The organism is Variovorax sp. DXTD-1 (assembly GCF_003984625.1).
GTDB lineage: Bacteria > Pseudomonadota > Gammaproteobacteria > Burkholderiales > Burkholderiaceae_C > Variovorax.
Genome location: NZ_RWKH01000003.1, coordinates 163,364 through 221,034, shown reverse-complemented (window position 1 = coordinate 221,034; position 57,671 = coordinate 163,364). Strand labels below are relative to the sequence as shown.

General features: G+C 68.3%; 42 protein-coding genes (2 of these 42 running past the window's edge). 21 read left to right on the top strand and 21 right to left on the bottom strand.

The window, feature by feature from the left end:
- The 3 genes from EJI00_RS04475 to EJI00_RS04465 all read right to left on the bottom strand — a co-directional run.
- Positions 1–136, bottom strand: the 5' end (the start) of a protein-coding gene (locus EJI00_RS04475) for an FAD-dependent oxidoreductase (protein WP_126746272.1). Its footprint begins 836 nt before the window's first position; only the first 136 of its 972 coding nucleotides appear in the window; the start codon lies at positions 134–136; the stop codon falls past the left edge of the window.
- Between the two features lie 205 nt (positions 137–341).
- Positions 342–728, bottom strand: a complete 387-nt coding sequence (locus EJI00_RS04470; RefSeq protein ID WP_126746271.1) for a RidA family protein — start codon at positions 726–728, stop codon at positions 342–344.
- A 10-nt stretch (positions 729–738) separates the two neighbouring features.
- Positions 739–1,881: a DSD1 family PLP-dependent enzyme gene (locus tag EJI00_RS04465; RefSeq protein WP_126746270.1), complete on the bottom strand. Its 1,143-nt coding sequence runs from the start codon at positions 1,879–1,881 to the stop codon at positions 739–741.
- 71 nt (positions 1,882–1,952) lie between these two features.
- Here EJI00_RS04465 and EJI00_RS04460 point away from each other — a divergent pair, with 71 nt between their 5' ends.
- Complete coding sequence (locus EJI00_RS04460) at positions 1,953–2,906, top strand: LysR family transcriptional regulator (protein WP_126746269.1); 954 nt, start codon at positions 1,953–1,955, stop codon at positions 2,904–2,906.
- Positions 2,907–3,069: 163 nt separating this feature from the next.
- Positions 3,070–3,654, top strand: coding sequence for a YSC84-related protein (locus EJI00_RS04455; protein WP_126746268.1), 585 nt, complete (start codon positions 3,070–3,072; stop codon positions 3,652–3,654).
- A 24-nt stretch (positions 3,655–3,678) separates the two neighbouring features.
- On the opposite strand, the gene EJI00_RS04450 is transcribed toward EJI00_RS04455, so the two are convergent.
- Positions 3,679–4,521: a plasmid replication/partition related protein gene (locus tag EJI00_RS04450; protein WP_126746267.1), complete on the bottom strand. Its 843-nt coding sequence runs from the start codon at positions 4,519–4,521 to the stop codon at positions 3,679–3,681.
- A 307-nt stretch (positions 4,522–4,828) separates the two neighbouring features.
- Between EJI00_RS04450 and EJI00_RS04445 the strand changes: the two genes are divergently transcribed.
- The 11 genes from EJI00_RS04445 to EJI00_RS04395 all read left to right on the top strand — a co-directional run bounded on the left by EJI00_RS04445 (position 4,829) and on the right by EJI00_RS04395 (position 33,639).
- Positions 4,829–5,374 (top strand): sigma-70 family RNA polymerase sigma factor, encoded by a 546-nt coding sequence (locus EJI00_RS04445; RefSeq protein WP_126746266.1) that lies wholly within the window; start codon positions 4,829–4,831, stop codon positions 5,372–5,374.
- Positions 5,375–5,470: 96 nt separating this feature from the next.
- Positions 5,471–5,677 carry a DUF4880 domain-containing protein gene (locus tag EJI00_RS04440; protein WP_126746265.1) on the top strand — a complete coding sequence of 69 codons (207 nt, stop codon included), beginning with the start codon at positions 5,471–5,473 and terminating at the stop codon, positions 5,675–5,677.
- Between the two features lie 101 nt (positions 5,678–5,778).
- On the top strand, positions 5,779–6,036 hold the full coding sequence (locus tag EJI00_RS04435; protein WP_126746264.1) for an MbtH family protein: 258 nt from the start codon (positions 5,779–5,781) through the stop codon (positions 6,034–6,036).
- 5 nt (positions 6,037–6,041) lie between these two features.
- The gene (locus EJI00_RS04430; protein WP_126746263.1) at positions 6,042–6,803 is read left to right on the top strand and encodes a thioesterase II family protein; all 762 of its coding nucleotides are present in this window, start codon (positions 6,042–6,044) and stop codon (positions 6,801–6,803) included.
- A complete protein-coding gene (locus EJI00_RS04425; protein WP_260590448.1) occupies positions 6,790–7,470 on the top strand; it encodes a 4'-phosphopantetheinyl transferase superfamily protein in 681 nt (226 codons plus the stop codon). Before EJI00_RS04430 ends, EJI00_RS04425 begins: the two co-directional genes overlap by 14 nt.
- Positions 7,467–8,459 (top strand): TauD/TfdA family dioxygenase, encoded by a 993-nt coding sequence (locus EJI00_RS04420; protein ID WP_126746262.1) that lies wholly within the window; start codon positions 7,467–7,469, stop codon positions 8,457–8,459. The genes EJI00_RS04425 and EJI00_RS04420 overlap by 4 nt, the downstream gene beginning before the upstream one ends.
- A gap of 20 nt (positions 8,460–8,479) precedes the next feature.
- Positions 8,480–13,789, top strand: a complete 5,310-nt coding sequence (locus EJI00_RS04415; RefSeq protein WP_126746261.1) for a non-ribosomal peptide synthetase — start codon at positions 8,480–8,482, stop codon at positions 13,787–13,789.
- Positions 13,789–18,351, top strand: a complete 4,563-nt coding sequence (locus EJI00_RS04410) for a type I polyketide synthase (protein ID WP_126746260.1) — start codon at positions 13,789–13,791, stop codon at positions 18,349–18,351. Before EJI00_RS04415 ends, EJI00_RS04410 begins: the two co-directional genes overlap by 1 nt.
- Positions 18,348–21,689 (top strand): non-ribosomal peptide synthetase, encoded by a 3,342-nt coding sequence (locus tag EJI00_RS04405; protein ID WP_126746259.1) that lies wholly within the window; start codon positions 18,348–18,350, stop codon positions 21,687–21,689. The genes EJI00_RS04410 and EJI00_RS04405 overlap by 4 nt, the downstream gene beginning before the upstream one ends.
- Positions 21,689–29,569: a non-ribosomal peptide synthetase gene (locus tag EJI00_RS04400; RefSeq protein WP_126746258.1), complete on the top strand. Its 7,881-nt coding sequence runs from the start codon at positions 21,689–21,691 to the stop codon at positions 29,567–29,569. Before EJI00_RS04405 ends, EJI00_RS04400 begins: the two co-directional genes overlap by 1 nt.
- Positions 29,566–33,639: a non-ribosomal peptide synthetase gene (locus tag EJI00_RS04395; protein WP_126746257.1), complete on the top strand. Its 4,074-nt coding sequence runs from the start codon at positions 29,566–29,568 to the stop codon at positions 33,637–33,639. The genes EJI00_RS04400 and EJI00_RS04395 overlap by 4 nt, the downstream gene beginning before the upstream one ends.
- A gap of 81 nt (positions 33,640–33,720) precedes the next feature.
- Here the strand turns inward: EJI00_RS04395 and EJI00_RS04390 are convergent, their stop codons facing one another.
- The 5 genes from EJI00_RS04390 to fhuF all read right to left on the bottom strand — a co-directional run bounded on the left by EJI00_RS04390 (position 33,721) and on the right by fhuF (position 40,286).
- On the bottom strand, positions 33,721–35,892 hold the full coding sequence (locus EJI00_RS04390; RefSeq protein WP_126746256.1) for a TonB-dependent siderophore receptor: 2,172 nt from the start codon (positions 35,890–35,892) through the stop codon (positions 33,721–33,723).
- A 182-nt stretch (positions 35,893–36,074) separates the two neighbouring features.
- Entirely contained in the window at positions 36,075–37,415 is a 1,341-nt protein-coding gene (locus tag EJI00_RS04385) for a lysine N(6)-hydroxylase/L-ornithine N(5)-oxygenase family protein (protein ID WP_126746255.1), read from the bottom strand.
- Between the two features lie 45 nt (positions 37,416–37,460).
- Complete coding sequence (locus tag EJI00_RS04380; RefSeq protein ID WP_126746254.1) at positions 37,461–38,501, bottom strand: GNAT family N-acetyltransferase; 1,041 nt, start codon at positions 38,499–38,501, stop codon at positions 37,461–37,463.
- Complete coding sequence (locus EJI00_RS04375; protein ID WP_126746253.1) at positions 38,498–39,343, bottom strand: formyltransferase family protein; 846 nt, start codon at positions 39,341–39,343, stop codon at positions 38,498–38,500. The genes EJI00_RS04380 and EJI00_RS04375 overlap by 4 nt, the downstream gene beginning before the upstream one ends.
- Before the next feature lie 97 nt (positions 39,344–39,440).
- A complete protein-coding gene (fhuF, locus tag EJI00_RS04370; protein ID WP_126746252.1) occupies positions 39,441–40,286 on the bottom strand; it encodes a siderophore-iron reductase FhuF in 846 nt (281 codons plus the stop codon).
- 133 nt (positions 40,287–40,419) lie between these two features.
- Here fhuF and EJI00_RS04365 point away from each other — a divergent pair, with 133 nt between their 5' ends.
- Together EJI00_RS04365 and EJI00_RS04360 are read left to right on the top strand one after the other, a co-directional pair.
- Positions 40,420–42,111: a cyclic peptide export ABC transporter gene (locus tag EJI00_RS04365; RefSeq protein ID WP_126746251.1), complete on the top strand. Its 1,692-nt coding sequence runs from the start codon at positions 40,420–40,422 to the stop codon at positions 42,109–42,111.
- Between the two features lie 11 nt (positions 42,112–42,122).
- Positions 42,123–42,344, top strand: coding sequence for a hypothetical protein (locus tag EJI00_RS04360; RefSeq protein WP_260590447.1), 222 nt, complete (start codon positions 42,123–42,125; stop codon positions 42,342–42,344).
- A 12-nt stretch (positions 42,345–42,356) separates the two neighbouring features.
- Here EJI00_RS04360 and EJI00_RS04355 read toward each other — a convergent pair whose 3' ends face one another.
- From EJI00_RS04355 to EJI00_RS04335, 5 genes are all read right to left on the bottom strand, one after another.
- Positions 42,357–42,572: an iron dicitrate transport regulator FecR gene (locus EJI00_RS04355; RefSeq protein WP_126746249.1), complete on the bottom strand. Its 216-nt coding sequence runs from the start codon at positions 42,570–42,572 to the stop codon at positions 42,357–42,359.
- A gap of 10 nt (positions 42,573–42,582) precedes the next feature.
- Positions 42,583–43,200 (bottom strand): RNA polymerase sigma factor, encoded by a 618-nt coding sequence (locus EJI00_RS04350; protein WP_126746248.1) that lies wholly within the window; start codon positions 43,198–43,200, stop codon positions 42,583–42,585.
- A gap of 238 nt (positions 43,201–43,438) precedes the next feature.
- A complete protein-coding gene (locus EJI00_RS04345; RefSeq protein ID WP_126746247.1) occupies positions 43,439–44,143 on the bottom strand; it encodes a glutathione S-transferase N-terminal domain-containing protein in 705 nt (234 codons plus the stop codon).
- Between the two features lie 57 nt (positions 44,144–44,200).
- Complete coding sequence (locus EJI00_RS04340) at positions 44,201–45,088, bottom strand: phosphate/phosphite/phosphonate ABC transporter substrate-binding protein (protein WP_126746246.1); 888 nt, start codon at positions 45,086–45,088, stop codon at positions 44,201–44,203.
- A 110-nt stretch (positions 45,089–45,198) separates the two neighbouring features.
- Positions 45,199–46,038, bottom strand: coding sequence for a hypothetical protein (locus EJI00_RS04335; RefSeq protein ID WP_126746245.1), 840 nt, complete (start codon positions 46,036–46,038; stop codon positions 45,199–45,201).
- A gap of 209 nt (positions 46,039–46,247) precedes the next feature.
- On the opposite strand from EJI00_RS04335, the gene EJI00_RS04330 reads away from it, so the two are divergent.
- Entirely contained in the window at positions 46,248–46,898 is a 651-nt protein-coding gene (locus EJI00_RS04330) for a DUF1345 domain-containing protein (RefSeq protein ID WP_126746244.1), read from the top strand.
- Here EJI00_RS04330 and EJI00_RS04325 read toward each other — a convergent pair.
- The 3 genes from EJI00_RS04325 to EJI00_RS04315 are packed head-to-tail and all read right to left on the bottom strand — an operon-like array spanning position 46,873 to position 49,980.
- The gene (locus EJI00_RS04325; protein ID WP_126746243.1) at positions 46,873–47,841 is read right to left on the bottom strand and encodes a DMT family transporter; all 969 of its coding nucleotides are present in this window, start codon (positions 47,839–47,841) and stop codon (positions 46,873–46,875) included. The genes EJI00_RS04330 and EJI00_RS04325 overlap by 26 nt on opposite strands.
- A 36-nt stretch (positions 47,842–47,877) precedes the next feature.
- The gene (locus tag EJI00_RS04320) at positions 47,878–48,372 is read right to left on the bottom strand and encodes a methylated-DNA--[protein]-cysteine S-methyltransferase (protein WP_126746242.1); all 495 of its coding nucleotides are present in this window, start codon (positions 48,370–48,372) and stop codon (positions 47,878–47,880) included.
- A gap of 6 nt (positions 48,373–48,378) precedes the next feature.
- Entirely contained in the window at positions 48,379–49,980 is a 1,602-nt protein-coding gene (locus EJI00_RS04315) for a DNA-3-methyladenine glycosylase 2 family protein (RefSeq protein ID WP_126746241.1), read from the bottom strand.
- 111 nt (positions 49,981–50,091) lie between these two features.
- Here EJI00_RS04315 and EJI00_RS04310 point away from each other — a divergent pair, with 111 nt between their 5' ends.
- Together EJI00_RS04310 and EJI00_RS04305 are read left to right on the top strand one after the other, a co-directional pair.
- Complete coding sequence (locus EJI00_RS04310; protein ID WP_126746240.1) at positions 50,092–51,474, top strand: phosphomannomutase/phosphoglucomutase; 1,383 nt, start codon at positions 50,092–50,094, stop codon at positions 51,472–51,474.
- 5 nt (positions 51,475–51,479) lie between these two features.
- Positions 51,480–52,859 carry a 3-deoxy-D-manno-octulosonic acid transferase gene (locus EJI00_RS04305; protein WP_126746239.1) on the top strand — a complete coding sequence of 460 codons (1,380 nt, stop codon included), beginning with the start codon at positions 51,480–51,482 and terminating at the stop codon, positions 52,857–52,859.
- Positions 52,860–52,876: 17 nt separating this feature from the next.
- Here the strand turns inward: EJI00_RS04305 and EJI00_RS04300 are convergent, their stop codons facing one another.
- From EJI00_RS04300 to EJI00_RS04285, 4 genes are all read right to left on the bottom strand, one after another.
- Positions 52,877–54,430, bottom strand: a complete 1,554-nt coding sequence (locus tag EJI00_RS04300) for a TolC family outer membrane protein (RefSeq protein ID WP_126746238.1) — start codon at positions 54,428–54,430, stop codon at positions 52,877–52,879.
- Between the two features lie 21 nt (positions 54,431–54,451).
- Positions 54,452–54,790 (bottom strand): rhodanese-like domain-containing protein, encoded by a 339-nt coding sequence (locus EJI00_RS04295; RefSeq protein WP_126746237.1) that lies wholly within the window; start codon positions 54,788–54,790, stop codon positions 54,452–54,454.
- Between the two features lie 14 nt (positions 54,791–54,804).
- The gene (locus tag EJI00_RS04290) at positions 54,805–55,482 is read right to left on the bottom strand and encodes a protein-L-isoaspartate O-methyltransferase family protein (RefSeq protein ID WP_126746236.1); all 678 of its coding nucleotides are present in this window, start codon (positions 55,480–55,482) and stop codon (positions 54,805–54,807) included.
- A gap of 90 nt (positions 55,483–55,572) precedes the next feature.
- Positions 55,573–56,250: a TetR/AcrR family transcriptional regulator gene (locus tag EJI00_RS04285; RefSeq protein ID WP_126746235.1), complete on the bottom strand. Its 678-nt coding sequence runs from the start codon at positions 56,248–56,250 to the stop codon at positions 55,573–55,575.
- Between the two features lie 101 nt (positions 56,251–56,351).
- On the opposite strand from EJI00_RS04285, the gene msrA reads away from it, so the two are divergent.
- The 3 genes from msrA to EJI00_RS04270 all read left to right on the top strand — a co-directional run.
- The gene (msrA, locus tag EJI00_RS04280) at positions 56,352–56,903 is read left to right on the top strand and encodes a peptide-methionine (S)-S-oxide reductase MsrA (RefSeq protein ID WP_126746234.1); all 552 of its coding nucleotides are present in this window, start codon (positions 56,352–56,354) and stop codon (positions 56,901–56,903) included.
- A gap of 24 nt (positions 56,904–56,927) precedes the next feature.
- Entirely contained in the window at positions 56,928–57,347 is a 420-nt protein-coding gene (locus EJI00_RS04275; protein WP_126746233.1) for a hypothetical protein, read from the top strand.
- A 78-nt stretch (positions 57,348–57,425) separates the two neighbouring features.
- Positions 57,426–57,671 carry the 5' portion of a TonB-dependent receptor gene (locus EJI00_RS04270; RefSeq protein WP_126746232.1) on the top strand. Its footprint extends 1,869 nt past the window's final position, so 246 of the gene's 2,115 nt are visible here — the first part of the coding sequence; its start codon is at positions 57,426–57,428; its stop codon lies off the right edge, out of view.

The window sequence follows — 57,671 nt, the reverse complement described above, 5'->3', positions numbered from 1 at the left end:
GCAACGCATGCTCGCCGTGCAGCGCGTAGAAGATGCGGAACTCGTCGCGCACATGGCTGCGATCCAGGCGAGGAAGGTTGGCCTTGCGCGCCGTTCCGCATTCTTGCGCCGCCGAAGGAAGAGCGGTGGCCAACATGCAGCCGACGAAGAGAAGAGCCTCTTTCCATAAGCCGCGCCTTTGACCGGATGGCGCAGGCACGGCATCTCGCGAGTGTTTCATGGCGCTTCCCTTGGCGGTACTTCGGGTGGACCTTGGCTCTTCCATCGCCGCGGCCAGGGTGGCCGCGCGCCAGTATGCCATTGGCAAGAATGGCAGTGCGTCGGGTGTTTGCCTGCCTGCACTACGCCAGCGCGACCGCCTCCATCTCGACCTTGAACCCGAAGTGCAGTGGCCCCGTCGGCACGATGGCGCGGGCCGGCCGCGCATTGCCGGCCCATTCCGCGTACAGGATGTTGAACGCGGGCCAGTTCTCGATGGCGTCAAGGTAGACGCGAACCTGCACCAGGCGGTCGATGCCGCTCCCCGCCGCAACCAATGCGGCCTTGACGTTCTCGAGCACCTGGCGCGTCTGTTCTTCGAACGAGGCCTCGGCCAGCTTGATGCCGCTGGGCGCAATGGGCAGTTGGCCGGAGACGAAGACGAAGCCGTTGGCCACGGTGGCGTGGCTGTAGTGCCCGCCCGGTGCGGCCAGGCTTTCGGGCGCGATGTGTTGAACGGTGCTTGTCATGCGGTCTTTCTTACCAGCCGTGGAGCCGGCTCCAGGTTGCGAGTGTTCCGTCTTGCGCCAGCGCGTGGTACTGCGGAAACTGCGCGCCCGTGGCACAGGCGTGGTTGGGCAGTATGCGCAACTGCGTGCCGATGGGAAAGCGAGCCGCAATGCCGGTGTCGGGCGTGCCTTCGCGCGAGAGGATGCCGTGCTCCTGGTTGGCGCCGCTCAGCACATAGCCGTCGATCGGCTCGCCATCGACGCCGCAGACCTGGCCGTAGCCGTAGTCGCGCTTCTGCTTCTGCGTGCCGCGGTCGCGGCTCATCGCCATCCAGCCCGCGTCGACGATCGCCCAGCCCTTGTCCGGCTGGTGGCCGATCACCGTCGTGAGCACGCTGAGCGCAATGTCCGAGGCGGTGCAGACGCCGATGTTCTTCATCACCAGGTCGAAGAACACATACACGCCGGCACGCACTTCAGTCACGCCGTCGAGTTGTTGCGCATGCAACGCGGTGGGCGTGGAGCCGACGCTGACCACCGGGCAGGGCAGGCCCGCGGCGCGCAGGCGCTCGGCCGCGTGCACGCAGCCCGCGCGCTCCTGCTCGGCCATGGCCGCCAATGCTTCGGGCGTGTCGAGTTCGTAGCTGGACCCCGCATGCGTGAGCACGCCGCCGAGCCGCATGCCGCCCGCGTGCAAGGCGCTCCCCGCGTCGAGCAGTGCTGCTTCGTCGGGCCTGATGCCGGAGCGGTGGCCGTCGGTGTCGATCTCGATCCACACCTCGAACACCTCGCCATGCACACGGCCGAACTCGGCGATTGCTGCAGCCGAGGCCGGGCTGTCCGTGATGATCTTCAGGTCGCATCCCTTGCGGCGCAGCGCGAGCGCCTGCGGCAGCCGGTGCTGCGCCATGCCGACTGCATAGAGGATGTCCGTGATGCCGTCGGCGAAGAACTGTTCCGCCTCCTTGAGCGTGGAAACGGTGATGCCCTGCGCACCCGCGGCCAGCTGGGCGCGCACGACCGGCGTGCACTTGGTGGTCTTCACATGCGGGCGAAACCGCGTGGACAGCGCGTTCATGCGCGCCTGCATGCGGTCGATGTTGTGCCGCATGCGCGCGAGGTCGATGAGGGCGGCCGGCGTGTCGAGCGTGGCCAGATGCGAAGGTGTGTTCATGGGCCTGACTGTATTCATCCGAGGGGCCTGCGTGGTTTAATGAAAATACAACAATCGTTAAGCTCAGTTGAATGCTCCGCATCGAAGACCTGCAACTTGCCGCGGCGCTCGCGCAGGCGCCTTCGCTGAGCGCCGCCGCGCGTGCGTTGAACGTCACGCCGCCCGCGCTGTCGATGCGTTTGCGCAAGCTGGAAGCCACGCTCGATGTTTCGCTGGCGGTGCGCACCGCAAGGCGCTTGAGCCTGACGGCCGAGGGCGAGCGCTTTGCCCGCGAGGCGGCGGCGTTGCTGGCGGGGCTCGAGGCGTTGCCGCAATCGTTTCAGCGCAACGACCGCCGCTTGACCGGCACGCTGCGCATTGCGGCGCCCTTCGGTTATAGAAGGCAACGCATCGCGCCGATGCTCGCGCGCTTTGCGCGGCTGCATCCCTCGCTGGGGCTGCAGCTCGACCTGAGGGAAACACCTTGGCCTGACAGGCACGATTCGGACGTGGTGATTCACATCGGCATGGTGCGCGATTCGTCGTGGGTTGCGCGCACGCTCGCCTTCAATGAGCGCTGGCTGTGCGCGAGCCCAGGCTATCTGCGCACGCACGGCACGCCGAGCGAGCCGCGCGACCTGCTCAAGCATTGCTGCATCAGCATCCGCGAGAACGAGGAAGACGTGACGCTGTGGCATTTCCACCGGCCCGCAACCAAGGAAGCGCGCAGGGCAAAGGCGGACGATGCTGCGCCGCGGCGGAAGCCGCGCGAAACGGTGCGCATCGTGCCCACCTATACGTCCAACGACGGCACCGTGGCGCGCCAGTGGGCCGAGCAGGGCCTTGGCCTGGTGGTGCGCTCCGAATGGGATGCGGCAGAGTCGGTTGCCCACGGAACGTTGGTTCGGGTGCTGTCCGACTGGGCGCTCGACAGTGCGCCCGTGACTGCGCTGGTGCCCACGCGGCAGGGCCGTACGGCGCGTGTCCAGGCGCTGCTTCGGTTTTTCGAGGAATCGCTCGGCAAACCGCCGGCTCAGAGGCGCTGAACCGCAATCCGCCAAGCCTTGCTTCCTGGACGGCCCGACTCTGCGTAGGCCGTTTCCGCAAATGGGTTCTGGCGGAATTTTGTAGAACTACCATGGTCGAACACACCGCCGGCGGGCATGAAGCACGCCGGCTTTTCTGAAGCTATCTACAAAGGAGAGCACCATGCGATCCATTCAACTGCGAAGCCTTGCGCTCGCATGCGCGGTTGCCATCGGCGGCATGGCGGCCGTGGGCTGCACGACCACCAGGCCCCAGGATCAGGCGAGCAGCGCATCGTCGCGCGCTTCGATCGACGCGCAGGTCGACGCGGCATTGTCCAAGCTGTACGGCTCCGCCAGGGGCTCGCGCGAACTGGTCGCCTCGTCAAGCGGCGTGCTGGTGTTTCCCGCCGTGGTCGGCGCCAGCATGGGCGTGGGCGCCGAGTATGGGCGCGGCGCGCTACGCGTGAACGGGCGCACGCAGGCCTACTACAGCACCACCGCGGGTTCGATCGGCTTCCAGGCCGGTGCGCAGTCGAAGGCGGTGATCTATGTGTTCACCACGCAGGCCGCGCTCGACAAGTTCCGCAACAGCAAGGGATGGACGGCCGGTGCCGACGCCACCGTGGCCGCGGCAACCTTCGGTGCCAACGGCAGCATCGACACCAACACGCTGCGCCAGCCCGTGGTCGGCTTCGTGCTGACCAACGTGGGGCTCGAGGCCGGCGTGTCCGTGTCGGGCGCGAAGATCAGCGAGATCCGGCTGTAGGCCCGCGCGTGGGCCACGCCCTGATCAGTTCGCCCGCTGCGCCTGCAGCTCGGCGACCTGCTTGCGCAAGGCCTGGTTCTCGGCCGTGAGTTCTGCCACGCGCTGCTCCAGCAGCTGAAGCGCGTCGGCCTTTGCCGGCTGCTCGGCCGTATTCGATTCAGCAGCCTCGGCCGCTTCTTCGCGGGGCTTGCGCTTGGCCTCGCGAACCCGCTTGGCGGCCTGCTTGAGTTCGTCCTTGCCTGCGTTCGCGGCCGAAACCTGCTCTTCGGCGGGCAGGCTGGCCACCGCTGCCGCGGTGTTGATCGAAATCACGCCCGACTTCACGGCCGCCACCAGTTCAGGCGCGGCCTGCTTCTGGATCTTCTCGATCATCACCACCTGGTTGCTGCTGAGCCGCGCGGCGCGCGCAATGGCTTCGCGGCTGCTCAGCGGTGCGGGCGGGGGCAGGACGGGCGCATTGCCGTCGGGCGACCCGGCGGGCGGGTCTGCATCGAACGGTGCGCCGTCGTCAGGCGGCGCCGTGTCGACCATTGCGCGCGCCCGGCGTTCGTCGACGATGTCTTTCTTTCGCAGTGCCAGCACGCCGCGAAGAAAGTCTGAAATGCTGCGCCGGCCCAGGTGCTGGTCGATCATCCAGAGGTGCACGTCCTCGATCGTCTTGAAGCGCGTGTTCTGCACCGTTTGAAAGGGCAGGCCGTGCTTCTGGCAAATGCCGTAGCGGTTGTGGCCGTCCACCAGCACGTCGCCCCACAGCACCAGCGCATCGCGGCAGCCCTCGGCAAGGATGCTGCGCTCCAGCGCCTCGTGCTCCTCCGGAGTCAATGGATCTATATAGGCTTTGAGTTCTTCGTTGACGACGATGTTCATGAGGCAGGGATCGGGGAAAGGGCCGGAATTCTAGTTGCCGGCCGCGCGCGATCATCTGCTTGTCATGCAGGCGGCCCACCATCGCCGAACGTTTGGTTGCGCTAAATCCGGCGCCTGGCTGTCTCGCTTTGGTGCGCTCGAACGTCTACTGGGTATGGAGCATGAAGGGATCGGGAAATGGGGCTTTTTTGTATCCACAAGTAGTAATAATTCTCATTTGTATTGAGCACTTCAGGAGTACCTCCCTCATGTTCATGTGTCTTCAACCTCGTCGACGTTCTTTCGCGCGGTTTGCGCTGCGCCCCGCATGATGAGAGAGCCCATCGACATGGCGTTGCCTCTTTCCGAGCCCACGCTCGCCGAAGTCTTCATCGCGAACCGTCCGCAGCTCTTGCGCGTGGCACGGCGGATCGTGCGGACCGCGGAACTCGCCGACGACGTGCTGCAGGACGCCTACCTGAAGATCACCGACGGCCGCTGCGTGCGCAAGGCCGACCGGCCGATCGGCTATTGCTGCCAGGTGGTGCGCAATGTGGCGCTCGACTGCTGCCGGCGGCATACCGTCGAAGCCAACTACCGCGCCTTCGACGTCGATGTCGAAGCGCTCGACGTGGCGGGCCCGCCTTCGCCCGACCGCCTGATGCGCGAGCGGCAGGCGCTCCACGCCATCGACAAGGTGCTGGCGGCGCTGCCTGCGCGAACGCGCCTCGTGTTCGAGCTCTACCGGCTCGAAGGCCTCACGCAGCGCGAGATCGCATTGCGCCTGGGATGCGCGCTCGGACTGGTGAACGGCCTGATCGCCGAGGCGGCGCAGGCCATCAAGGAATGCGGCCGCCTGCTCGACGACGACTGAGCCTTCGCACGCCCGCGCGATTGGTGTAGGGTAAAAGCTTTAAATCCCGCGCGGCGTGCCGATGTACCGTCGCGTGATGCACCACACCCTTCACGCATGACACAAGAACAGGACGACCCCATCTGGAGCACCGCATGGCAGTGGGTGCAGCGCGAGTACGACCGCGAAAGCTTCGACACCTCCGCGCAGGCCGAGATGACCGCGTGGCTGCTGGCCGACCCGTTGCACCGCAAGGCCTACGACAAGGCGGCCCGGCTGTGGCTGCTGGCCGGACTGGTGCCGCCCGCCGCCACGGAGGAGTGAACAGATCGCGTCCTGAAACGTCTTGTTGATCAGGAGCGACGAGATGGCCCACCCGCCGTCGACTCGCCTTTCACACTGTTCAACCGCATAAGGACGCACCCATGTCGACGAGCTGCTTCGATCGCGAAGACGAGACCTTCATCGTTCTGGTCAACCGCGAAGACCAGTATTCCATCTGGCCCCACTGGAAGGCCGTTCCGAAGGGCTGGACAGCGGTAGAAGGCGTCAAGGGCGACAAGAAGACCGTGCTTGCCCACGTCGAGCAGAACTGGACCGACATGCGTCCCCGGTCGCTGCGCGAATGGATGGCGCAGCAAAACCCCACGAGCGCAACCGCAGCCCACACCGCCGCGGGTTGACGCGCATGGACGCGAGCGTCTCGCTGCTGTGCCTGCCCTGTGCGGGCGCCAGCGCAACGATGTACCTGCGCTGGCGGCGGCTGCTGCCGCGCTGGGTCCGCATCGTGCCGGTGGAATTGCCCGGCCGCGGCGGCCGGCTCTCCGAGCGCCTGGTCCGCAACTTCGATGAACTCGTTGCGCAGGTCTGCGCGGAACAGGCCGAGGCGCTGCGCGGCGACTTCGCCATCTTCGGCCACAGCATGGGATCGTTGCTGGCCTACGGCATCACTCGCCGGCTACAGTCGATGGCGCGCCCGTTGCCGCTTGCGCTACTGGCTTCCGGCAGCTCGGCGCCGTCGCGGCGCGATCCCGCGCGCTTTGCCGGCAAGACCGACGACGCATCGCTGACAGCCGAGTTGCGCAGGCAGGGCGGAACGCCCGAAGAAGCCTTCGCAAGCCCGGAGCTCATGCGCATCACGCTCGACATGCTTGGCGCCGACTACCGCGTGTGCGAGAGCTTCCGCTACCGGCAAGAAGCGCCCCTGCCCATGCCCGTGCATGTCTTTGCGGGGCGCGAGGACGACATCGACGCGGCATCCGTCCATGCATGGTCGGCCGAGGCGGGCGGTGTCTTCACGCTCGACTGGTTCGACGGCGGCCACTTCTTCATCCGGCAGCGCGAAACGGCATTCCTGGCCGCACTCACCGAGCGGCTCGGCCAGGCGGTTGCGGGAACAGGCGCAGGAGAGCGGCATGCATCCCATGTTGCGTCCCATGTCCTGGCCTGATCCGCTTCCCGCGGGCATCGAGGTCTACAGGCTCGACCTCGACCTGGATGCCGATGTTTCGCACGAGCGCCAGGTGCTGGCGTTCGCCGAGCGCGCACAGGCCGACAGGTTTGCGCGCGGCGCCGACCGCGTGCGCTTCACCGCCGCGCGCGCGGCCCTTCGCCGCCTGCTCGCAACGCGCATCGGCTGCCACCCGGCCGAAGTGCCGCTTGCCACGGGCCTGCACCGCAAGCCCTTTCTCGACGTGGCCGGCGGCGATGCCCCGCTCTTCAATGTCTCGCACTCGGGCGCCCACGCGCTTATCGCGCTGGGCGATCCCCGCGTGGTGAGCGAAGTGGGCATCGACATCGAGGCGTGCAGGAGCGACGTCGACGTCGAGGCCGTCACCTCGCTTGCCTTTACCGACAGCGAACGGCGCGCGCTGCAACAGACCGCCGACCCGCTGCAGGCCCTCTACAGCCGCTGGGTCGGCAAGGAGGCGGTACTGAAGGCCGTCGGCGTCGGCGTGGCCGAGCACCTTCAATCCATCGGCATCCATTCCGGCGTGCATGGGCGATACGTCCTCGAATGCACCGTTCCCGAATGGTCCGGTCTTCAAGCCGTGGCGCTCCATGCGCCCGCGGGCTATGCCGCCGCGCTCGCGTGGCGTGCCAAGGAATCGACATGAATGAAACGCTTACCCGCTTTGTGCGCAGCAAGGTGCCCGCAGGCTCCGATCTTCCCGTCCTCATGACGCCCGCGCTTGCCGGCGAAGACCTGCTCTCTGCCGTGGAGCGCCTGCGTCCGCAGATCGAGGAGTCGCTCCTGGTCGCCGGCGGTGTGCTGCTGCGCGGTTTCTCGGTGCCGGCGGTGGAAACCTTCCAGCAGTTCGCCTCGTCGTTCGGCCATCCGCTTTTGAAGTACGAGTTCGCTTCCACGCCGCGCTCGGCGGTGTCGGCCTCCACCGGCGCGGGTGTCTACACCTCGACCGAGTACCCGGCGCACCAGAGCATTCCGCTGCACAACGAGCAGGCCTACACGCGCGAGTGGCCGATGAAGATCTGGTTCCACTGCGTGACCGCGTCGCCCGAAGGCGGCGAAACGCCCATTGCCGACAGCCGCGCCGTCTACCGCCGCATGCCCGAGCACATCCGCAAGCGCTTCGAGCCCGGCATCCTGTACGTGCGCAACTTCGGCGAGATGGACGTGCCATGGCAGAAGGTGTTCAACACCGAAAGCCGCGCCGAGGTCCAGGCCTTTTGCGAACGCTCCGGCATTTCATGGGAATGGAAGGACGACGACGGCCTGCGCACCCGGCAGCTTTGCCAGGCCGTGGAGACGCATCCCGTCACCGGCGAGCACGTGTGGTTCAACCAGGCCCACCTGTTCCACATCTCCGCGCGCGAGGCCGAAGAGCGCGAAGTGCTCGAGGAAATCTACGGCATCGAGAACGTGCCGCGCAACACCTTCTTTGCCGACGGCTCGACCATCAGCGATGAAATCTTCGCCGAGGTGCGCGCGGTGCTCGATGCGGAAACCGTGGCCTTCCCGTGGGAGGAGGGCGACGTGCTGATGCTCGACAACATGCTGGTGGCGCACGCGCGCTCGCCGTTCAAGGGGCCGCGCAAGGTGATCGTGGCCATGGCCGAGCCGCACGGCAATCTGGTCCGCTTCTAGAACCGCAGGGAGTCCACAGGATGGAAAAGAACACACAGGCACCGACCTCACCGCGCCCGAAGAACTTCGTGGCGCACCTTCACGCACTGGCCGAAGCGCGGCGCGACGACATCTGGCTCACCGTCGTGAGCGCGGTGAATGGTGCGGACCGCTCGGAGTCGATCAGCTACGGCGTGTTCGAGCGCCGCGTGCGTGCGCTCGCGGCCCGGCTGCAGCAGCAGTTCGCCAAAGGCGAGCGCGCCCTGGTCATGCTGGACAACGGCGACCACTATGCCGTGAGCATGCTGGCCTGCTTCTACTCGGGCGTGATTGCAGTGCCGGTGTTCCCGCCGGAATCGGCGCGCCCGCAGCACCTTGCACGGTTGACCGGCATCGCCGCCGATTCGCAGGCGAGCTGCGTGCTGACCTCCGACGCCATGGCGCAAGCGATGAACGCAGCGAGCGCGGGCTCGCGCCAGTTCGGCGATGCGCGCATCGTCTCCGTCGATACGGTGGACATCTCGCTCGCCGACGCGTGGACGCCATTCGAGCCGACCGATGACGACGTCGCCTTTCTGCAATACACCTCCGGCTCCACTTCGGCGCCCAAGGGCGTGATCGTGACGCACGGCAACCTGATGGCCAACGAGGAGGCGATCCGGCACAGCATGGGTGTCGGCCCGGCGGACAGCTTCGTTTCGTGGGCGCCGCTCTATCACGACATGGGCCTGATCGGCGGAATGATGCAGCCGCTCTACAGCGGCATTCCGCTGGTGCTCACCTCCCCGGGCTACTTCCTGGAGCGCCCGGTGCGCTGGCTCGAGCTGATCTCTCGCCATCGCGCGACGCTCAGCGGCGGCCCCGACTTCGCCTACCGCCTGTGCCTGGAGCGTGTGAAGGATGCGCAACTGGCCCAGCTCGACCTGTCGAGCTGGCGCGTGGCCTACACCGGTGCCGAACCCGTGCGCGCCGATACCGAAGTCGAGTTCATCTCGCGCTTCGCACCCGCGGGTTTCGATGCGGCGGCGGTCTATCCCTGCTACGGCCTCGCCGAAGCGACGCTCTTCGTCACCGGCGGCCACCGGGGCGGCGGACTGGTTGCGCCCACGTTTTCCGCCGCCGGCCTTGCCAGCGGCGCGGGAATACCGGCGGAAGAAGGAATGACGCTGGTGGGCTGCGGCGACGTCGCGCCCGGCCATCGCATCGAGATCGTCGATACCGAATCGCTCTCGGCCGCGGCCCCCGGAAAGATCGGCGAGATCTGGACCTGCGGCCCGAGCATCGGCCACGGCTACTGGGGCAAGGAGCGCGAGACGCGCGAGACCTTCGTCGAGCGCGACGGCCAACGCTGGCTGCGCACCGGCGATCTCGGCTTCATGCACGAAGGCCAGCTCTACGTCACCGGCCGCATCAAGGACCTGATCATCGTTCGCGGCCACAACATCTACCCGCAGGACATCGAGCGGCTCATCGAGGCCGAGGTCGATGCGGTGCGCAAGGGCCGCGTGGCGGTCTTCGCCGCGGAGGGTCCCGGCGGCGAAGGTATCGGCGTGGCTGCCGAGGTGTCGCGCAGCATGCAGAAGCTCGTGCCGGCCGCGGCGCTGGTCGATGCGCTGGGCGCCGCCGTGAGCGAAGTGTTCGGCGAGACGCTCTCGGTCGTGCTGCTGCTCAACCCCGGCGGCATGCCCAAGACCACCAGCGGCAAGCTGCAGCGCAGTGCCTGCCGCGCGGGCTGGCTCGACGGCAGCGCCGATGCATATGCCGTCTACCGGCACGGTGCGTTCGTTCGCGGAGGCCCGGCCGAGGCTGTTGCCGAGGCGCCGCTCGACGAAGTCGAACAGGCCGTTGCCGCCATCTGGCGCGACGTCTGCAAGTACGGCGACGACCGTCCGCTCGGCCGCGATGCCCACTTCTTCAACCGCGGCGGCAGTTCCCTCACCGCCACGCAGGCGGCTGCGCGCATCGGAGCGCGCTGGCAGATCGACTTTCCCGCGCGCAGGCTCTTCGAGCAGCCGCGCCTTCGCGACTGCGCATCGGCCATCCGCGAACTGCAGCGGCAGGGCGTGCGCCCGCAGCCCGCGCCGATCGCCGTGCTCTCCGCGGAGCGGCGGCTGTTGCCGTTGCCGCTCTCGCATGCGCAGGAGCGCCAGTGGTTCCTCTGGCAGATCGATCCCTCGAGTGCGGCCTACCACGTGAGCGGCGCGCTGCGCCTCACTGGCGTCTTGCGCGTCGATGCGCTGCAGTCGGCCTTCGACGATCTCGTGGCGCGCCATGAATCGCTGCGCACGGTGTTCAGTGCCGGCGTCGAGGGCGGCGTGGCGCAATGGATCAAGCCGGCCGGCTCTGTGTCACTGTCGCAGGTCGACCTGCGCGGCACCGAAGCCGATGCGCAACTGGAAGAAGCCACGCGGCGCCTCAAGGCCGAGCCCTTCGACCTCACGCAAGGCCCGCTGCTGCGCGCCGCGTTGATCCGCACCGCCGACGAGACGCATGTGCTCGCCGTGGTCATGCATCACATCGTGTCCGACGGCGCTTCGATGCAGCTGCTGATCGACGAGCTTGCCGCGGGCTATGCCGCCCACCTGAAGGAGGGCGCCGCGCGCCTGCCCGCGCCGCGCATCCAGTATGCCGACTACGCGTTCTGGCAGCGCGAGTGGCTGGCGGCGGGCGCGGGCGAGCGGCAACTGGCCTGGTGGCGCGAACAGCTCGGCGGTACGCATGCCGCGGACGCCGTGCTCGACCTGCGCACCGACCACCCGCGCAAGCCACAGGCCGGCTACAACGCCGCGCGCCATGCCTTCGAACTCCCGGTGAGCCTGCTCGCGCAGTTGCGCACGGCCGCGGACGGCGGCAACGCCACGCTCTTCATGGTGCTGCTGGCGGGCTTCCAGGCACTGCTGCACCGCTACACGGGCCAGGAAGAAATCCGCATCGGCGCGCCGATTGCCAACCGCAACCGCGAGGAAGCCGAAGGCGTGGTCGGCCTGTTCGTCAACACGCTGGTGCTGCGCAACCCGATCCATGGCCGCCTGAGCGCATGGCGCGTGCTGGCGCAGGCACGCGACGCAGTGCTGGGCGCGCAGGCGCACCAGGACCTGCCCTTCGAGCAGCTCGTGCAGATGCTGCAGCCCGAGCGCAGCCTGAGCCGCACGCCGCTGTTCCAGGTGATGTTCAATCACCTGTTCGAGGACTACCGCGCGCTCGGCCAGTTGCCCGGCATCGCCGCGCAAGAGCATGCGTTGCCCGATCTCGCGGCGCAGTTCGAGCTCACGCTCGAGGCGCGTGAGCGGCCCGGCGGCCAGCTCTCGCTCGCCGTGATCTACGCGGCCGAGCTGTTCGAGCCCGACACCATTGCGCGCATGGCTGGCCACTATGTGGCTATTTTGCAGGCGCTGGCCGATCGCCCCCATCAACCTGTCGGCGACATCGAACTGCTCGGCGCGCCGGAGCAGGCCCAGCTCGCGCAGTGGGGCGTCAATGGGCACCGCGAGCCCCAGCCCGAGCCCGTGCACCGCATGATCGAGCGGCAGGCCCGCATGCAGCCCGACGCCGTCGCGCTGCTCTTTGCCGACGAGTCGCTCGGCTTCGCGGAACTGAACCGCCGCGCCAACCGCGTTGCGCACCGGCTGATCGCGCAGGGCGTGCAGCCCGAGGTGCTGGTGGGCATTGCGATGGAGCGCTCCATCGAGATGGTCGTGGCCATTCTGGGCGTGCTGAAGGCGGGCGGTGCCTATGTGCCGCTGGACCCCGAATACCCCGCCGAGCGCCTGGCCTACATGGTGCAGGACAGCGGCATCGGCCTGCTGCTCACGCAGCGCACCCTCGCCGATTGCGTGCCCGACCGCCGTGGGCTCACGGTGCTGGAGGTCGACGCCGCCGATTTCAGCGCCGAGCCCGAGAGCGATCCGCAGGTCGGCCTGCACATCGAGAACCTCGCCTACGTGATCTACACCTCGGGCTCGACCGGCAAGCCCAAGGGTGCGGCCATCCGCCACAGCGCACTGCACAGCTGCATGGCGTGGATGCAGGGCATCTACAAGCTCTCGCGCGCCGACACCGTGCTGCACAAGGCGCCGTTCGGCTTCGACGTGTCGGTGTGGGAGCTGTTCTGGCCGATGACCTCGGGCGCGCGGCTCGTGGTCGCCAACCCCGGCGATCACCGCGACCCGGCGCGCCTGGTCGAACTGATCCAGCGCCACCAGGTCACCACGCTCAACTTCGTGCCCTCGATGCTGCAGGCCTTTCTTGCGCACAAGGGCATCGAGACCAGCACGCGCCTGCGCCACATCATCTGCGGCGGCGAAGCGATGCCCGCCGAGACGCAGAAGGAAACGCTCGAGCGCCTGCATGGCGCGGGCCTGCAGAACCTCTACGGCCCCACCGAGACCACCATCCACGTCACGCACTGGGCGTGCCGTAACGACGGCCAGAGCCAGGTGCCCATCGGCAAGCCGATCAGCCACACCAGCACCCACGTGCTGGATGCCGATCTCAACCTGGTGCCGCAGGGCGTGGCGGGCGAGCTGTACCTGGGCGGCATCAGCCTCGCGCGCGGCTACCTCAAGCGCGCCGGCCTGAGCGCCGAGCGCTTCGTGGCCGATCCGTTCGACAGCGCCGGCGGCGGCCGGCTCTACCGCACCGGCGACCTCGTGCGCTGGAACGGCGAAGGGCAGCTGGAGTATCTGGGCCGCATCGACCACCAGGTGAAGATCCGGGGCTTTCGCATCGAACTCGGCGAAATCGAGGCGCAGCTGCTCGCGCAGCCCGCCGTGCGCGAAGCCGTCGTGGTTGCCAAGGAAGGCCCCGCCGGCGCGAAGCTGGTGGCTTACCTTGCGCCGCATGCGGGCGAGACCATCGACGCCGCGGTACTGAAGGAGCGGCTTGCGCAGGTGCTGCCCGACTACATGGTTCCGCGTGCCTTCGCGGTGCTCGATGCGCTGCCGCTGAACGCCAACGGCAAGGTGGACCGCAAGGCACTGCCCGAGCCGGCCCTTGCCAGCGACCAAGCCTACGAGGCGCCGCAAGGCCATGTCGCGCAGACGGTGGCCGCGGTGTGGTCCGAGGTGCTGCAGGTGGCGCAGGTCGGCATGCACGACAACTTCTTCGACCTGGGCGGCCACTCGCTGCTGCTGATCCGCGCGCACCGGCTGCTGGAAGACCGGCTGCACACCGCGATTCCCGTGGTCAACCTGTTCAAGTACCCCACCGCCCAATCGCTGGTCCAGTGGCTGGAGCAGGCCCCCGTGCGCGCCGCTGCATCGGCCACCGCGGCCGCGGCCGGCGACGACCGGGCCCTGCGCCAGCGCGCCGCCATGCTTCAACGCCGCAAAGCGGCAGAGAGAGTCAATTGATGTCCCACCCCTTCGAACCCTCCGAGCCCAGCGGCATCGAGATCGCCATCGTCGGCATGGCCGGGCGCTTTCCCGGCGCGGACGACGTGGACGCCTTCTGGCGCAACATCCGTGACGGCGTGGCCTCGGTTTCCCACTTCACCGACGAACAGCTGCGCGCGCAAGGCGTGCCGCAGTCGCTCCTGGACGACCCCGACTACGTGAAGGCCGGCGTGATGTTCGAGGGCTTCGACAAGTTCGATGCCGGCTTCTTCGGCTACTCGCCGCGCGAGGCCGAAACACTCGACCCGCAGCAGCGCATCTTTCTGGAGTGCGCCTGGGCCTCGCTGGAACACGCGGGCTGCGACGCCGCCCGCTGGCCGGGCAAGGTGGGCGTGTACGCGGGCGAGGGGGCCAACGTGTACCTCATCCGCAACCTGCTGCCGTCGTTCGGCCTGGGGGCGGCGAGCGGCATTGCCGACCTGCTCGGGCTCATGAGCGGCAACTCGGGCGGCTCGCTCTGCACGCGCGTGTCGTACAAGCTCGACTTGCGCGGCCCCGCAGTCACGGTGCAGACCGCCTGCTCCACATCGCTCGTCGCGGTTCACACAGCCTGCCAGGCGCTCTTGAGCCACGACTGCGACATGGCCCTGGCCGGCGGCGTGTGGCTCAACCTGCTGCAGGAAGGCGGCTACCGCTACCAGGCCGGCGCCATCCTTTCGCCCGACGGGCACTGCCGAGCGTTCGACGCCAGGGCGGCCGGCACCGTCATCGGCAGCGGCGCGGGCATTGTGGTGCTCAAGCGGCTGGACGACGCGCTGCGCGACGGCGACACCATCCATGCGGTCATCAAGGGCACCGCGGCCAACAACGACGGCTCCGCCAAGGTCGGCTTTACGGCGCCCAGCGTGGACGGGCAGGCCGAGGTGATCCGCGCGGCACAGCTCATCGCGGGCGTGCCTGCGGATACCATCGGCTACATCGAGGCGCATGGCACCGCGACCACGCTCGGCGACCCCATCGAGCTTGCCGCGCTCACGCAGGCATTCCGCGCCGATACCGCGCGCCGCGGTTTCTGCGCCGTGGGTTCGGTGAAGACCAACATCGGCCACCTCGACGCCGCAGCCGGCGTGGCAGGGCTCATCAAGACGGTGATGGCGCTCAAGCACCGCATGCTGCCGCCCAGCCTGCACTACGAAAACCCGAACCCGCAGATCGATTTCGCGTCCAGCCCGTTCTACGTCAATGCGCAGCTGCGCCCGTGGCCCGGGGGCGAGGCACCGCGCCGCGCGGGCGTGAGCTCGTTCGGCATCGGTGGCACCAACGTGCATGTGGTGCTCGAAGAGGCGCCGGCGGCTGCCGCGGCGCAGCCCGCTTCCGGCTGGCAGGTGCTGCCCGTGTCGGCAAAGGACGAAGCCGCCCTGGCGCAGGGCCGCTCGCAACTCGCGGCTCACCTGCAAGCCCATCCGGAACTGGCGCTGGACGATGTGGCCCACACGCTGCAGAGCGGACGCCGCCCTTTTGCATGGCGCAGCGCCGTGGTGGCCAACCAGGCGGCGATGGCCTCGGAGATGCTGGCTTCGTCCATGACGCCGTCGAGGCGCGCGCCAGCCACCGCGCCCGAGGTGGTGTTTCTGTTTCCGGGCGGCGGCACGCAGCATGCACGCATGGGCGAGGCGCTTTTTCGGCACAGCGCCGTGTTCCGCGAAGAGCTCGACCGATGCGCCGCACTGCTGAAGGCCGGCACCGGCATCGATCTGCTCGCGCTGGTGCTCCCGGCCGACGGTGACGACGCCGCGGCCAACGAGCGGCTGTTCCGCATCGAATATGCGCAACCCGCGCTGTTCGCCGTCGAGTACGCGATGGCGCGCTGGTGGATGAGCTGCGGCGTGCAGCCCGCGCTGATGCTCGGCCACAGCCTGGGCGAATACGTGGCGGCCTGCCTGTCGGGCGTGTTCTCGCTCGAAGATGCGCTGCGCATCGTCGCCGCGCGCGGCCGCCTGATGCAGACGCTTGCAGCGGGCGCGATGACCGCGGTGTCGCTGCCCGAATCGGCGCTGGCCGAATTCCTTCGCGACGGCTGCGACCTGGCGGCGGTGAACGGCGACCAGCTTTGCGTGCTGGCCGGCCCGCTGGACGCCATCGAGCGCGCCGAGGAGGCCCTGCGCGCGCGCCAGCAACTGCCGCGCCGCCTGCATGTGGCCATCGCCTCGCATTCGAGCCTGGTCGATCCCATCGTGGCCGAGCTGGAGCAGCTGATCGCGTCTCTGCCGCGCCATGCGCCGCGCATTCCGTTCCTGTCGAACGCGACCGGCAAGCCGATCACCGAAGCAGAGGCAACCAGCCCGGCGTATTGGGGCCGCCACCTGCGCGGCACGGTGCGCTTTGCCGACGGCCTGCGCGAGATCTTCGCCGCGCCGGGCCGCGTGGTGCTCGAGGTGGGGCCCGGCGAAACGCTCGCGGGCCTGGCGCGCCAGCATCCGCAAAGCCGCCAGGCCGCGGGCATCTGGGCGAGCCAGGCGCACCCGCAGCAAACGGCACGCAACGCGCAGCAACTGGCCATTGCCGTGTCCGGGCTGTGGACCGCGGGCGTCGACATCGACTGGGCGGCCTGCAATGCCGACGGCGCAAGCCGGCGCCGCGTGCCGCTGCCCACCTATGCCTTCCAGCGCAAGCGTTTCTGGATCGAGGCGGACGAGACGGTGCAGCCTGCAAAGAGCACGGCGCCGAATCTCTTCTACGCCCCCCGCTGGGAACGCAGCGCCCCGCTGCCGCCCGCTGAAAAGCAGGGCGAGCCCGCGGGTTGCACGCTGGTGCTGGGCGACGCGAACAGCTTCACCGACCGGCTCTCGCGCACCCTGCGCGAGCGCGGCGAAAAGGTGGTGCTGGCCTTGCGCGGTCCGCGCTTCGCGCGCACTGCGCCGGGCCAGTACGCCCTGCGCGCGGGCGAGCGTTCCGACCATGAAGCGCTGCTGCGCCAGGTCGAAGCCGAAGCCGGACCGGTGCTGCGCCTGCATCACCTGTGGAGCCTGGACGGCGACCGGCCCGCGGCATCGCACGCGCAGGTGTTCGAGTCCGGCTACTACAGCCTGCTCGCACTTGCACGCGCACTCGATGCGGTGGGCGCGGCCGCCCGCGGGACCCTTGCGCTCAATGTGGTGACCGACCGGGTCGAAGACGTTGCCGGCACCGAGCCGCTCGCACCTGAAAAGGCCACGCTGCTCGGCCTTGCGAAGATCCTGGGGCAGGAGTACCCGTCGATTGCCTGCCGCGTCGTGGAGGTGGTTCTGCCCGCGCCCGAGAGCGCGGCCGAGGCCGAGCTCGCGCGCCGGGTGGCCGACGAGGCATGCGCGGCGCCCGATGAATTCCTGGTTGCCTACCGCGGCCCGCATCGCTGGCTCAAGCGCTATGTGCCGCTGTCCGATGTGGCCGCGCCCGCCGCAAGGCAGCGCCTGCGCGAAGGCGGCGTCTACCTCATCACCGGCGGCATGGGGGGTGTCGGCCTCGCGATGGCGCGCTACCTGAGCTGCACCTGGAAGGCGAAGCTCGTGCTGCTCGGCCGCACGCCCCTGCCCGGGCGCGGCGATTGGGAGCGCCTCGTCGCGGACGCTGCCCAGCCCGTGGTGCTGCGGCGCAAGCTGCAGCAGCTGATCGATCTCGAAGCGGACGGCGCCGAGGTGCTGCCGGTGGCGGCCGACGTGAACGATGCCGCACAGCTGCGCACGGCGCTCGCGGCCGTGCACGCGCGCTTCGGCGCAGTCCACGGCGTGGTGCATGCCGTCGTGCACCCCGACCGCGGCATGATCGCCCAGCGCACGCCGGCACTGGTTGAAGCGGCCTTTGCGCCCAAGATTGCTGGCACGCTCGCGCTGCTCGATGCGCTGCGTGCCGAGCCGCTGGATTTCGTGCTGTTCTGCTCGTCGATCTCGGTGCTCATCGGCGGCCTCGGCCGCAGCGACTACGCCGCCGCCAATGCCTACCTGGATGCACTTGCCACAGCCAGCCGCCGCAGCTCGCCGCGGCCGCTGTTCTCGGTCAACTGGGATGCGTGGCGCGACGTCGGCGTGGCCGCCGACATGGACCTGCCCGAAGGCGTGGGCCTGGACGAGCGCACCGGCGTGCTCGCCTTCGAGCGTATCGCCAACGGCCCCGACCTGCCGCAGACCATCGTGTCCGTTTCTCCACTGGCGCCGCGCCTGCGGCCGCTGGACGACCTGTTCGATTCGCTAGACGACGCGCCCGCGGCCGAGGTGCGCACCGGCCATTCGCGCCCCGTGCTGCAAACGCCATACATCGCCCCCGAAGGCGAGCTGGAAGAAGCGCTTGCCGGCTTCTGGAGCGATGCGTTGGGCATCGTGCCCGTGGGCGTGAACGACAACCTGTTCGAGCTGGGCGGCGATTCGCTGCTCGCCATTCGCCTGCTGGCCCGCGTACGCAAGGCCTATGGCGTGGAGCTGCATCCCGCCGCGTTCTTCAAGGCGCCGACCATCGCCGAGCTGGCGACCCTGATCGAGCTGCGCCTGATCGAGGACATCGAACGCGAAGCCGCAACCGCAGAAACCACCGAAGACAGCGCACCATGAGCGAGACCCAGAACCTTTCCGAACGGCGCGCCCGGCTCACGCCCGCGCAACTGAGCCTGCTGCAGCAGCGCCTGAAGCGCGATGCGGCACCGGCGCCCGCGCGCGCGGCAATCGTGCGCGGCCAGGACGATGGCGCCGACGCCGCCGCGCCCGTGTCCTTCGCGCAGCAAGGGCAGTGGTTCCTGTGGCAGTTGAACCCGGGCAATACCGCCTATCACGTCGGCGGCGGGCTCGGCTTCTCGGGGCCGCTCGACATCGCTGCCTTGCGCGACGCCATGCAGGCGCTCGTGGCGCGGCACGAGGCGCTGCGCACCGTCTTCCGGTCGGGGGGGGGTGGGCTGCCGGAGCAATGCATCCAGACGGCGGTCGAGGTCGCAATTCCCTTCATCGACCTTGCCGCGCTCGAGGCACCGGCGCGCGAATCGCGCCATGCCGAGGTGGTGGCCGACGTCTGCCGCACACCCTTCGACCTGACGGCCGGCCCCTTGCTGCGCGGCACGCTGCTGAAGATGGCGGACGGCGAGCACCAGTTGCTATTGATGATGCATCACGTCATTTCCGATGCATGGTCGGTCGAGCTGATGCTCGACGAGCTGGCCCAGTTCTACGCGATGCGCGTTCAGGGCCTGCCGGCATCGCTGCCGCAACCGGAAATCCGCTACGTCGACTTCGCCCGCTGGCAGCGCAAGTGGCTGGACGACGGCGAGGGCGAGCGCCAGCTCGCCTACTGGCGCGGCCGGCTCGGCAACAGCCACCCGGTGCTCGCGCTGGCCACCGACAGGCCGCGCGCCGCGGACGCGGACTACAGCGCGGCGCAGCACACGTTGCACGTGCCGGCGGCGCTCGTGGAGGCGCTGAAGCGCCAGGCCTGCGAGCAGGGCGGCACGCTGTTCATGGCGTTGCTCACCGCGTTCCACGCCTTGCTGTTCCGCCACACCGGGCAGCAGGCGATCCGCGTCGGCGTGCCCGTGGCGGGGAGGGGCCGGTCGGAAACCTCGGGCGTCATCGGCGCCTTCATCAACACCGTGGTGCTCGATGCGCGCATGCACGGGCAGATGCGCCTGGCCGACCTGTTGCGGCAGGTGCACGGCGTGTCGCTCGAAGCGCAGGCGCACCAGGACTTGCCGTTCGAGCGGCTGGTGCAGGCCCTGCGGCCCGAGCGGGGGCATGCGGGCTCGCCGCTGTTCCAGGTGATGTTCAACCACCTCGGCCAGGGCGACCGGCCGTTGCAAGGCTGGCCCGCATTGCGTGTGCGCCGGATCGACCTCGCCCAGCGCGCCGCGCCATTCGAACTCACGCTCGAAACCATCGAGCGCGCAGACGGCGGCATCCATGCCAACTTCCGCTATGCGGCGGAGCTGTTCGAGCCGCAAACCATCGAGCGGCTTGCAGGCCACTACGCCCGCGTGCTCGAAGCATTGGCCGCGCAGCCCGCATCCACGCTCAGCGAGCTCGACCTGCTGGGCGCTGCAGAAAAGGAGCAGCTTGCCCGGTGGAGCATCAACACCGAAAGCCATGGCAACGCCGTGCCGGTGCACCGCCTCATCGAACGGCAGGCGACCGGGCATCCGGATGCGGCCGCGGTGCTGTTCGGCGACGCGTCGCTCAGCTACGGCGAACTCAACCGCCACGCCAACCAGCTCGCGCACCGGCTGATCGAAGAGGGCGTGGGCCCCGAGGTCAAGGTGGGCATTGCGCTGGAGCGCAGCCTGGAGCTGGTGACAGCCGTGCTGGCGGTTCTGAAGGCCGGCGGCGCCTACGTGCCGCTGGACCCCGAGTACCCGGCGGACCGCATCGCCTACATGGTCGAAGACAGCAAGCTCGGCCTCGTGCTCACGCACAGCAGCCTGGCCGATCGCCTTGCACTGCCGGCCGGCGTCTCGGCGCTCGCGCTCGATACGCTGGAATTCGGTGGCATGCCGCAGACCGATCCCGTGGTCGCACTCAGCGGCGAAAACCTCGCCTACGTGATCTACACCTCGGGCTCCACCGGCCGCCCCAAGGGCGCGGCCAACCGGCACGCCGCATTGCACAACCGGCTGGCGTGGATGCAGGCGGCCTACCCCATCGATGGCGCGGACACCGTGCTGCAGAAAACCCCGTTCAGCTTCGATGTGTCGGTGTGGGAGTTCTTCTGGCCGCTCATGGCTGGCGCGCGGCTGGCCGTGGCGGCACCGGGCGATCACCGCGAACCCGCACGCCTTGCACACTTGATTCAGCGCCACAGCGTGAGCACGCTGCACTTCGTGCCTTCGATGCTGCAGGCCTTCCTGGCGCACGACGGCATCGAGGCCTGCACGAGCCTGCGGCAGATCGTCTGCAGCGGCGAGGCATTGCCCGCCGAGGCGCAACAGGGCGTCTTCAAGCGCTTGCCGCAAGCGGCGCTGCACAACCTCTACGGCCCCACCGAGGCGGCCATCGACGTCACGCACTGGACCTGCCGCAGCGACGGCCGCAGCCAGGTGCCGATCGGCCGGCCCATTGCCGGCACGCAGGCCTTCGTGCTGGATGCCGACCTGAACCTTGTACCACCAGGCGTGGCGGGCGAGCTCTACCTGGGCGGCATCGGGCTTGCACGCGGTTATGTCGAGCGCGCGGGGCTCACGGCCGAGCGCTTCGTGGCCGACCCGTTCGGCACCGCCCAGGGCGCCCGCCTGTACCGCACGGGCGATCTCGTGCGATGGAACAGCGAAGGGCAGCTCGACTACCTGGGGCGCATCGACCACCAGGTGAAGATCCGCGGCTTTCGCATCGAGCTCGGCGAGATCGAGGCCCAACTGCTCGCGCAACCCGAACTGCGCGAGGCTGTCGTCGTTGCCAGCCAGGGTTCGGGTGGCGCGCGGCTCGTGGCGTATGTCTCGGCGCAGGCGCAACAGGCCATCGATCCCGCGCAGCTGCGCGAGCGCCTGGGCCGCGTGCTGCCGGACTACATGGTGCCGGCCGTCGTCCTCGTGCTGGACACCTTGCCGCTCAACCCGAACGGCAAGGTCGACCGCAAGGCGCTGCCGCCACCCGAGCAGGCAAGCGCGCACGCCTACGAAGCGCCGCAGGGCGAGGTGGAAGAAGCGCTGGCCGCCATATGGGCCGAAGTGCTCGGCGTGGCGCGCATCGGCCGCCACGACAACTTCTTCGAGCTCGGCGGCCATTCGCTGATGTCGGTGCAGGTGGTGGCCCGCGTGCAGCGCGCAATGCACGCGGAGCTCTCCGTGAAGGACGTCTTCCAGCACCCGGTGCTTGCCGCCATGGCGGGGCTCGTTGCCGCAGCGGCGGCCAGAAAGCCCGTCGCCCAATCCCTCTCGGACATTGATTCCTTCATCGACAGTTTGGAGATCGCTTGATGGAAATCACGGCAACCCACCTTCACATCGGCAAGCGCTTCTCGGGCCTGAACCCGGCGCAGCGCCGCGCGGTCTACCAGAAGATCCGCGCGGAGGGCCTGGCCATCGGGCAGTTTCCGATTCTTGCGCGCGATGCGGCGGCGCAGGCGCGGTGCCCCGCCTCGTATGCGCAATTGCGCCAATGGTTCCTGTGGCAGTTGGAGCCCGGCAGCTCGGCCTATCACATCTCGGGCGGGCTCAAGCTCAAGGGCTTGCTCGACCGGCAGGCGCTGAAGGCCGGTTTCGACGCCTTGCTCGAACGCCATGAGTCGCTGCGCACGGTGTTCGAGGCGGACGCGCAGGGCCATGTCGAGCAGCGGATACGGGAGGGCGTGACGCTGGAGATTCCGGTCACCGATCTTTCGGGCCTGGAGGCTGAGGCCAGCGAGGCCCGCGCGCGGGAAGAGGCCGTGCGCCTGGCCGAGACGCCTTTCGATCTCACGGCCGGGCCGCTGCTGCGCGTCGCGCTCATCCGCCTGGCCGCCGACGAGCACCTGCTGGTCGTCGTCATGCATCACATCGTGTCGGACGGATGGTCGATGCAGATCCTGGTCGACGAATTCGTTGCGCAATACCGTGCGCGCGCCGCCGGGCAGGCGCCGCGGCTCGCACCCCTGCCGATCCAGTACGCCGACTACGCGCTGTGGCAGCGCCACTGGCTCGAAGCCGGCGAGAAGGAGCGCCAGCTCGACTACTGGAAGGCGCAGCTGGGCGCCGAGCACCCGGTGCTGCAGCTGCCCCCGGACCACGCACGGCGCGGCGACGGCAAATACAGCGTCGCCCGCCACGAGCTGGCGCTGCCCCAGTCCGTTGCCGATGCGCTGCACCGGCGCGCGCAGGCCGAGGGCAGCACGCTCTTCATGGTGCTGCTCACCGCGCTGCAGGTGCTGCTGCACCGCTACACCGCGCAGCAGGACATCCGCGTCGGCGTGCCCGTGGCCAACCGGCACCGCGTCGAGTCGGAGCGGGTCATCGGCTTCTTCGTCAACACGCAAGTGCTGCGCAATGTGCTGGGCAGCCGCACCAGCCTGCGGCAGGCACTGCAGAAAACACGCGAGGCGGCACTCGGCGCGCAGGCCCATCAAGATCTGCCCTTCGAGCAGCTGGTCGAGGCCCTGCAGCCCGAACGCAGCCTGGGAACGGCGCCGCTGTTCCAGGTGATGTTCAACCACCAGCGCCGCGACAACACGGCGCTTGCCACGCTGCCCGGCCTCACGCTGGAAGACTATGAGCTCGGCACGCAGGTAGCCCAGTTCGAGCTGACGCTGAGCAGCGTCGAAGATGCGCAGGGCCATGTGCAGGCGAGCTTTCATGTGGCGCAGGAGCTGTTCGACACCGAGACCGTCGCCCGCATGGGCGCGCACTACCTGGGCGTGCTGCGCGCACTTGCCGAACGGCCCGAGCAAGCGGTGGGAGACATCGACCTGCTCACCGCGGACGAAAAGGAACGGCTCGCGAACTGGGGCGTGAACGATTCCGGTGATCGCAGCACCGAGCCCGTGCACCACCTGATGGCCCGGCACGCGAAGGCCGACCCGGATGCGCCTGCGCTGCTCTTCGGCGACGAGGTGCTGAGCTATGGCGAGCTCGACCGGCGCGCCAATCGCCTGGCCCACCGGTTGATCGCAATGGGCGTAAGGCCCGAGACGCGCGTCGGCATCGCGGTGGAGCGTTCGCCCGACATCGTCGTCGGCCTGCTCGGCATCCTGAAGGCGGGCGCCGCATATGTGCCGCTCGATCCGGAGTACCCCGCCGACCGCCTGGCCTACATGGTGGAGGACAGCGGCATTTCGCTGCTCGTCACGCAAAGCCATGTGAAGGCGCGCCTTGCGCTGAAGGGCGAGCTGGGCGTGCTGCAGCTGGACACCGCCGACCTGGCTGGCGAGCCCGACGAAGCTCCCCACGTGCCCGTGCATGCGGGCAACCTCGCGTACATCATCTACACCTCGGGCTCGACCGGCATGCCCAAGGGCGTGATGGTGTCGCACGGCCCGTTTGCCGCGCACTGCGTCGAAACCGCGGTGCTCTACGAGATGGGGCCGCAGTCGCGTGAGCTGCACTTCCTGTCGTTCTCGTTCGACGGGGCGCACGAGCGCCTTTTTACCGCGCTGTGCTGCGGCGCCTCGCTGCTGTTGCGCGATGCCTCGCTCTGGACCGCCGAGCAGACGCTGGAGGCGATGCAGCGCCACGGCGTGACCAACGCCGGCTTTCCGCCGGCCTACCTGCGGCAGCTGGCCAACTGGGCGCGCGACACCGGCCGTTGCCCGCCGGTGCACCTGTACTCCTTCGGCGGCGAGGCAATGTCGCGCGAGGGCTTCGACACCGTGTGCCGGCACCTGAAGCCCGCGCTGCTGATCAACGGCTACGGCCCGACCGAGGCGGTCGTCACGCCGATGCTGTGGAAGGTCGCAAACACCGCGAATTTCTCCGAGGGCTATGCGCCCATTGGCCGGCCCGTGGGCAACCGCAGCGCCTACGTGCTCGACGCCGACATGAACCTGGTGCCGCGCAACGTGCCCGGCGAGCTTTACCTCGGCGGCGAGGGCCTGGCGCGCGGATACCTGCATCGCGCACCGCTCACGGCCGAGCGCTTCGTGGCGGACCCTTTTGACGCGGCAGGCGGGCGCCTCTACCGCACCGGCGACTGGGTGCGGTGGCGCGACGACGGGCAGCTCGAGTACCTGGGGCGCATCGACCACCAGGTGAAGATCCGGGGCTTTCGCATCGAGCTCGGCGAGATCGAGGCGCAATTGCTCGCGCAGCCCGAAGTGCGCGAAGCCGTGGTGGTGGCAAGGCCGGGCCCGAGCGGTGCGCGGCTGGTGGGCTATGTGTCGCCCCGCGCCGGCCAGCTCGCCGACGTGGCCGTGCTGAAAGAGCGGCTCGCCCGTGCGCTGCCCGACTACATGGTGCCGGGCACGCTGGTGGTGGTCGATGCGCTGCCGCTCGCCCCCAGCGGCAAGGTCGACCGCAACGCGCTGCCGGAGCCGGCCGACGAACACGACAGGGCTTTCGAGCCGCCGCGCGGCGCGGCCGAAGAGGCCATTGCCGCGGTATGGACCGATGTGCTGGGTCTCGCGCGCGTGGGCCGCGATGACAACTTCTTCGAGCTTGGCGGCGATTCGATCCTGAGCCTGCAGATCGTGGCGCGCCTGCGCCTGGCCGGCTGGAAAGTCGCGCCCAGGCAGATCTTCGAGCGGCAGACCGTGGCGCAGCTCGCGGCTGTTGCACTACCGGCCGATGCGTTGCTTGCCGCGGTGGGCGACGTGCAGGGCGAGGTGCCGCTGCTGCCGTTCCAGCATGAGTTCTTCGAGATGGATATGCCGGTGCGCGCGCACTGGAACCAGGCGGTGCTGCTGAAGAACCGCGAGCCGCTGCAGCTGCCGGCCTTCAGGCAGGCGCTGCGCGCGCTGGTGCGGCAGCACGACAGCCTGCGCCTGCGCTACCGGCAGGACGCCGGCGGGGTGTGGCACCAGGCCTACCTGCCCTTCGAGAGCGTGCCCGAAGACCAGTTCGCGGAGCTGGTGTGGGTGCGGCGCGCGGCCGATGCGGCGCAGGTGGCGCCGCTGTGCGAAGAAGCGCAGCGCAGCCTCGATCTTGCGCACGGCCCGCTGATCCGTGCGCTCGCCATCGAGCTGCCGGGCGGCGATTCGCGGCTGCTGCTCGTCGTTCATCACCTGGTGGTCGATGGCGTGTCCTGGCGCATCCTGCTCGAAGACCTGCAGGCCGCGTACCGGCAGGGCCTGGCGGGCCAGCCCATCGCGCTGCCTGCTGCCAGCAGCAGCTGCAAGGACTGGTCCGTCGCGCTGCAAGGCCATGCCCAGGCCCACGGCGGCGAGCTTGCCCACTGGCAGGCGCTGGCCGATGTGCCGGCCGCGCTGCCATGCGCGCGTCCGCACGCATCGAACACCGCGGCCGACCAGCAGAGCGTCGAGTTGCGGCTCGACAAGGTCACCACCCAAGCGTTTTTGAAAGATGCGCCCGCGGCCTACCGCACGCAGGCCAACGACTTGTTGCTGACGGCGCTCGGCCGCGCGCTGTGCGCGTGGAGCGGGCACGAGAGGGTGCTGGTCGACCTGGAAGGCCATGGCCGCGAAGACCTGTTCGCGCACATCGACCTGTCGCGCACCGTTGGCTGGTTCACCGCGCTGTTTCCGGTGGCGCTCGATCCGCTCGGCGCACAAGGCGAAGCGCTCAAGCGCGTCAAGGAAAGCCTGCGCCGCGTTCCGAACAAGGGCGTGGGGCATGGCGTCTTCAAGCACCTGGGCGATGCCGCGCAGCGGCAGGCGATGCGCGCGCTGCCCAAGGCGCAGGTGGTATTCAACTATCTGGGCCAGTTCGACAACACCGTTGCCGATGCGCAGGCGCAATGGAGCCTTGCGCAGGAGCCCAGCGGCTCGCCGGTGGATGGCGGCGCGCCGCTCACGCACGAGTTCTCGATCAACGGCCAGGTCTATGACGGCGAGCTTTCGCTGCGCGCGAGCTACAGCGGCGCGCGCCACGACCGTGCCGAGGTCGAGGGCTGGATGCAGCACTTCCGCGAGGAACTCGAAGCCTTGGTGCGGCATTGCACGAGCGGCGCCCAAGGCGTGACGCCGGCGGACTTTCCGCTGGCCGCGATCGACCAGCCGCAGCTCGACGCGCTGGCGTTGCCGGTGGCGAACCTTGCGGACCTGTACCCGCTCTCGCCGATGCAGGCCGGCATGCTGTTCCATAGCCTGCTCGCGCCCGGCGGCAGCGCCTACCTGAACCAGTTGCGCGTCGACATCCACGGGCTCGATGCCGAGCGCTTCAGGGCGGCCTGGCGCGCGGTGCTCGAGCGGCACGAGGTGCTGCGCACCGGGTTCATCCAGGGCGAGGGCGCGTGGCAATGGGTGGCACGGCAGGTCGAGGTGCCTCTGGCCGAACTCGACTGGCGGGAGCGCGCCGACGCGCCCGAGGCCCTGGACGCACTGGCCGGCGAACAGCTTGCGCAGGGTTTCGACCTCGCGCGCCCGCCGTTGATGCGGCTCGTGCTGGTGCGCGTCGCGGGCGACAGGTACCACTTCGTCTGGACCATGCACCACCTGCTGCTCGACGGCTGGAGCACGTCGCAGCTCATGGGCGAGGTGCTGCGGCACTACGCGGGCGAAGCACCCGCAGCCCCCGGCGGGCGCTATGCCGACTACATCGCGTGGCTGCAAAGCCGCGACGGCGCGGCCGACGAGCGCCACTGGCGCGAAGAGCTCGCCCGCCTCGAAGGCCCCACCTGGCTGGCCAACACCTTGCCCAAGCTGGCGTTCGAAGAGGGCGGGCACGGCATGCACCGCCACGAGATCGGCGCGGCGCGCACGCGCGCGCTGCTCGAAGCGGCCCGGCGCGAACGCGTGACCCTCAACACGCTGGTGCAGGCCGCATGGGCGCTGCTGCTGGCGCGCCACACGGGGCAGCGCACCGTGAGCTTCGGTGCCACCGTGGCGGGCCGGCCGGTGGACCTTGCCGGCGCGCAGCAGATGCTGGGCCTGTTCATCAACACGCTGCCTGTGATCGCCGCGCTGCAGCCTGACCAGCGCGTGGGCGATTGGCTGCGCGCGCTGCAGGCGCGCAATCTCGCGGCCCAGGACCACGAGCACACGCCGCTGTACGAAGTGCAGCGCTGGGCCGGGCAGGGCGGGCAAGACCTGTTCGACAGCCTGGTGGTGTTCGAGAACTATCCGCTCGACCAGGCACTGAAGCAGCAGGCACCCGGCGGCCTGCGCTTCGGCGAAGTGCGCAACCGCGAGGAAACGAACTACCCGCTGACCCTTTCCGTGCACCAGGCCGACACGCTGGTGCTGAGCTACAGCCACGCACGAAGCCAGTTCGACCATGCGGCCGTGCGCGCGCTGGCCGCGCACATGGACAGGCTGCTCGGGCTGCTGGCCCACGCGCCGGACGCGCGGCTGGGGGACGTGGGGCTTGCCGACAAGCTGGCGCCGCCGGCCCAAGCCACACGCAACACATACAACGATGCAGAGCCCGTGCACCGCTGGATCGAGCGGCAGGCCAAGGCGAACCCGCAAGCCACCGCGCTCGTGCTCGGCGAAGAGACGCTCGGCTATGGCGAGCTCGATGCCCGTGCGAACCGCCTGGCGCACAGGCTGGCCGCGCTCGGCGTGAAGCCCGAGGTGAAGGTCGGCATCGCGGTGGAGCGCTCCATCGACATGGTGGTGGGCTTGCTCGCCATCCTGAAGGCAGGGGGCGCCTATGTGCCGCTGGACCCCGAATACCCCGCCGACCGGCTGGCCTACATGATCGAGGACAGCGCGATCGGCTTGCTGCTCACGCAAAGCCATGTGAAGGCGAAGCTCCCGGTGGGCGATGCCTTGCAGGTGCTGGAGCTCGACACGCTCGACCTGCGCGGCGAGCCGGCGCACGCGCCCGACGTGGCGGTGCACGCCGATCACCTCGTGTACGTGATCTACACCTCGGGCTCGACCGGACGCCCCAAGGGCGCGCAGCTCACGCACCGCAACGTGGTGCGCCTGCTCGGCGCCACCGACGATTGGTTCCGCTTCGGCCCGCAGGACGTGTGGACGAATTTCCATTCCTACGCGTTCGACTTCTCGGTGTGGGAAATCTTCGGCGCGCTGTGCACCGGCGGCAAGCTGGTGATCGTGCCCTACTGGGTGAGCCGCTCGCCCGACGACTTCGTGGCGTTGCTGCGCGCACAGCGCGTGACCGTGCTGAACCAGACCCCGTCGGCCTTCCGCCAGCTGATCCACAGCCCGGCGCTGGACGACGGCGAACGCCTTGCGCTGCGCTGCGTGGTCTTCGGCGGCGAGGCGCTGGAGCCCGAGAGCCTGCGGCCCTGGATCGATCGCTTCGGCGATGCGCAGCCGCAGCTGGTCAACATGTACGGCATTACCGAGACGACAGTGCACGTGACCTACCGTCCCATCGTGAGGGCCGATCTCGACGAGAAGCGCAGTCCCGTGGGCGTGTGCATTCCAGACCTTGGCCTGTGGGTGCTCGACAGCGACCTCAACCCGCTGCCCGTGGGGGTGCCGGGCGAGCTGCACGTGTCCGGCGCAGGCCTGGCGCGCGGCTACCTGAACCGCGCCGGCCTGAGCGCAGAGCGCTTCATCGCCGCACCCTTCGGTGAGCCGGGCAGCCGGCTGTATCGCACCGGCGACCTTGTGCGCTGGCGTGCCGATGGGCAGCTCGACTACCTCGGGCGCATCGACCACCAGGTGAAGATCCGGGGCTTTCGCATCGAACTCGGCGAGATCGAGGCCCAGCTGCAGGCGCAGCCCGAAGTTCGCGAAGCGGTGGTCCTGGCCAAGGACGGCCCGGCGGGTGCGCGGCTTGTCGCGTATGTCTCGGCGCGCGCCGGCCATGAGCTGCACGTCGCGGTACTGCGCGAGCGGCTATCGCAGCACTTGCCCGACTACATGGTGCCCTCGGCCATCGTGCCGCTCGACGCCGTGCCGCTCAACGCGAACGGCAAGGTAGACCGCAAGGCGCTGCCCGATCCGGAGCTGGCGAGCGCAATGGACTTTGCCGAGCCGGAGGGCGAGGTCGAGGCCGCGCTGGCGGCGATCTGGACCGAGGTGCTGGGCGTGGAACGCGTTGGGCGCCACGACAACTTCTTCGAGCTTGGCGGCCATTCGCTGCTGGCGGTGCAGCTGGTGTCGGGCGCCAAGCGGCGCTTCGGCATCGAGCTGCCGCTGCGCACGGTGTTCGAGCAACCCGCGCTGATGGCATTCGCCGCTGCCGTTTCGGCCGCGGCCACTCAACTGCCGGCCGACGCCACGGCCTCTGAAGACCGCGGCATCGGCCGTATCGACGCCCTCCTGGGCGAACTGGAGATGGAAGACCTATGAGCCTGGAAATGACCGCGCTCTCGCGCCGCTTTGCTGCCTTGCCCGCGGCCAAGCAGCGTGTGTTTCTGGAGAAGCTGCGCGCGAGCGGCGTCGGCTTCGAGACGCTGCCCATCGTGCCGCGCGATCCCGCGGCGCCGGTGCCGATGGCCTACGCGCAGCGCGCCCTCTGGTTGGTGTGGCAGCGCGCGCCGCAGTCGCCGGCGTACAACCTGTCGGGGCGGCTGGCGCTGCCTACACCGTGCACGCCACAGCAGGTGCATGCCTGCCTGGCCCGGCTGGTGGTGCGCCACGAAGTGCTCTGCACCACCTACCCGACCGGCGCCGAAGGGCAGCCGCTGCAGCACATCGACCTCGAGCATCGCTTCGGCTGGGCCGTGCGCGAATGGACCGGCACGCGCGCGGACAGCGAGCGCGAGCTTGCGGCTGCCGCCACCGAGTTCGGCGCGCGGCCGTTCGACCTGGAGCATGGCCCTGTCTTTCGCGGTGAACTGAACGTCTTTGCCGATGGCGCGCCCGAGCTCTTTTTGGCGGTGCATCACATTGCGGCCGACGGGCAATCGGTGGCGTTGCTCGTCGGCGAATTGCAGGCGCTGCTCGCGGCGCCCGCCGGGAACACACAGCTTGCGGCGCCGGCCCTGCAATACGCCGACTACGCCGTGTGGCAAAGCCAGTGGCTCGAAGCCGGCGAACTCGAAAGGCAAACTGCCTACTGGCGCGAACAACTGCGCGGTGCGCCGCAAAGCACGCCGCTGCCACTGGACCGCCCGCGCCAGAAGGCGCGCGACGCACGCGGCGGCCAATTCAGCTTCGCGTTGCCGGCGGATGTGTCGCAACGCCTGAAGGAGCTGGCGCGCAAGCACGCCGCATCGCCGTACATGGTGGCCATCGCGCTGCTCGGCCTCCTGGTCTACCGCTACTGCGGCGAGCGCGACGTGTGCATCGGCTCGCCGTCGACCACGCGCGACCGCCCCGAGCTGGCCGCCCTGGTGGGCCACTTCACCAACGTGCTGGTGCTGCGCATGATGGTGGACCCGGCGGCCGGTTTCGTCGCGCTGCTGTCGCAGGTGCGCGAACGCGTGCTCGAAGCCAAGAGCCACCAGGACCTGCCGCTGGACATGCTGGTCGAGGCGCTGGCGCTGGAGCGCGCGCCGGGTCTGCATCCGCTGTTCCAGATCAAGTCGACACAGCAGGCGGCGGGCGCCGCGCCCGCGGACCCGGCCGCTGCCGCGCACGGCATTGGCGTGGACGAAGTGCACTTCGACCTGAGCTTCGACCTGATCGACGCCGGCGGTGCGCTGTCCTTCGTTCTCGCGTATGCCGCGGACATCTTCGACCACGGGACCATCGAGCGGCTGGCCGATGCGCTGCGCAGCCTGGCCGCACAGGTCGCGGCCAATCCGGCGCGCGCATTGGCGGAGACACGGCTCGCGGGCGATTCGAGCCTGCGCGGCGAACGCACGTCCTGGCCCGCCGACAACGTGCTGGCCCTGTTCGACCAGGCGGCCGCAAGGCGCGGCGAAGCAACAGCGCTCACCTTCGGCGACCGCGCGCACAGCTTCGATGAGCTGGCGCGTGCGGCCGGCCACTGGGCCGCCGAGCTCGAAAGCCGCGGCATCGGCGCCGAGCAGCGCGTGGCCGTCTGCATGGAGCGCACGCCCGAGTTCGTGCTGGCGGCGCTGGCGGTGCTGAAGGCCGGCGGCGTCTACGTGCCCATCGACCCGACGCTGCCGCAGCAACGCATCGACGACCTGCTGGCCGATTGCGGCGCTGCGCTGGTGCTGGTGTCCGGCGGCAAGCCGCGGCAGGCCGCGCTACCGTGCCTGCAGGTGGGCTTCGACGTGCCGGGCGGCTTTGTGCCGCATCGTGCGCGTGCGGTGCATCCTGCGCAGGCGGCCTATGTGATCTACACCTCCGGGTCGACCGGTCGGCCCAAGGGCGTGGTCGTGCACCACGGTGCGTTGGCAAACTATGTGCAAGGCGTGCTCGAACGGCTGGCGCTGCCCGAGGGCGAGAGCTTCGCGATGGTTTCCACCGTCGCGGCGGACCTGGGCCATACCTCGCTTTTCGGCGCGCTGTGTTCGGGCGGTGCGCTGCACCTCGTTTCGAGTGAGGCGGCCTTCGATCCCGATGCGTTTGCCGACAGCATGGCGAAGACGCGTGCGGGCGTGCTGAAGATCGTGCCCAGCCACCTGAAGGGCTTGCTGAACGCCGAGCGCGCGGCTGCAGTGCTGCCGTCGCACGCGCTGGTTCTGGGCGGCGAGGCGACGGATGCGGCAACGCTGCAGGCCATTCGCGCGCTGCAGCCCGACCTGCGCATCTTCAATCACTACGGACCGACCGAGACCTCCGTCGGCATGCTGACGCACGCGGCGCCGGCGCAGGCTGATGGAACCGGCAACCTGCCCTTGGGCAAGCCCATCGCGAACATGGACGCCTGGGTGCTCGACGATGCATTGCAGCCCGTGCAGCCCGGCATGGTGGGCGAGCTCTACATTGGCGGTGCGGGCGTGGCGCGCGGCTATCTTTCGCGCGCAGGTCTTTGCGCCGAACGCTTCGTTGCGTCGCCCTTCGGCGAAGGGCAGCGCATCTACCGCGCGGGCGACCGCGTGCGCCAGCGCAGCGACGGCACGCTGGAGTTCCTGGGCCGCACCGACGACCAGGTGAAGATTCGCGGCTACCGCGTCGAGCCGGGCGAAGTGGCGGGCCGCATCCGCCAGCTCGATGGCGTGGCCGATGCCGTGGTCATCGCGGAGCAGGGCGCGCAAGGGAACGTGGTGCTGCGTGCCTTTGTGGTGGCCGGCCAGGGCACTCCGCCCGACGTGCAGCAGCTGAGGCACGCACTGGCGGAGAGCCTCCCGGCGTGGATGGTGCCCGAGCGCATCGTATTGCTTGATGCGCTGCCGCTCACGGCCAACGGCAAGATCGATCGCAAGGCGTTGCCGCGCCCGGCACAGCCGGAGCCAGTGCGCGTTTTCGACGCCCCGCAGGGCCCCACCGAAGAGGCGCTGGCGCGCATCTGGAGCCAGGTGCTCGGCGTGGACCGCGTTGCACGGGGCGACAATTTCTTTGCGCTGGGCGGCGACTCCATCCTGAGCCTGAAGCTGGTGGCGCGCATTCGCAAGCAGTTGCCCGGCGGTGGCCAGCTGAGCCTGCCGGACGTGATGCAGGCCAGCAGCCTGGGCAGCCTCGCCGAGCGGCTGCGGCAGAAGTTCGAGGGGTCGCACGATGCCGTCTGCCTGAGCGGGAGCGGCACCGGCGTGCCGCTGTTCTGCCTGCCGGGGCTCATCGTGAACACGCGCGAGTTCTTGCCGCTTGCAGAGGCGCTGCAGGACGAACGCGTGGTGTACGGCTTTGTGAGCCACGTCTACACGCGCAAGCGCTGGCGCGGCTTCGACGTGCAGGCGCTGGCCGCCGAGTACGCGAGCTTCATTCTCGCCACAGCCACCGAGGGGCGCTGCGCGCTGCTGGGATGGTCGTCGGGTGGCGACCTGGCCTTCGAGCTCGCGCGGCAACTGCAGGGACGCATCGAGATCGTGTTCACCGGCATGCTGGATGTGTTCGAGACGGAGCCGCTGCGCGCCTCCGCGCCGCTCGACGCCGCCCGGCGCACCAAGGCCGACGAGGTGATTGCGCAGTGGCTGGGCCGCTCCGAGATGGCCGAACACTGGAAGGCGCTCTTCGCCCGCATGGACGAAGAAGAGCTTGCCTGGGTGGCCGAGCAGGTGCTGAACCCGGCGCAGCCGCTGCCGCTCGACGGCACCGGCGACGAGGCGGCCGAGTACCTGCTGTGGGCGACCATCGACAAGCGCGTGCAGGCCGCGAAGTACACCTATGCGCGTTCGCCGCTGCCGCTGCATGTGTTCCTCGCGGACAGCTCGCTGCGCCGCGAAGAGACGCTGCGCAACTGGGCCGACCACGCGCCGGTGGTGTCGGCCGAAGTGCTGCCGCAGGCCGATCACCTGGACATCGTTCGCCACCCCGCGCTGTGCGCGTCGCTGAAGGGGTTGCTGCGCGAGGCCGATGCCGCGCACGGCGCCCTGCAGCCCGCCCCGGACACGCAACCGGCCTGACCCGGAAGGGCAGATGCAAAAAAAGGGGGGCGGAGCGCAGGCTCCGTCCCCCTTGTGCCTTTTACAGGCCGGCCGCGCGCCTTACCAGCGGTAGGTGGCCGTGGCCGTGACCTTGCGCTGGTCGCCGTAGTAGCAGTTGCCGTACTGGTCGCAGTTCGAGAAGTAGGTCTTGTCGCCCAGGTTGCGCACGTTCAGCGCAAGGCTCCAGCGGTCGATGTCGTAGCCGATCATCGCGTCGAACACAGTGTACGAAGGCACCTTGACCGGGGCCTTGTTCAGGTCGCCGCGGTTCGAGCCGTTGAAGCGCGCGCCCAGGCCAACCTTGAAGCCGTTGTCGAAGCGGTAGTCCGCCCAGAGCGCGGCGCGGTGCTCGGACACCGCGAGCAGCGGCGTTCCGATTTCGCTCGGCGTGCTGCTGGCCGTGATCTCGGCCTTGGGCGTGTAGGCGTACGACACCGTCACGTTCATGCGCTTGACGGGCTTGAAGGCCGCCTCGAGTTCGAGGCCGCGTACCAGCACCTCGCCGGTCTGGCGCGGGCGGAAGTTGGCGTCGGCGGTGATGTAGTTCTGGCGGCGCAGGTCGAAGATGGCGGCGCTGTAGCTGTCGGTGGTGCCCACGGGCTGGTAGCGCACGCCGGCTTCGTACTGGCGGCCAGTCTCGGGCTTGAACGGGCTCCTGGTGTCGGGGTTCAGGCGCGCCGAGGGCGAGAACGATTCGGAATAGCTCAGGTAGGGCGCCCAGCCGCTCGGGAAGGTGTAGACGAGGCCGCCGCGCTTGGTGAACTTGTGCTCGGGAATGTCGCTGCGCGTTCCATCCAGGTTGCTGTGGATGATGGTGGAGGCGCGGTCGTAGCGGCCACCGAGCGTGAGGCTCCAGCGGTCGCCCCACTTGATCTGGTCCTGGATGTACAGGCCGGTCTGCGTCAGGCGGGTGTTGGCGTCGATATAGGGAGCGGGCACGAGGAACGGGCCGCCATACACGGGCGCGTAGATGTTGATGCTCGGCGCGCTGCCGCCGCTGTAGCTGGCCTGCTCGATGCCGGTGCGCTGGTGGTCCAGGCCGATCAGCACCTTGTGCTTCCAGTCGCCCGAGACGAAATTGCCTTCCAGCTGGTTGTCCAGCGTGAAGGTCGAGACGCTCTCGCGGCTGCCCGAGATGCTCCGGCGCAGCATCTGGTAGTTGCGCGGATCGGCGACGTTGCTGTTGACCGGCACGATCGCGCGGCCCTGCACGGCACCGTAGTCGACGTCGAGCCGGCCGTAGCGCAGGTTCTGGCGCGCCGTGAACGTGTCGTTGAAGCGGTGCTCGAACTCGTAGCCGACCATCCACTGGTCCATGTCGAAATGGTTGAAGTGGGGGTCGCCGGCCAGGAGCGAGTCGGGAATGTAGTTGCCGAAACGCGTGGGAACGAGCGAGCCCACAGTGGGGCGGCCGCGCGTGAACACCCCGCCGCGCACGCGGTTGAAGTGCGACAGCAGCGTGAGCGTGGTGTCGGCCGACGGGCGCCAGGTGAGCGAGGGCGCGATGTAGAAGCGGTCGTCGTCCATGCTGCCGGCGGGCAGCTTGCTGTCGCGGCCCACGGCTGTCAGGCGGTAGCTGAGCTTGCCTTCGGCGTCGATGGGGCCGGAGAAGTCGGCGGCAATCTGGGTGCGGCTGTCGCTGCCCAGTTGCAGCTGCACTTCGCGCAGCGGCTCGGTGGTGGGGCGCTTGCTCACCACGTTGACCACGCCGCCGGGGCTGGCCTGCCCGTACAGCACCGAGGCCGGTCCACGCAGCACTTCGATGCGCTCCATGCCGTAGGGCTCGATCTGCCAGACGCCCCAGTTGCCGTTGTTGCGCAGGGGCATGCCGTCGAGGTAGAAGCCCGGCGCGTAGCCGTCGAAGCCGCGGATCGAGATCCAGTCGTAGCGCGAATCGGCACCGAAGACGGTGGTGGTTACGCCGGGGGTGTAGCCCAGCGCGTCCTTCACGGTGGTGGCGCCGATGGCGGCCACGCGGTCGGCCGTGACCACCGAGATCGATTGGGGGGTTTCCAGGATCGGGGTGTCGGTCTTGGTGCCTGTGGCGCTGCGCTTGGCCACGTAGCCGTTCACATGGCCCTTGGCCGACGGTTCCGTATCGGCCGTGACGGTCACCGCCGGCAGGTTGCTGCTGTCCTGCGAGAAGGCTGGGACCGCCCAGAGGGTGCAGGCGGTTCCGAAGGCCGAGGCAAGCGCGGCGCTCAGCAGGCGGGGGCGGGGCAGGGGACGCATAGGTTGAGGTACTCCAGGAGCAGTAAAAAAACGACGTGTTCGGGTTTCAGCGCAAGGCCTGCCGCAATCCGCAGTTCTGGCGCTTCCGTACATGAGACGTTTGAACTACAAAAAGAGAGACACCCTGTACCAAATGCTTCAGCGCGTACCTGCCCGGCGGCCCCAGGCGGCCGGGCGGCGGCCTAGATTCGGACGGCCTGGCGCTCGCTCCGGCCGGCGCTGGCCGAGCCGGCCGTACCTGGAACCCCCGGGACCGCTGGAAGCGCCGGAATCACCTTCAGCAGCGCGCTGCCGATCTCCCCGGTACGCACGGAGGTGACCGACAGCAGCGTGTCGCTCAGCCCGTGCGAGGACTCGCAGGCGCCCTGCAGGAAGATGGCGGGCCGGAAGTCCCCGGTGCTGCGCACGCGGTAGTGCCGGTCCACCGAGAAGCTGCCGAGGTAGGGCGCGAGCGGCGTCAGCAGGTCCTTGTGCTGCTCGCGTGCGTAGCCGGTGGCCAGCACCACGGCGTCGTAGCGCGAAGTACTTTCGCGGCCGGTGTTCTGGTCGCACATGGTCAGGTGAATGCCGTCGGCGGTGGCGTGGGCGCTGCGGATGTCGTGCCGGCGCAGGAAGCGCATTCGGTTTTCGCCGCGCACCTTCTGCTGGTAGAACATCTTGAAGATCTGCTGGATCAGCTCCAGGTCGGCCACCGCGTAGTTGGTGTGGCCGAACTCCTCGAGCAGGGCGGCGCGCTCGTCGTCGGGCCGGCTGTACATGTAGTCGGTGAACTCGACGTTGAACACCTCGTTCACGAAGGGACTGTCGTCCGATGGGCGGATCGAGCGGGCCCGCATGACGAGGTCGACCTCCGGCGCATGGGGGCGGCCCTGCAGGTCCATGAAGATTTCCGCGGCGCTCTGTCCGGCGCCGATGATGGCGATTTTTTGCGCGTCCTCCTGCGCGGCAATGCCCTGCAGGTAGGTGCTCGAATGGAACACGCGCGGGTCGTTGCGCAGGGACCGGAAGCAGTCCGGAATGTTGGGCATGCCCCCGATGCTCACCACGAGGTTGCGCGCGAGGCGCTCGCTCACGTGGCCGGCGCGGTCGCGCGAGCGCACGCGCAGCAGCGTCACCTCGTCGGCGTGGGCCTCGCGCTCGGGCAGCACCTCGAACACTTCCTCGCCGTAGACGCAGGCATCCTCGAACTGCGCGGCGGCCCAGGCCAGGTAGTCGTTGAACTCGTGGCGGCTCGGAAAGAAGGTCTTCAGGTTGATGAAGTCCTGCAGGCGCTTTTTCTCGTGCAGGTAGTTGATGAAGGTGAAGCGGCTGGTCGGGTTGCGCAGCGTGGCCAGGTCCTTCAGGAAGGAGATCTGCATGTGCGCATGCTCGAGCATCATGTCCTTGTGCCAGGCGAAGGCGGGCTGCTTCTCGATGAACATCGCGTCGAGCCGGCGCCCTTCGCGCCGCTTCTCGTCGAGCGCGATCGCCAGCGCGATGTTCGAAGGGCCGAAGCCGATGCCGATGACGTCGTGAATGACCATGGCGGTTTCCTTTTGCTGCGAGAACGGTTGATCGGGTTGAGCGGGTCAGATGGGCTTGGCGGGCGCGGCCGCTGCCGCCGGCGCGTCGCTGCGCGGCAGCCAGAGGCCGTCGATGAAGTAGCGCTCGCGCAGCATCATCACGAGCTGTGCGCGCTTGTGCGGCAGGTCGAACTCCTTCACCTTGGCGTAGCCCGACTTGTCCAGGTTGCGGATCTGCTGCACGTGGTCGATGCGGGGCTCGCCCACGGCGCGCTGGGTGCGCGAGTCGCACAGGAAGATGTAGTGCGAGATGGAGGTGAGCCACGCGGTGGCGTAGGCCTTGCCCCGAAACGACGGCTCGCCGACCAGCACGTGCCAGCCGCGGTCGTAGTCCTGCACGTCGTAGAAGGGCGCGATGCGGCTTTCCTTGGCCCAGTACATCTCGAAGTAGGCGAAGGGTTCGCCGTCGAAGCTCGCGATCATCGAATACATGTGCGGATCGCGGTCGATGCCCGAGAGATAGGCGCGGTGCTTGTCGAGGTTGCCCTCTTCGTCCCAGATCTCGGCCACGTCGGGGTCGTTCATCCAGCGGTTGAAGATGCCCAGGTCGCGCTCGAAGTCGATGCTGCGAAACGAGAAGGTCTTGCCCAGCCATGGAATGAAGCGCTGGTAGAGCACGCCGCGCGGCTTGGGCGTGCGCAGCGGATGCACCTTGCCGTTGGTGAGCGCGTAGCGCTGCGCCATCGGGGCATGCACGGCGGGAAGCCACAGGCGCGGCTGCTGCCAGAGCATGTCGCGGAAGGCGCGCATGCCGCCCTCCGGCAACGCAAGCAGCACGCCGGTGTGGGTCAGTTCCTCGGCCGGCGCGGGCGCCGTCACCGCAAGGCTCTTGTGCGCGGGGAGATGCTCGAAGGCGGCTTCCAGTGCCGCGAGCAGGTGGGGCGTGGAGGCCGCACTGCCGTCGACCCACTGGAGCGCGGCGTCGGCCCCGCCGGCTGCCAGCTTCCAGAGCGAGCGGCTGTCGCCCTGGCGGCTGCGCACGGCGAGCATCTCGCCGTCCAGGGTGATGTCGTGCGGCGTGCCGTCGGCGTAGGAGGTGAGGGTCATGAAGTTCCTTCGGTGGACCGACGGCTCGCGAGCAGGGCCAGGCCCTGGTGGAGTGCCGGAAAGAGGCTGTGGTTGAAGTTGTTCCAGCGCAGCTCGAGGATCGAGTCCGCGGGGTCGATGTGCGTGCCGAGCACGTCGTGGATGACCTCGCCGGAATCGATGCCGTTGTCCACGTAGTGCAGCGAGGCGCCGGTCTTCAGCAGCAGCGGCGCGGGCACGCTTTCCATCGTCTGCCAGTTCACGACCTTGCGGCCCTTGGCGCCGTGCAGCGCATCGAGCGTGGCGCAGGCGCCGCGGCGCTCGTAGGGCGATTCGATGCGCGTGATGCCGGGGTGGATGTTGACGATCCTGCGGTGGAACGGCGCGCCCGGGCGCACGAGCTCGTCCAGGATGACCAGGAGCCCGTCGAGCACGACGATGTCGGCCTGCAGCGTGAGCAGCTTGTCGAGCAGGCGGCGCTCGAAGGCACTCTTGGCGGCGGGGCGCTCTTTCGCGTCCAGCGGAAGCCGCCGGTATTCGGACGGCACCGCGTGGAGCATGCCGTTGAGCAGCTTGCCTTGCGCCTTCAGGTCGCCCGGAAAGATCCACTGGCGGCCGGGCTGGAAGGAAAAGCCGTAGTCCTCCAGCGCCGCGCGGTCCCGGGGCGAGCCCTCGTCGTCGTCGTAGACGATGCCTTCGAGCGAATAGGCATCGCCCAGCGAGGTTTCGTCCAGTGCCTTGGCCAGGTATTCGAGCGGAGACGCCATGTAGCGCTGCGTGCCCTTGAAGTCGATGTACTGGCCGGCCTTGTCGGCGGCCGCGTTTCTCAAGGACAGGATGTAGACGAGCTTTGCCTTGGACATGGGTGTGGCGTGAAAGGGAGATTGGCGTTGGAGTCGGCTTGGGCGTGAAACGCAGGCGTGGGGCCTTCAGGAGAAGACGTGGCAGCGCGCAATCTGTTCACGGCTGCAGGCTCTCGCTCGCGGTCTTTCGGTGCTGCGGTGCGAGCGGGCAGGCGCCGCAGTAGTCCTCGCACGGGAGCAGGTAGTAAAGGCAGCACTGGCGGTGCAGCTTGAGCGGCCGGCCCGGGGCGGCGCCGGCCCGCTGCGCCTCGCGGCAGCGGGCGTGCAGCGGGTTGACCGGCCGGGCCTCGTCCGGCCAGGCGGGGTGGTGCAGCAGGCAGTCGCGGTCGGCCGCGATGTGGGCGGCGCCGCCGGTCGCGGCCAGCGCCATGTCGAAAATCGGTTCGAGGTGCCGCGCGGTGTTGCCCCAGAGGATCTTGGGCGCAAGCCGCGTGAAGCTGCACAGGGCAGTGAAAAGCGGCTGCAGGTGCTGCCACAGCAGCGGCGCATAGCGCTGCGCGGTGTCGGCGCCGCGCAGTGCCTCGCCCAGGTGCAGCACATGAAAGCTCGAGGGCGTGCCCTTGTCGTCGAGACGTACCCAGATGTGCTCCGCCGAAACCGGGAACACGTGCTGCAGCACGCTGGCGGCCGCCACCACGGGCGGCAGCAGTGCGGAGAGGTAATCCAGGCTCCACGCCGAGGCGACCGGCCGCAGGTCGCGCGCACCGGCCGCGCCGCGCGCGCGGGCATGAAGGTGCAGCACGTCTGCCAGGAGCGAAGGCGAATGCGCCAGGTCGGCCACGCGCAGCGCGCCGGCCGGTACCGCGTCCGCGCACTGCAGCCGTTCGGCGTGCGCGGCGAGCGCGCCGGGGAACAGGGGTTCCAGCAGCGCGATCACGAGGCGGCCTGCAAGAGGTGCGGGGAATGCATCCCTTGAAGACGGTTTGGCGGCGACGGTGTTCATCCGGCGCATCGCATGAACATTGCCCGGAGCCAACCGTCTATGCAGTAGGCGGCACGCAGCCGCCCGGGCGATGCCGACAGGGCATGGCCGTTTTCAAGCCGTTTTGCCCCGGGTGGGCGGAAAGAGCCTTTGCATGACATCGACCACCACGCCCCTCCGTGGCAACACTTCCGAGCTCGGACGCCTGCTCAGGCCGTTTCTTCCGTGGGTTCTCCTTTCCGCGGTCACAGGCATCAGCGCGGGTGTGGCCACCGTCGCGTTGCTGGGCACCATCAACCAGGTGCTCAACCGCCAGGGCGGCATGGCGGGCGGGCTGCTGCTGACCTTCGTCGGGCTGTGCGCGGTGGCGCTGCTGGGGCGCATGGCCTCGGACGTGTCGACCAACTTCGTCGGCCAGCGGCTGGTGGCGCAGGTGCGCAAGAGCCTTGCGCAGAAAATTCTCTCGGCGCCCATCGACGCGCTGGAGCGCTACCGGACCCACCGGCTGATGCCGGTGCTGTCGCAGGACGTGGACATGATCAGCGACGTGGCCTTCGTGCTGTCGTCCACGCTCATCGCATTTGCCATTGCGCTGGGCTGCCTGGCGTATCTGGCCTACCTGTCGCTGCCGCTCTTTTGCCTGCTGGTGGTGGCGCTCGCAATTGGCGCGACCATCCAGACCCGCGCGCAGGTGCGCGCCGAGGTGGGTTTCTGGAAGGCGCGCGAATACGAGGAGCAGCTGCACAAGACCTACCGCGCAATCAGCGAAGGCGCGAAGGAATTCCGCATGCACCGCGCGCGCCGCACGCGGATGTTCGGCGGGCAGATCGAGCGCATCGTGGACAACATCCGCACCGTGAACGGACGCGCCATCAACACTTATGTGATGGCGACGGCCTTTGGCTCGGCGCTGTTCTTCCTGCTGATTGCGCTCATCCTCGGCTGGGCCGCGTTCCGGCCGACCGAGCCCGCGGTGCTGAGCGGCTTTGTGCTGGTGATGCTGTTCCTGAAGGGGCCGGTGGACCAGATCGCCGGCGCTCTGCCGGGCGTGGGCCGCGCCAAGATCGCCTTCCGCCGCATTGCCGACCTGTCGGCCCGCTTTGCAACCCCGGAGCCGCACCTGCATCTTGAGCGCGCATCCAACGGCGTGATGCTGAACCGCGAAATTGCCATGCGCGGCGTGCGCTACAGCTTCGATGCGCCCGAAGGCGGCGAGGCTTTCACGCTCGGTCCGATCGACCTGTCGCTGCGGCCCGGCGAGATGGTGTTCATCGTGGGCGACAACGGCTCCGGCAAGACGACGCTGATCAAGCTGCTGCTCGGCCTTTATGCGCCGCACGGCGGCGACGTGCTGCTCGACGGCGGCGTGGTGACGCCCGAGGGCCGCGACGACTACAGGCAGCTGTTCACGACCGTCTTCTCTGACTTCTACCTGTTCGAGGACCTGGCGGCCGGCGAGGAGGGCGCCGGCACGGCCACGTTGCCGAAGACGGCGCTGCCCTACCTGGAGCGGCTGGAAATCGCGCACAAGGTGAGCGTGAAGGACGGCGCCTTCACCACCACCGATCTCTCGACCGGGCAGCGCAAGCGGCTGGCGCTGGTGCATGCCTACCTGGAGGGCCGCCCGGTGCTGGTGTTCGACGAATGGGCCGCCGACCAGGACCCTGCTTTCCGGCATCTGTTCTACACGGAGCTGCTGCCCGAGCTGCGCGCCAAGGGGCACCTGCTGGTGGTGATCTCGCACGACGACAGGTACTTTCACCTGGCCGACCGCGTGATCACGATGCGCGCCGGAAAGATCGAGCAGGACAAGGCCCACGTGCCGCTCGAAAGCCTGGCTGCGTGAGGCGGAACCTGGTGCGCGACGATCCCGCCTTCGACGCTGCGTGGACGCTGTTTTGCACGCTGCACGACTCGCCCTCGCCGGAGCGCGCCGAAGAGTTGATTCGGTGGCTCGCGGTGGACCCGGGCAACATCTGCGCGCTGGACGACGTATTGACCCTGTGGGCACTGACCGGCGCCGCGCTGATCAAGCCGTCGATGGAAGAGGCGCTGTGTAAAGAGGGGCGCTTGCAGTGAGGCGCGGCACCGCTACTTTTGCAGGTTGCGCAGTTCCGCCGCCATGCCGCCGAGGGCGTCCCAGCGCCGCCGCGCTTCTTGCGCCGCAGCCGCGTGTTCGGCCGACCGGCTGCGCCAACGGCCCAAGGCCAGGCGCGCGGCCACCGCGGCGTCTTGCGGGGCGCTTTCGCTTTCGACAATGAGCGCGAGTGCGCGCTCGATGAGCTTTTCTTCCGGCGCGCTTGCCACGTTGCGGCGCTCAGGCGAAGTCTTCGGCCAGCTTCGCGTCGAAGCCCGTTCGGTTCGAGACGGTGGTCTGTTCGACGAGCTCCGAGCGCAGCGCCGCGAACACGCGCGAGCAGTCGATGGCGGCGCGCAGCAGATGCTTGGCCACCGCCATTTCAGTGATGCCGAGCTGCTGCGCGATTTCCGCCCGGGTGTGGCCATAGGCGCGAAACAGCAAAAACACTTCGCGCCGCCGGGGCGGCAGCGTTTCCAGCGTTTCGACCACGCGCGCCAGCACCTGCTGCTGCGAGGCGATGTATTCGCAAGACGGCACCGTCTGGCGCGAACCGACGCTGAAATGCGTGCTGACCCATTCCTGCGCCACCTTGCGATGGCGCGCATCGTCCACGCACAGGTTGCGCGCCACGCGGAACAGCAGGGCCCTCGGCGACTCGATGCCCGAGCCCTGCAGCGCATCGGTTGCCGCGCCGCCGATGCGGATGTCCTTGTTCAGCTTGAGCGCGTGCGCATACACCCGCTCGAAGCTGGACTGCGCGATGTCCGCCGCGTAGTGCGGGTCCCGTAGGTCGCGCGTCAGCTGCCGACGCAGGTCCGCATAGTGAGCTACCAGTTCCTGGACGAGGTCGCGCATCCGATCGCCTTCTCGCAAGCATTCGCAGTGGTGGTTCCCGGCCGGTCACCGGCTTCAGAGCGAAGGGTGACTCGGATGGTTGAATAAGAATTATTCTTATTGAAGTGTAACCTTAACCGCAGCTGAACGATGCGGGTTAAAGGTTTGGGAACCCCGGATGCGTGCTGAAAGAGACATTTGCTCCGAAAATGAATAGTTCTGTTTTCGGATCGGGCGGCGGGTGCGCCGCCCTTCGCAATCAGCCGCGCTTCGGGATGCCCAGGCCGCGCACGACGGCAGGCCGCGCAACGAAGGTTTCGAGCACGCGAGCGACGTTCTTGAATTCGCTGAAGCCCACCAGTTCGGCCGCTTCGTAGAAGCCGATCAGGTTGCGCACCCACGGGAAGATGGCAATGTCGGCGATGGTGTAGCCATTGCCCATGACCCAGTCGCGCCCTTCGAGGCGCTTGTCGAGCACGCCGAGCAGCCGCTTCGATTCGGCCACGTAGCGGTCGCGCGGGCGCTTGTCTTCATAGTCCTTGCCGGCAAACTTGTTGAAGAAGCCGAGCTGGCCGAACATGGGACCGATGCCGCCCATCTGGAACATGAGCCACTGGATGGTTTCGTAGCGGCCCGCGGCCTCTTGCGGAATGAACTGGCCGGTCTTGTCGGCCAGGTAGACAAGAATGGCGCCCGACTCGAAGAGCGCGAGCGGCTTGCCGCCGGGGCCATCGGGATCGAGGATGGCGGGAATCTTGTTGTTCGGATTGAGCGACAGGAATTCCGGCGACATCTGGTCGTTGGTCTCGAAGCTCACCAGGTGCGCTTCGTACGGCAGCCCGGTTTCTTCCAGCATGATCGAAACCTTCACGCCGTTGGGCGTGGGCAGCGAATAGAGCTGCAGCCTGTCAGGCTGGAGCGCGGGCCATTTCTTGGTGATGGGAAAGCTGGAAAGATCGTGCATGGGAAATTCTGAAAGAGCGGAAAAGGAGCGGAGCCATGGCGCCGCGCCGGCCGGTTTTCAGATGCCCAGCCAGGTGAGCAAGGCGGCCTCGACCTCGGCCGACGGCGCGACGAAGCCAGTGTAGGTCGAGGTTGCAAGCGCGCGCTTGCCGGCGTCGCTTTGTGCAAGCCCCAGCAGGGCTTCCCGCGCCGCGGCGGTGGTGGCGGCATCGAGCTTGCGCGACGCCACCCACTGCTTGATGGGCACCGCGCGCGATTCGGCGCACACGTTGCCGCCGCTGTCCTTCCAGGCCTTGATCACGCCCGACGAGGCCGTGGCGCCATAGGCGGCAAAACCGTTCTTCACGTAGAAGGGCACGGCATCCTGGTAGCGTGTGTTGGTGAGCTTGAGCGAGGCGGCCTGCACGCCTTGCTCGCGCAGCATGGCGCGCGTGATCACCGAGGTGATCGAATCCGGGTCGGGCATCACCAGGCCCTTGCCGGCAATGCTCTTCCAGTCGGAGATGGGCTGCGGCTCCTTGCACAGCAGCGACACCTTGTACGCGGTAAAGCCGCCGGTCCAGGCCAGGGCCTGGTAGCGGCCGCTCTTGATGGCTTCGAGCGCCACATGGGCCGGATGGATGAAGGCCATGTCGACCTGCTGTTCCTTCAGGGCCTCGCGCGCACCGTTGTACGAAATCAACACCTTGATGGTCACCGGCTGCTTCAATGCCTTGCTCAAGGCCTCGGCAATGGGCTCGAAGCGTGGTGCGATCTGGCTTTCGGTGACCTGGTAGCTCACGCCTTCCGTCACGCCGATGACCAGCGCGTGGGTCGGTGCGGCCGCCGCCAGCAGCAACGCCGCCGCCGGAGCCGCAAGCAGAAGCGAGCGCGGCTTGCGGGTGCGGCGCGCACTGGCGGCGCACACGTCGATGTTGTCGGGGCGGAGTGTGGCGGGGATGTACATCAAAAGATCATAGGGGCCGGGGGCGCGGCCACCGATGATCGCAAGCACCTATGCGCGCGGCGCCCCGCCCATGGCATGCATGGCGCCGGGCCGCTGCGGCTGGTGGAGCCTCAGAACCGCGCCTTGAGGAAGGCGGACGGCCCGTGCAGCTTGACCTTGACCCGCGTCTCGGCGGTGCTGCTTTCGCGCGCCAGGTCGATGTTGGTGACGCCATAGGCCAGCACCAGGCCCACGTTCTTCACGGGGAACCACTCCACGCCCGCGCTGGCGTTGTAGATGTTGCCGTGAAAGCGCCCGCCGCCCTTGCGCACGCCGGAGAGGTCGGCAAACAGGCGCAGGTCCGGGTTGATGGCATGCCGCACGCCGACTTCGAGCAAGGGCGCAATGGCATCGTCGCTCGCGTCTTCATTCAACTGGCTGATGCGCCCGTTGACCGCCACATTGGCGTTCGCGCCCACGTTGATGCAGTAGTAGGCCGCGCCCGCACCCAGCCCGAACACCGTGTTGCCCGTGCCCAGCCACCACTTGTACGAGAGCTTTGCAAAGTCGAGCTTCACGTTGAGGTTGGCGTTGCCCAGGGCGTTGAACGTGCCGAAACCGCCGAGCGATTCGCTGCCGCCGGCCTGGCCGAAGTAGTCGCGCTTGTAGCGGTAGTAGTCGAACGAGAGGCCGTGGCTGTCCCCGATCAGCAGGTCCGCCGTCACGCGCGGCATGGTCACGCGGCCGGGCTCGAGGTCGCGTGTTCGCAGCGCGCCGTAGGGCGAGCTGACCGATGCATTGAATTTGGCATCGGCGCTGAAGGCTCCCACCGAAAAACTGAACCGGTCGAGTGCGGGCGAAGGTTCCGCCCAGGCGCTTGCGTGGGCAAAGAGCAATCCGGCACCGGCCAGAGTGCCCAGCGTCGTCAATCTTGCGGTGTTGGCGAGCGGGCGGGAGCGAGGCAGCAGCATGAAAGGTCCTTCAGAAGGCAAAAAAAATGCCTCGGGCTCGCCACGCAATCTCCATGCGCGCGGTGCTTCCGGGCGGGGCTCCCTTTTGATGACCGCCAAGTTATAGAGCGCATGCCAAAAACCCATGCGCGGATTGCCGCTGTGCTTGTAGGACGGTGTCGATGCGGGCGTTAGCGCGCCTGAAAAAGTATTCAAGTTAAGCTTTGAGCATGCATGAACATCTTTCCACGACCACCGGTCCGCAGCGTCTCTTGTATGGCGCGGTGGCGGGCATTGCCGCTGCGGCCTTCGCTCCGCTCGAGCCGATGGCGCGCGGCCTTGCAGGCTGGTGCACCGGCGCTGCGGTCTTCCTGGTTCTCACGTGGTGGCTGGCCGATACTTTCGACGCACAGCGAACCCGCGAGCGCGCGCAGTCGCTGGACCAGCCCAACCTGATGATCCTGGTGTCGATGCTGGTCGCGATTGGTGCGAGCGTGGTTGCCATTGCTATGCTGCTGCAGCAAGTCAAGCTGATGAGCGGGCCCGCGCGGGCCGCGCATATCGCACTGGGGCTGGTGGCCCTCGTGGGCTCCTGGCTCATGATGCATACGATCTACGCGTTTCATTACGCGCACCGCTACTACATCGACCGGCGGGACGGCTCGCCCGACGGCGGGCTGGATTTTCCGGGCAAGGACGAGCCGGACTATTTCGACTTTTTGTACTACGCGTACGTCGTCGGCATGACGTCGCAGGTGTCGGACGTGCAGGCCACTTCGCGCGAGATGCGGCGCATCACGCTGGTGCACAGCGTGCTCGCTTTTGCCTTCAACATGCTGGTGCTCGCGCTGTCGGTCAACGTGGTCGCGGCGGCGATGTAGCGGCCGCCGAGCCCGCGCCCGGCCACAGCTTCACGAGGCCGGTGGAAAGCGCCACGCCGCACACGATGACGGCCGCGCAGATCAGCATCCACTGCGTGATGTTCTCGCCGAGGAACACCGCGCCGTAGAACACCGCGAACACCGGCACCAGGAAAGTCACGGTCAGCGCGCGCGCCGGTCCCGCATTGGCGATGAGCCGGAAGAAAAGGATGTACGCCAGTCCGGTGCAGGCAATGCCCAGCGCCAGCAACGCAAGCCATGCGCGCAGGCTGGGCATTTGCGCGGGCCAGAACCACAGCGCGGGCAACGCAAGAAACAGCGTGGCGCCGATCTGGCTGCCGGTGGCCGTGGCCAGCGCGGGCACGCCGCCCAGGTAGCGTCGCGTGGCGCTGGCCGCCACGCCATAGCTTGCGCAGGCGCCCAGACACGCCAGCACGGCCCACAGTGGGGCATTGCCGCCTGCATCGGCATGCAGGCCGGCGCTGCGGCTTGCGAGCATGGCAACGCCCGCAAAGCCGATGATCAGCCCGACGATGCGCGAGCCGTCCGGCCGGTCGCGAAACCAGGCCCACGCCACCAGCGCGCCGAACATCGGCACCGTGGCGTTGATCACCGCGGCCAGGCCGCTGTTGATGGTGAGCAGCGCAAAGCAGAACAGCGCGAACGGAATGCCGGAGTTCAGCACGCCGATGGCCATGGACGCCTTCCAGTGCTGCGCGAGCGCCTCGCCGTGGCCGCGCATGAACAGCAGCGGCAACAGGAACAGCGTGGCCACGCCGACGCGCACCGCGGCCGCCGGCAAGGCACCGAACTCGGCCGCGCCGATGCGCATGAAAAGAAAAGACGCGCCCCAGAGCGCGCCCAGCAGCACCAGATCGATGAGCCAGGCCTTGGGCTTGGGCGAGTCGGGAGCTGTGGTGTTGTCTTTTGTTGTCATGCTCATGCGTTCTCTTGATGGTGCGCGCGGCCGGAGCCGGCGCTATTTCGATTCGAGTTCCAGCAAGGCGGTCTTGCGGTGGAGCCCGCCAGCGTAACCGGTCAGCGAGCCGTTGGCACCGAGAACGCGGTGGCAGGGCACGATCACGCTGATCGGGTTGCGTCCCACGGCCGCACCGACCGCACGCACGGCGGTCGGGTTGCCCACGTTTGCGCTCAGTGCGCCGTAGGTCATGGTCTTGCCCGCGGGTATGGCAAGCAGCGCCTGCCACACGCTCTGCTGGAACGCGGTGCCGTGCGAAAGATCGAGCTTCACGTCGAAGGTGTCGCGCTTGCCGGCAAAGTAGTCGCGCAACTGCGCGCCGGCTTCGACGAGCGCGGGATGATCGTCCTTGGTCTGCCAGCCCGTGGTGTCGGGCGAGTGGCGCTGCTGGTCGAACCAGACGCCCGCCAGGCCTTCGTCGGTGGCGGCCATGGTGATGCCGCCGAGCGGCGTGTCGATGTGCGATGTATAGATGACTTTGGTCTTGAACTTCATGACATTTCAGGCGGAGGCGCCTGCCGTTGCGATGTTGCTGGAAGAAGGCTCTGCCGCGGGTGATCCCGTGGCCGCGGTTGCCGGTGATGGCGACGGTGCATGCCATGCGCGCAGCACCGCGTAGCTGCGCCACGGACGCCATGCCTGCGACGCTTCGCTGGCGGCGCGCGCGGTGGTCACGCCCAATGCTTTTTGCAGCGCGATGTCGCCCGCGGGAAACGCATCGGGCCAGCGCAGCGCGCGCATGGCGATGTACTGCGCGGTCCATGCGCCGATGCCGGGAAGCTCTTGCAGCGCGGCAATGGTCGATGGCACGTCGGCACCTGCATGCAGCGCCAGCTTGCCGGCGGCGACCTCGCGGGCAATGGCCTGCAGCGCGGCCTGCCGCTGGCGCACGATGCCGAGCTGACCGAGCGCGTCGCCGCTCGCCGCTGCCACGGCTGCAGGCGTCGGAAACAGCCGGTCCAGGCCCTCGATGGGCGTGGCGATGGGTTCGCCGAATGCCGCGACCAGCCGCGAGCCCAGCGTGCGCGCCGCGGCCACGGTGATCTGCTGGCCCAGCACCGCGCGCACCGCGAGCTCGAAGCCGTCGACCGTACCGGGCACGCGCAGCCCATCGCCATGCGGAAAGGCTTCGTGCAGTGCGGCGTTGATGGCCATCGGCTCGGCATCGAGGTCGAGCATGGCGCGCGCGCGGCTGATCACGATGGGCAGCACCGCGGCGAGCGAATCGCTGACCGAGAGCAGCATCTGCTCGCGCTCCATGTCGAAGCGCAGCTGCAGCCATCCGGCGTGGGTCTGCGCGCCTTGCTGCACTCGCAGCGTGCGGGCCAGGCGCACATAGGCAGGCGTGCTGCCCTTGGCGGGCTCCTTGCCGTCGGCCGTGAACGCCACCTCGACGCCGCGCAGCGCACGGCGCGCAAAGAAGCCGAGCATCGCGTTCACATCATAGGGCGGACGAAAACCCAGGCGCACTTCGATCGCCTTGCCTTCGCCGCCCTCGGCACCGCCCGCGCGCCGCAGCGCACTCGGGTTGAGGCCGTAGTGTTCAAGAAAGGCGGCATTGAAGCGGCGCACGCTCGCAAAGCCGCTGGCCAGCGCCACCTGCGTCATGGGCAGGCGCGTGTCGGCGATCAATTGCTTGGCGGCCAGCAGGCGGCGCGTTTGCAGGTATTGCAGGGGCGAGACGCCGAACTGCGCCTCGAAGATGCGCCGCAGATGGCGGTCGCTCACGCCGAGCCGTGCCGCGATCTGCGCGGCACCGGGGCCGTCCTCGGCCCACGCATCGGGCTCGTCGATGAGGCGCGCGGCCTGCAGCGCGAGGATGCGCGAGGCATCTTCGGTGGACCAGCTTGCCGCGCGCGGCGCAAGTTCGGGCCGGCAGCGCAGGCAAGGGCGAAAGCCTTCCGCCTCGGCCTGCGCTGCATGGCGGAAGAACCGGCAGTTCTCGCGGCGTGGCAGTTTCACGCGGCAGACCGGCCGGCAGTAGATGCCGGTGGAGGTCACCGCGGTGAAGAACGAGCCATCGAAGCGCGCATCGTGCGTCTTCATCGCCAGGTAGCAGGCGTCGCTCTCGAGCACTTCGGTGGAGGCATGTGTGGAAGACATGGGCAAATGATACGGTTTCGACTCGTTTCAACTGGCCGTTTTCGGACATGTGGGCGCCAGACTGCTTGCCTACAATGGCTCGGTCTTTAGAACTACAGGGAATGCCTTCTCATGCAACTCAGTGCGTCGATTTTCAAGGCCTATGACATTCGAGGCGTGGTGCCCGTCACGCTCGATGCCGAGGTCGCCGAAGCGCTCGGCCGGGCTTTCGGAAGCGCCGCCCGTGCCGCCGGTGAAAAAACTGTGGCGGTGGGCCGCGACGGCCGCCTGTCGGGCCCTGCGCTCGCCGAAGCACTGATCAAGGGCCTTGTCGCCACGGGCATCGAGGTCATCAACGTGGGCGCCGTGACCACGCCCATGCTGTACTTTGCGGCGCACACGCTGTCGAGCAGCGGTATCCAGGTAACCGGCAGCCACAACCCGAAGGACTACAACGGCTTCAAGATGGTGCTGGCCGGCCGCGCCATCTACGGTGACGAGATCCAGGGCCTGCGCAAGGTGATGGAAGAAGGCACGGCCAAGCTCGCGCCCGGCGGCAGCGTGCGCAATGTCGACGTGACCGAGGCCTATGTGAAGCGCATCGTCGGCGACATCAAGCTGGCGCGGCCGCTGAAGATCGTGGTCGACTCGGGCAACGGCATTGCGGGCGCTTCGGCCCCCGCCATCTTCCGCGCCATCGGCTGCGAAGTGACCGAGCTGTTCAGCGAGGTCGACGGCGATTTTCCCAACCATCACCCCGACCCGAGCCGGCCCGAGAACCTGAAGGACCTGATGGCCGCGCTGGCCACAGGAGACGCCGAACTGGGCCTGGCCTTCGACGGCGACGGCGACCGGCTGGGCATCGTCACGAAAGACGGCCAGAACATCTTCCCCGACCGCCAGATGCAGCTCTTTGCGCAGGACGTGCTTTCGCGCGTGCCGGGCGGCACCATCGTGTACGACGTGAAGTGCTCGCAGCGCCTGGCGCCGGCCATCGAAGCCGCGGGCGGCAAGCCGATGATCTTCAAGACCGGCCATTCGCTCATCAAGGCCAAGATGAAGGAAATCGATTCGCCGCTCGGCGGCGAAATGAGCGGCCACATCTTCTTCAAGGAGCGCTGGTTCGGCTTCGACGACGGCACCTACGCGGGCTGCCGCCTGCTCGAGATCTTGAGCAAGACGCCGAACGCGAGCGACACGCTCAACGCGCTGCCCACGAGCTTCTCGACACCCGAACTCAACGTGAAGTGCGCCGAAGGCGAGCCGCATGCGGTGGTCGAAAAGCTGGTTGCAGGCGCAAGCTTCGCGGCACCCGCCGTGGTCTCGACCATCGACGGGCTGCGCGTCGACTGGCCCGACGGCTTCGGCTTGATTCGCGCTTCGAACACCACGCCGGTGCTGGTGCTGCGCTTCGAAGGCCAGACCGATGCGGCTCTCAAGCGCATCGAAGCCGAGATGCTCGCGCTCCTCAGAACCGTGAAGGCCGACGCGACGCTGGCCGAAGCGTCGCACTGAACCCCGTGCGTTCGCTGCTGCTGCGCCTGTACGGCGTCTTCACCACTGTTGTGCAACCGCTGGTTCGCCGCAAGCTGCGGCGCCGCGCGGTGGCCGAGCCCGGCTATGGCGTGGCCGTGGAGGAACGCTTCGGCTACTACGACGACGCAACCACCGGCGAGGGGCAGTGCTGGGTGCATGCGGTTTCGCTCGGCGAAACACGCGCGGCAGCCATTCTGATTGCCGAGCTGCGGCGGCAGTACCCGGGCATCCCCATCCTGCTCACGCACGGCACCGCCACGGGCCGCGAAGAGGGTGCCAAGCTGCTCGAGCCCGGCGACACGCAGGTCTGGCAGCCGTGGGACACGCCGGGCGCGGTGGCGCGTTTTCTCGATCGCTTTCAGCCGCGCATCGGCGTGCTGATGGAAACCGAAGTCTGGCCAGAGATGGCCGCCGCCTGCGCCGAGCGACGCATTCCGCTGGTGCTGGCCAACGCGCGCCTCAACGAGAAGTCGCTGGCCGCGGCCGAGCGCCTGAGCTGGCTCGCGCGGCCCGCGTATTCGGCGCTGGCCGCCGTGTGGGCACAGACGGAGGCGGATGCGCACCGGCTGGTCTCCCTTGGCGCCAAGGTCGCCGGCATCTACGGCAACCTCAAGTTCGATGCCTCGCCCGACGCGCGGCAGCTCACCGCGGCGGTGGCGCTGCGCGAGCGGCTGCCCAAGCCCATGGTGGTGCTTGCGAGCTCGCGCGACGGCGAAGAGCGCATGCTGCTCGAGATGCTCAAGCGCTTCGGCGCCACGTCGCCCGTGCCGCCGGAGCAGGGCGCGGTCCGCTCGATTGCCAAGCGCGTGCATGACGTGCAATGGATGATCGTCCCGCGCCATCCGCAGCGCTTCGACGAAGTGGCCGCGCTCATCGAATCGCAGGGCTTTGCCGTGGCGCGCCGCAGCGCGGCCGGCCAGCCGACCGATGCCGAGATATGGCTCGGCGATTCGCTCGGCGAAATGGCGCTTTACTACGGCCTGGCCGATGTTGCGCTGCTGGGCGGAAGCTTCGAACCGCTGGGCGGCCAGAACCTCATCGAGGCCGCCGCATGCGGCTGCCCGGTGGTCATGGGCCCCTCGACCTTCAACTTTGCCGAAGCCGCGCAGCTTTCGCTTGCGGCCGGTGCCTCGCTGCGCGTCGAAAACATGGAGCAGGCCGTGACCGCGGCGCTCAAGCTGGTCGAAAACCCCGAGCGCCGTGCCGCCATGGCGCAGGCCGCGCTGGCCTTCTCATCGTCGAACCGCGGGGCGGCCGAACGCACCGCCGCGGCGGTGCTGGCCATTGCGCAGGCCGCGGACCCCGTGCCGACCGGCGCCGCGCCTCTGGAAGAAGACGCGAGAGCGGAACCCACGCTCGAGTAGCAGCGGGGGTCAGATCCTCAGCGGGCCGGGGGATTCAGGATGACCGGTGGTGGCGGTGCCGAAGGCATCGTCGGTGCCGGTGGATTGAACGGCGGCACGGGCACGGGCGGCACCACGGGAATGCTCGGCGGCGTGACCGGCACCACCGTTGAAGGCGCCGTCTGCGGGCGCTCGCCAAGCGAAGGTTGCGCAGGCTGCGAAGACGCGTCTCCGTTCTTTGCCAGCGTCGCATTGATCGCATTCATGTCGTCCACCGTCAGCGTGCCGTTGGCCTGGCGCAGCCTGAGGTTGCCCAGCAGCACGTTGTAGCGCGCCTGCGCAAGGTCGCGCTTCGTCTGGTAGAGCTGGCTTTGCGAATTGAGCACGTCGATGTTGATGCGCACGCCCACCTGGTAGCCGAGCCGGTTGGCGTCGAGCGCGCTCTGGCTCGAGGCCTCGGCGGCTTCGAGCGCCTTGACCTGGCCCGCGCCGGACACCAGTCCGAGGTAGGCCGCGCGCGTGGCCTGCGCCACGCTGCGGCGGGTGCCTTCGAGCACGCTGCGCGACTGGTCTTCGAGCGCCAGCGTTTCCTTGATGCGGTTCTCGGTGGCAAAGCCCGCGAAGAGCGGCATGTTGAACACCACGCCCACCGACGCGGCATCGATGCGCGTGCCCACCGTGCTGGTGCTGGTGCCGTGCGGATTGCGCGTGATGTTGTAGCCCAGGTTGGCGTCCAGCGTGGGCTTGTGGCCGGCTTCGGCCTTGCGGATTTCCAGGCTGGCTACGTCGAGGCCGAGCCGCGCCTGGCGGATGGAGGGGTGCACTTCTTCGGCCTGCGCCACCCAGGCTTCGATATTGGCCGGCATGGCCATGGGCAGCACCACAGGCTGCGAGAGCGGCACCGGCACGCTGCCGGGGTGGCCGACCAGCTGGTCGAGGATGATCTTCTTGACCTGCAGGTCGTTCTCGGCGGCAATCTCTTGCGCAATGACGAGGTCGTAGCGCGCCTGTGCTTCGCGCGTGTCGGTGATGGTGGAGGTGCCGACCTCGAAATTGCGCTTGGCTGACGCGAGCTGCTCGGCCACCGCCACCTTCTGCGCGCGCACCAGCGTCAGGCTGTCCTGGCTCGCGAGTACGTCGAAATACGCCTGGCTCACGCGAACGATCAGGTCCTGCTCGGCCGTGGTGAGCACGGCCTCGGCAATCTCGGCCTGGCGCTTGCCCTGCTCGTAGGTGGCCCAGTTGGCGGGCCGGTAGAGCGGCTGCGTGGCGTTGATGCCGACGTTCTGCGTGGTGAAGTCGCGCGGCGTGGTCGTTCCGCGGCCGGGGCCGGTGAGCGTGTCGATGTCGAGGTTGTTGCGCGTGGCGCCGGCCGTGAGCCCCACGGCGGGAAGAATGCCCGCCTTGGCCTGTGCGGCGCGCGCCACACTCGCGTCGTACTGGGCCCGTGCTCCCTGGTAGGTGGCGTCGAAGCCGCGTGCGGATTCGTAGAGTTCGTTCAGTGTCTGGCCTTGGGCCGGCAGTGCGAGCAGGGTGGCAAAGAGACTTGCGAGCGCTGCGGAAAGAGGCAAAAGCCTGGGCCTGGAAGGCATTGAACGTCCTTGAAGAAAGAATCAGTAGCGCGGCACGGCGGGGTCGTGCTGTGCGGACCAGGCGTCGATGCCGCCGGCCACGTTGGCCAGCTCGGCAAAGCCGTTCTGGCTCAGGAAGGCCGCCACGCGCTGGCTGCGCGCGCCGTGGTGGCACAGGCACGCAATGCGCTGGCCCTCGTCGAGCTCGGCAAGCCGGGCCGGAATTTCGTTCATCGGGATGGCGACCAGCGTGAAGCCCTGGGGCGCGACGCTCGCCGTCTGTAGCTCCCACGGCTCGCGCACGTCGAGCAGCACGGGCGCCGCACCGGGGTTTTGCGCAAACCAGGCTGCGAGGTCGGCGGGGCGGACTTGATCAATCATTCGAAGGTGCCCGTTCAGAACGAGAAGCGCGAAGGCTCGGGGAAATTGAGCAGCCGCGGCGCCACGGTGTCCCACGGCTGGATGGTGTCCCACTTGCTTTCGGTGCTGCGGGTGACGAAGTGCGCGCGCATCATCGGTTCGTCGCCCACGATGGCGGCAAGGCGGCCGCCCACCTTGAGCGAGCCGAGCAGGTTTTGCGGAATGCGGGCGACGGAACCGCTGAGCACGATCACGTCGAAGCTCGGGCCGCTCGGCAGCGGCACGGCGCCGTCGGCGTTGCGCACCTCGACATTGGCGACGCCGTTCTGGCGCAGCGTTTCGGCGGCGCGGGCGGCCAGCACGGGGTCGATTTCGAGCGACAGCACCTGCGCCGCGCGATGGGCGAGCAGGGCGGCCATGAAGCCCGACCCGGTTCCGATCTCGAGCACCGACTCGTGCTTTTGCACGTGCAGGTCTTGCAGCATGCGCGCCTCGACCTTGGGCGAGAGCATGACCTGGCCGGGAACGGAACCGTCGCCCAGCGGGAGCTCCATGTCGAAGAAAGCCAGCGCGCGATGTGCGGGCGGCACATAGTCTTCGCGCCGGATGGCAGCCAGCAGATCGAGAATTTCCAGGTCCAGCACATCCCAGGGCCGGATCTGCTGCTCGATCATGTTGAAGCGCAAGCGCTCGAGGGTGGGTGTCGGGTTCATTGGGGGCTTTTCCTTGTGGGGCTCAGGACAAACCTTCAATTTTAGGTTGCGCGGCGCCCGTTCGCGGAAGCCCGGCCGTCCATGCACGCTTCATGCCGCGGCTCCGGGCCGGCGGGTGAGGCCGTAGAGCACGGTCTCGGCCTGGATGGCGAGGTATTTTTCGGGGTCGAGCGCGGTGTCTTCGTCGACGCACACCATGGCCGAGTGCTTCCACAGCATCAGGAAGATCATGGGGGCCACCACCGAGTAGATGGCATGGTCGACGTCGACCGGCGCGAATTCGCCCCTGTCGATGCCTCGCTGCAGGATGCGCCGCAACAGCGTGTGGCCCGGTCGGACCACCTCTTTTCGGTAGAACTCCGCCAGATCGGGAAAATTGGCGCCTTCGCTCATCATGAGCTTGGTGAGGCCCGAGGCCTTGGTCATGCCGACCCGCTCCCACCAGACGCGCATGCAGTAGCGCAGCATGTCGGCCGAGCTGCCCTCGAAGGTCTCGAACTCCTCGTTCCATTCGGAAAACCGGCCGCTGAGGTTCTCGACCACCACCGCCTTGAAGAGCTCTTCCTTGCTCGGAAAATAAAGAAAGAGCGTGCCTTTGGAGACCCCGGCGCGCGCCGCGACTTCCTCGGAGCGGGTGGCGGCAAAGCCTTTTTCGACGAAAAGATCGAGCGCCGCCGCCAGCAGTTCGCCGGGGCGCGCTTCCTTGCGGCGCTCGCGTTTGGAGCGCACCGGGCAGATCTTGTCGACAAAGGAACGGGGGGTGGGCATGAGATTAATGACTCGCGGGTTAGTAATGTAGTGACCAGCATCCAGCCCGTCAAGCCGCGACAATATCGGGTTCGCTTTTTTCCTACCTGCCGGAGCAGCCCATGTCTTCTTCACCGCCGCAAACCGAAACCATCGTGCTCGGTGGGGGCTGCTTCTGGTGCACCGAGGCCGTGTTCGACCGCGTGCAGGGCGTGGTGGACGTCGAATCGGGCTACTGCAACGGCCAGACCGTCAACCCGACCTACGAGCAGATTTGCACCGGCCGCACAGGCCATGTGGAGGTCGTGAAGGTCGAATTCGACCCCGCCGTCATCAGCCTGCGCGAGATTCTCGAGATCTTTTTCGTGGTGCACGATCCCACGACCTTGAACCGCCAGGGCAACGATGTCGGCACGCAGTACCGCAGCGGCATCTATTTCACGAACGACGCGCAGAAGCAGGTGGCCGAAGAGGTCATTCGCGAAATAGAAGCCAGCAAGACCTACAGCGCCCCCATCGTCACCGAGGTGGTGCCGCTCGCCAATTACTCGACCGCCGAGGCCTACCACCAGGACTACTTCCTGAACAACCCGAACCAGGGCTACTGCGCTTTCGTGGTCGGCCCCAAGGTCGAGAAGTTCCAGAAGACCTTCGCCTCGCGCGTCAAGGCCTGATCTTTCGCCAAAGGCCCGCTCCCCGTGCACATCATCGCCAGCCAGGCTCCGCACCGGTCGATTTTGTCGACCCGTGCGATCGCCATTGCGCTGGTGATTGCGTTGTGGTTCGCGGGCACGCTCGGGCTGATTCACCGGTCGCTGCACGTGACCGGTCTTGCGCAGGCAACGGCAGCCGCGCAGGCCGGCCATGCTGACGACGCGGGCGGGGATGCCTCCCACACCTCCCACGTGTCCCACGGCATTGCCAGCCTGTTCGGCGATCACACCGATGCCGAATGCCGGCTGTACGACCAGCTGTCGCACGGCTCGGGCGCGTTGGGCATTCCCACGGTGGTGTTGCCGGTGCTGCTGCCGTCGGCCACCTTTGCCTATCTCCAGGGCGAGGCCATCGCCCGCTGGGTTGCGCTGTTCGACGCGCGCGGCCCGCCTTCCACTCGCTGAATCTTTCCGTGTTCCGGTTGCTGCGGCCGCGCTTTGCGGTGGCGGCAGATCGTCCCTTGATTCAACGAGTGCTCATCCATGATTCCCAATTTCCGTCGCAACGCCATCGGCGCTGCCGTTCTTTCGCTGGCTTCTTTCGCTGCCATGGCCCAGGCGCAGCCGCAGCCGCAGCCGGCCCCTCAGGCGCAACCCGCCGAAGCGCCCGCGGCCACCCTGCCTGAGATTGCCGTGACCGGCAATCCGCTGGGCGCGGCCGACCTCATTGCGCCCACCACCACGCTCTCGGGCGACAAGCTCCTGATGCGCTCCGAATCGACGCTCGGC

Coding starts and splice junctions, on each gene's coding strand:
- EJI00_RS04315 (WP_126746241.1), bottom strand. CDS start 49,980: ATGTCTTCCACACATGCCTCCACCGAAGTGCTCGAGAGCGACGCCTGC.
- msrA (WP_126746234.1), top strand. CDS start 56,352: ATGTCTTCTTCACCGCCGCAAACCGAAACCATCGTGCTCGGTGGGGGC.
- EJI00_RS04460 (WP_126746269.1), top strand. CDS start 1,953: ATGCTCCGCATCGAAGACCTGCAACTTGCCGCGGCGCTCGCGCAGGCG.
- EJI00_RS04455 (WP_126746268.1), top strand. CDS start 3,070: ATGCGATCCATTCAACTGCGAAGCCTTGCGCTCGCATGCGCGGTTGCC.
- EJI00_RS04300 (WP_126746238.1), bottom strand. CDS start 54,430: ATGCCTTCCAGGCCCAGGCTTTTGCCTCTTTCCGCAGCGCTCGCAAGT.
- EJI00_RS04440 (WP_126746265.1), top strand. CDS start 5,471: ATGACACAAGAACAGGACGACCCCATCTGGAGCACCGCATGGCAGTGG.
- EJI00_RS04330 (WP_126746244.1), top strand. CDS start 46,248: ATGCATGAACATCTTTCCACGACCACCGGTCCGCAGCGTCTCTTGTAT.
- EJI00_RS04340 (WP_126746246.1), bottom strand. CDS start 45,088: ATGTACATCCCCGCCACACTCCGCCCCGACAACATCGACGTGTGCGCC.
- EJI00_RS04350 (WP_126746248.1), bottom strand. CDS start 43,200: ATGCGCGACCTCGTCCAGGAACTGGTAGCTCACTATGCGGACCTGCGT.
- EJI00_RS04380 (WP_126746254.1), bottom strand. CDS start 38,501: ATGACCCTCACCTCCTACGCCGACGGCACGCCGCACGACATCACCCTG.
- EJI00_RS04395 (WP_126746257.1), top strand. CDS start 29,566: ATGAGCCTGGAAATGACCGCGCTCTCGCGCCGCTTTGCTGCCTTGCCC.
- EJI00_RS04430 (WP_126746263.1), top strand. CDS start 6,042: ATGGACGCGAGCGTCTCGCTGCTGTGCCTGCCCTGTGCGGGCGCCAGC.
- EJI00_RS04450 (WP_126746267.1), bottom strand. CDS start 4,521: ATGAACATCGTCGTCAACGAAGAACTCAAAGCCTATATAGATCCATTG.
- EJI00_RS04425 (WP_260590448.1), top strand. CDS start 6,790: ATGTCCTGGCCTGATCCGCTTCCCGCGGGCATCGAGGTCTACAGGCTC.
- EJI00_RS04295 (WP_126746237.1), bottom strand. CDS start 54,790: ATGATTGATCAAGTCCGCCCCGCCGACCTCGCAGCCTGGTTTGCGCAA.
- EJI00_RS04345 (WP_126746247.1), bottom strand. CDS start 44,143: ATGCACGATCTTTCCAGCTTTCCCATCACCAAGAAATGGCCCGCGCTC.
- EJI00_RS04365 (WP_126746251.1), top strand. CDS start 40,420: ATGACATCGACCACCACGCCCCTCCGTGGCAACACTTCCGAGCTCGGA.
- EJI00_RS04290 (WP_126746236.1), bottom strand. CDS start 55,482: ATGAACCCGACACCCACCCTCGAGCGCTTGCGCTTCAACATGATCGAG.
- EJI00_RS04435 (WP_126746264.1), top strand. CDS start 5,779: ATGTCGACGAGCTGCTTCGATCGCGAAGACGAGACCTTCATCGTTCTG.
- EJI00_RS04375 (WP_126746253.1), bottom strand. CDS start 39,343: ATGTCCAAGGCAAAGCTCGTCTACATCCTGTCCTTGAGAAACGCGGCC.
- EJI00_RS04385 (WP_126746255.1), bottom strand. CDS start 37,415: ATGGTCATTCACGACGTCATCGGCATCGGCTTCGGCCCTTCGAACATC.
- EJI00_RS04335 (WP_126746245.1), bottom strand. CDS start 46,038: ATGCTGCTGCCTCGCTCCCGCCCGCTCGCCAACACCGCAAGATTGACG.
- EJI00_RS04420 (WP_126746262.1), top strand. CDS start 7,467: ATGAATGAAACGCTTACCCGCTTTGTGCGCAGCAAGGTGCCCGCAGGC.
- EJI00_RS04310 (WP_126746240.1), top strand. CDS start 50,092: ATGCAACTCAGTGCGTCGATTTTCAAGGCCTATGACATTCGAGGCGTG.
- EJI00_RS04320 (WP_126746242.1), bottom strand. CDS start 48,372: ATGAAGTTCAAGACCAAAGTCATCTATACATCGCACATCGACACGCCG.
- EJI00_RS04390 (WP_126746256.1), bottom strand. CDS start 35,892: ATGCGTCCCCTGCCCCGCCCCCGCCTGCTGAGCGCCGCGCTTGCCTCG.
- EJI00_RS04415 (WP_126746261.1), top strand. CDS start 8,480: ATGGAAAAGAACACACAGGCACCGACCTCACCGCGCCCGAAGAACTTC.
- EJI00_RS04285 (WP_126746235.1), bottom strand. CDS start 56,250: ATGCCCACCCCCCGTTCCTTTGTCGACAAGATCTGCCCGGTGCGCTCC.
- EJI00_RS04445 (WP_126746266.1), top strand. CDS start 4,829: ATGATGAGAGAGCCCATCGACATGGCGTTGCCTCTTTCCGAGCCCACG.
- fhuF (WP_126746252.1), bottom strand. CDS start 40,286: ATGAACACCGTCGCCGCCAAACCGTCTTCAAGGGATGCATTCCCCGCA.
- EJI00_RS04410 (WP_126746260.1), top strand. CDS start 13,789: ATGTCCCACCCCTTCGAACCCTCCGAGCCCAGCGGCATCGAGATCGCC.
- EJI00_RS04405 (WP_126746259.1), top strand. CDS start 18,348: ATGAGCGAGACCCAGAACCTTTCCGAACGGCGCGCCCGGCTCACGCCC.
- EJI00_RS04470 (WP_126746271.1), bottom strand. CDS start 728: ATGACAAGCACCGTTCAACACATCGCGCCCGAAAGCCTGGCCGCACCG.
- EJI00_RS04400 (WP_126746258.1), top strand. CDS start 21,689: ATGGAAATCACGGCAACCCACCTTCACATCGGCAAGCGCTTCTCGGGC.
- EJI00_RS04465 (WP_126746270.1), bottom strand. CDS start 1,881: ATGAACACACCTTCGCATCTGGCCACGCTCGACACGCCGGCCGCCCTC.
- EJI00_RS04325 (WP_126746243.1), bottom strand. CDS start 47,841: ATGAGCATGACAACAAAAGACAACACCACAGCTCCCGACTCGCCCAAG.